At 66.6% G+C, this 57,671-nt stretch carries 47 protein-coding genes and 1 pseudogene (2 of these 48 running past the window's edge); 28 read left to right on the top strand and 20 right to left on the bottom strand.

The window, feature by feature from the left end:
* Positions 1-747, top strand: partial view of a tetratricopeptide repeat protein gene (locus AC1DER_RS00970; RefSeq protein WP_477244393.1) — the 3' portion only. 78 nt of this gene lie to the left of the window's left edge; 747 of the gene's 825 nt are visible here — the last part of the coding sequence; its start codon lies off the left edge, out of view; the stop codon is at positions 745-747.
* A 27-nt stretch (positions 748-774) separates the two neighbouring features.
* Here AC1DER_RS00970 and AC1DER_RS00965 read toward each other — a convergent pair whose 3' ends face one another.
* Positions 775-1,203, bottom strand: a complete 429-nt coding sequence (locus AC1DER_RS00965) for a DoxX family protein (protein ID WP_441814502.1) — start codon at positions 1,201-1,203, stop codon at positions 775-777.
* A gap of 155 nt (positions 1,204-1,358) precedes the next feature.
* A complete protein-coding gene (locus tag AC1DER_RS00960; RefSeq protein WP_477244391.1) occupies positions 1,359-2,279 on the bottom strand; it encodes a LysR family transcriptional regulator in 921 nt (306 codons plus the stop codon).
* A 119-nt stretch (positions 2,280-2,398) separates the two neighbouring features.
* Between AC1DER_RS00960 and AC1DER_RS00955 the strand changes: the two genes are divergently transcribed.
* The 16 genes and pseudogenes from AC1DER_RS00955 to AC1DER_RS00880 all read left to right on the top strand — a co-directional run bounded on the left by AC1DER_RS00955 (position 2,399) and on the right by AC1DER_RS00880 (position 23,341).
* Positions 2,399-3,100: a pirin family protein gene (locus AC1DER_RS00955; RefSeq protein WP_477244389.1), complete on the top strand. Its 702-nt coding sequence runs from the start codon at positions 2,399-2,401 to the stop codon at positions 3,098-3,100.
* A 127-nt stretch (positions 3,101-3,227) separates the two neighbouring features.
* Positions 3,228-4,073, top strand: a pseudogene (gene ligD, locus AC1DER_RS00950) (non-homologous end-joining DNA ligase); the annotation flags it as partial.
* Positions 4,074-4,109: 36 nt separating this feature from the next.
* On the top strand, positions 4,110-4,529 hold the full coding sequence (locus tag AC1DER_RS00945) for a low molecular weight protein-tyrosine-phosphatase (protein ID WP_477244387.1): 420 nt from the start codon (positions 4,110-4,112) through the stop codon (positions 4,527-4,529).
* A 277-nt stretch (positions 4,530-4,806) separates the two neighbouring features.
* Positions 4,807-7,191 (top strand): UDP-N-acetylglucosamine 2-epimerase, encoded by a 2,385-nt coding sequence (locus AC1DER_RS00940; protein ID WP_477244385.1) that lies wholly within the window; start codon positions 4,807-4,809, stop codon positions 7,189-7,191.
* Positions 7,192-7,246: 55 nt separating this feature from the next.
* Positions 7,247-9,505 carry a polysaccharide biosynthesis tyrosine autokinase gene (locus AC1DER_RS00935; protein WP_477244383.1) on the top strand — a complete coding sequence of 753 codons (2,259 nt, stop codon included), beginning with the start codon at positions 7,247-7,249 and terminating at the stop codon, positions 9,503-9,505.
* A gap of 5 nt (positions 9,506-9,510) precedes the next feature.
* Entirely contained in the window at positions 9,511-10,956 is a 1,446-nt protein-coding gene (locus tag AC1DER_RS00930) for an asparagine synthase-related protein (RefSeq protein WP_477244381.1), read from the top strand.
* Positions 10,940-12,055: a right-handed parallel beta-helix repeat-containing protein gene (locus tag AC1DER_RS00925; RefSeq protein ID WP_477244379.1), complete on the top strand. Its 1,116-nt coding sequence runs from the start codon at positions 10,940-10,942 to the stop codon at positions 12,053-12,055. The genes AC1DER_RS00930 and AC1DER_RS00925 overlap by 17 nt, the downstream gene beginning before the upstream one ends.
* A 287-nt stretch (positions 12,056-12,342) precedes the next feature.
* A complete protein-coding gene (locus tag AC1DER_RS00920; protein WP_441814510.1) occupies positions 12,343-13,566 on the top strand; it encodes a right-handed parallel beta-helix repeat-containing protein in 1,224 nt (407 codons plus the stop codon).
* A 228-nt stretch (positions 13,567-13,794) separates the two neighbouring features.
* Positions 13,795-14,955 (top strand): glycosyltransferase family 4 protein, encoded by a 1,161-nt coding sequence (locus AC1DER_RS00915; protein WP_477244377.1) that lies wholly within the window; start codon positions 13,795-13,797, stop codon positions 14,953-14,955.
* A 5-nt stretch (positions 14,956-14,960) separates the two neighbouring features.
* Complete coding sequence (locus AC1DER_RS00910; RefSeq protein ID WP_477244375.1) at positions 14,961-16,307, top strand: lipopolysaccharide biosynthesis protein; 1,347 nt, start codon at positions 14,961-14,963, stop codon at positions 16,305-16,307.
* Positions 16,304-17,542 (top strand): polysaccharide pyruvyl transferase family protein, encoded by a 1,239-nt coding sequence (locus AC1DER_RS00905; RefSeq protein WP_477244373.1) that lies wholly within the window; start codon positions 16,304-16,306, stop codon positions 17,540-17,542. The genes AC1DER_RS00910 and AC1DER_RS00905 overlap by 4 nt, the downstream gene beginning before the upstream one ends.
* Positions 17,539-18,381, top strand: a complete 843-nt coding sequence (locus AC1DER_RS00900; protein WP_477357568.1) for a glycosyltransferase family 2 protein — start codon at positions 17,539-17,541, stop codon at positions 18,379-18,381. The genes AC1DER_RS00905 and AC1DER_RS00900 overlap by 4 nt, the downstream gene beginning before the upstream one ends.
* A complete protein-coding gene (locus tag AC1DER_RS00895; RefSeq protein WP_477244369.1) occupies positions 18,378-19,439 on the top strand; it encodes an EpsG family protein in 1,062 nt (353 codons plus the stop codon). Before AC1DER_RS00900 ends, AC1DER_RS00895 begins: the two co-directional genes overlap by 4 nt.
* Positions 19,440-19,442: 3 nt before the next feature.
* Positions 19,443-20,213 carry a YdcF family protein gene (locus AC1DER_RS00890; protein ID WP_477244367.1) on the top strand — a complete coding sequence of 257 codons (771 nt, stop codon included), beginning with the start codon at positions 19,443-19,445 and terminating at the stop codon, positions 20,211-20,213.
* 184 nt (positions 20,214-20,397) lie between these two features.
* Entirely contained in the window at positions 20,398-21,471 is a 1,074-nt protein-coding gene (locus AC1DER_RS00885; protein WP_441814517.1) for a polysaccharide biosynthesis/export family protein, read from the top strand.
* A 142-nt stretch (positions 21,472-21,613) separates the two neighbouring features.
* On the top strand, positions 21,614-23,341 hold the full coding sequence (locus AC1DER_RS00880; protein ID WP_477244365.1) for an esterase/lipase family protein: 1,728 nt from the start codon (positions 21,614-21,616) through the stop codon (positions 23,339-23,341).
* An 84-nt stretch (positions 23,342-23,425) separates the two neighbouring features.
* Here the strand turns inward: AC1DER_RS00880 and AC1DER_RS00875 are convergent, their stop codons facing one another.
* From AC1DER_RS00875 to ald, 11 genes are all read right to left on the bottom strand, one after another.
* Positions 23,426-23,965, bottom strand: a complete 540-nt coding sequence (locus AC1DER_RS00875) for a DUF4136 domain-containing protein (RefSeq protein ID WP_477244363.1) — start codon at positions 23,963-23,965, stop codon at positions 23,426-23,428.
* Between the two features lie 194 nt (positions 23,966-24,159).
* Positions 24,160-25,938 carry a transporter family protein gene (locus AC1DER_RS00870; RefSeq protein WP_477244361.1) on the bottom strand — a complete coding sequence of 593 codons (1,779 nt, stop codon included), beginning with the start codon at positions 25,936-25,938 and terminating at the stop codon, positions 24,160-24,162.
* A gap of 89 nt (positions 25,939-26,027) precedes the next feature.
* Complete coding sequence (locus tag AC1DER_RS00865; protein ID WP_477244359.1) at positions 26,028-26,537, bottom strand: hypothetical protein; 510 nt, start codon at positions 26,535-26,537, stop codon at positions 26,028-26,030.
* A 26-nt stretch (positions 26,538-26,563) separates the two neighbouring features.
* Positions 26,564-27,262, bottom strand: a complete 699-nt coding sequence (locus AC1DER_RS00860) for a C39 family peptidase (protein ID WP_441814522.1) — start codon at positions 27,260-27,262, stop codon at positions 26,564-26,566.
* Entirely contained in the window at positions 27,259-27,711 is a 453-nt protein-coding gene (locus AC1DER_RS00855; protein WP_477244357.1) for a hypothetical protein, read from the bottom strand. Before AC1DER_RS00855 ends, AC1DER_RS00860 begins: the two co-directional genes overlap by 4 nt.
* 118 nt (positions 27,712-27,829) lie before the next feature.
* Positions 27,830-29,140 (bottom strand): hypothetical protein, encoded by a 1,311-nt coding sequence (locus tag AC1DER_RS00850; protein WP_441814524.1) that lies wholly within the window; start codon positions 29,138-29,140, stop codon positions 27,830-27,832.
* A gap of 439 nt (positions 29,141-29,579) precedes the next feature.
* A complete protein-coding gene (locus AC1DER_RS00845; protein WP_477244408.1) occupies positions 29,580-30,893 on the bottom strand; it encodes a replication-associated recombination protein A in 1,314 nt (437 codons plus the stop codon).
* Positions 30,894-31,059: 166 nt separating this feature from the next.
* A complete protein-coding gene (locus AC1DER_RS00840) occupies positions 31,060-31,731 on the bottom strand; it encodes a hypothetical protein (protein WP_477244353.1) in 672 nt (223 codons plus the stop codon).
* 81 nt (positions 31,732-31,812) lie between these two features.
* Positions 31,813-32,433, bottom strand: coding sequence for an outer membrane lipoprotein periplasmic chaperone LolA (gene lolA, locus AC1DER_RS00835; protein ID WP_477357565.1), 621 nt, complete (start codon positions 32,431-32,433; stop codon positions 31,813-31,815).
* A gap of 98 nt (positions 32,434-32,531) precedes the next feature.
* Positions 32,532-34,886 carry a DNA translocase FtsK gene (locus tag AC1DER_RS00830; RefSeq protein WP_441814527.1) on the bottom strand — a complete coding sequence of 785 codons (2,355 nt, stop codon included), beginning with the start codon at positions 34,884-34,886 and terminating at the stop codon, positions 32,532-32,534.
* 219 nt (positions 34,887-35,105) lie between these two features.
* On the bottom strand, positions 35,106-36,176 hold the full coding sequence (gene ald, locus AC1DER_RS00825; protein WP_441814528.1) for an alanine dehydrogenase: 1,071 nt from the start codon (positions 36,174-36,176) through the stop codon (positions 35,106-35,108).
* A gap of 278 nt (positions 36,177-36,454) precedes the next feature.
* On the opposite strand from ald, the gene trxB reads away from it, so the two are divergent.
* The 4 genes from trxB to infA all read left to right on the top strand — a co-directional run bounded on the left by trxB (position 36,455) and on the right by infA (position 39,732).
* A complete protein-coding gene (gene trxB / locus AC1DER_RS00820) occupies positions 36,455-37,408 on the top strand; it encodes a thioredoxin-disulfide reductase (protein ID WP_441814529.1) in 954 nt (317 codons plus the stop codon).
* Positions 37,409-37,489: 81 nt separating this feature from the next.
* On the top strand, positions 37,490-38,614 hold the full coding sequence (locus tag AC1DER_RS00815; RefSeq protein ID WP_477244348.1) for a GNAT family N-acetyltransferase: 1,125 nt from the start codon (positions 37,490-37,492) through the stop codon (positions 38,612-38,614).
* A 54-nt stretch (positions 38,615-38,668) separates the two neighbouring features.
* Positions 38,669-39,415: a leucyl/phenylalanyl-tRNA--protein transferase gene (gene aat / locus AC1DER_RS00810; protein ID WP_477244346.1), complete on the top strand. Its 747-nt coding sequence runs from the start codon at positions 38,669-38,671 to the stop codon at positions 39,413-39,415.
* A gap of 98 nt (positions 39,416-39,513) precedes the next feature.
* The gene (infA, locus tag AC1DER_RS00805; RefSeq protein ID WP_031372296.1) at positions 39,514-39,732 is read left to right on the top strand and encodes a translation initiation factor IF-1; all 219 of its coding nucleotides are present in this window, start codon (positions 39,514-39,516) and stop codon (positions 39,730-39,732) included.
* Positions 39,733-39,877: 145 nt separating this feature from the next.
* Here the strand turns inward: infA and clpA are convergent, their stop codons facing one another.
* Entirely contained in the window at positions 39,878-42,157 is a 2,280-nt protein-coding gene (clpA, locus tag AC1DER_RS00800) for an ATP-dependent Clp protease ATP-binding subunit ClpA (RefSeq protein WP_441814532.1), read from the bottom strand.
* A 199-nt stretch (positions 42,158-42,356) separates the two neighbouring features.
* Positions 42,357-42,677, bottom strand: a complete 321-nt coding sequence (clpS, locus tag AC1DER_RS00795) for an ATP-dependent Clp protease adapter ClpS (RefSeq protein ID WP_200605146.1) — start codon at positions 42,675-42,677, stop codon at positions 42,357-42,359.
* Between the two features lie 108 nt (positions 42,678-42,785).
* Between clpS and AC1DER_RS00790 the strand changes: the two genes are divergently transcribed.
* From AC1DER_RS00790 to AC1DER_RS00775, 4 genes are all read left to right on the top strand, one after another.
* On the top strand, positions 42,786-43,019 hold the full coding sequence (locus AC1DER_RS00790; RefSeq protein ID WP_477244342.1) for a hypothetical protein: 234 nt from the start codon (positions 42,786-42,788) through the stop codon (positions 43,017-43,019).
* Between the two features lie 24 nt (positions 43,020-43,043).
* Positions 43,044-43,523, top strand: coding sequence for an NUDIX hydrolase (locus AC1DER_RS00785; RefSeq protein WP_477244340.1), 480 nt, complete (start codon positions 43,044-43,046; stop codon positions 43,521-43,523).
* Between the two features lie 69 nt (positions 43,524-43,592).
* Entirely contained in the window at positions 43,593-44,717 is a 1,125-nt protein-coding gene (gene mnmA / locus AC1DER_RS00780; RefSeq protein WP_477244338.1) for a tRNA 2-thiouridine(34) synthase MnmA, read from the top strand.
* A 14-nt stretch (positions 44,718-44,731) separates the two neighbouring features.
* Entirely contained in the window at positions 44,732-45,331 is a 600-nt protein-coding gene (locus tag AC1DER_RS00775; RefSeq protein ID WP_441814536.1) for a lysogenization protein HflD, read from the top strand.
* A gap of 114 nt (positions 45,332-45,445) precedes the next feature.
* Here AC1DER_RS00775 and AC1DER_RS00770 read toward each other — a convergent pair whose 3' ends face one another.
* Positions 45,446-45,571, bottom strand: coding sequence for a hypothetical protein (locus tag AC1DER_RS00770; protein WP_477244336.1), 126 nt, complete (start codon positions 45,569-45,571; stop codon positions 45,446-45,448).
* 211 nt (positions 45,572-45,782) lie between these two features.
* Positions 45,783-48,380 carry a bifunctional aconitate hydratase 2/2-methylisocitrate dehydratase gene (acnB, locus tag AC1DER_RS00765; protein ID WP_441814538.1) on the bottom strand — a complete coding sequence of 866 codons (2,598 nt, stop codon included), beginning with the start codon at positions 48,378-48,380 and terminating at the stop codon, positions 45,783-45,785.
* Between the two features lie 358 nt (positions 48,381-48,738).
* Between acnB and acnA the strand changes: the two genes are divergently transcribed.
* On the top strand, positions 48,739-51,495 hold the full coding sequence (gene acnA, locus AC1DER_RS00760) for an aconitate hydratase AcnA (RefSeq protein WP_477357562.1): 2,757 nt from the start codon (positions 48,739-48,741) through the stop codon (positions 51,493-51,495).
* 123 nt (positions 51,496-51,618) lie between these two features.
* Here acnA and AC1DER_RS00755 read toward each other — a convergent pair whose 3' ends face one another.
* Positions 51,619-52,068, bottom strand: a complete 450-nt coding sequence (locus AC1DER_RS00755) for a nuclear transport factor 2 family protein (RefSeq protein ID WP_477244330.1) — start codon at positions 52,066-52,068, stop codon at positions 51,619-51,621.
* A gap of 182 nt (positions 52,069-52,250) precedes the next feature.
* Between AC1DER_RS00755 and AC1DER_RS00750 the strand changes: the two genes are divergently transcribed.
* Entirely contained in the window at positions 52,251-53,951 is a 1,701-nt protein-coding gene (locus tag AC1DER_RS00750; protein WP_477244328.1) for a long-chain fatty acid--CoA ligase, read from the top strand.
* Positions 53,952-54,128: 177 nt separating this feature from the next.
* On the top strand, positions 54,129-55,001 hold the full coding sequence (locus tag AC1DER_RS00745; RefSeq protein ID WP_441814542.1) for a crotonase/enoyl-CoA hydratase family protein: 873 nt from the start codon (positions 54,129-54,131) through the stop codon (positions 54,999-55,001).
* A gap of 196 nt (positions 55,002-55,197) precedes the next feature.
* Here the strand turns inward: AC1DER_RS00745 and AC1DER_RS00740 are convergent, their stop codons facing one another.
* Together AC1DER_RS00740 and rpfG are read right to left on the bottom strand one after the other, a co-directional pair.
* Entirely contained in the window at positions 55,198-57,378 is a 2,181-nt protein-coding gene (locus AC1DER_RS00740) for an ATP-binding protein (RefSeq protein WP_477244325.1), read from the bottom strand.
* Between the two features lie 2 nt (positions 57,379-57,380).
* On the bottom strand, positions 57,381-57,671 hold the end of the coding sequence (rpfG, locus tag AC1DER_RS00735; RefSeq protein ID WP_441814544.1) for a cyclic di-GMP phosphodiesterase response regulator RpfG. Its footprint extends 777 nt past the window's final position; only the last 291 of its 1,068 coding nucleotides appear in the window; the start codon falls outside the window, past its right edge; the stop codon is at positions 57,381-57,383.

Here is a 57,671-nt window from a genome sequence, read left to right as displayed (position 1 = left end):
ACGCGCGGGCCGCGCAATGCCTGGCTGTTCTCGTTCCAGGACCTGATCGTGCTGCGTACCGCGCAGGCGTTGGCTGCGGCCAACGTGCCGCAGCGGCGGATACTGCGTTCGCTGAAGGAACTGCGCAGCCGCCTGCCCGAGGAGATGCCGCTGTCGGGGCTGAGCATTGGTGCGGTCGCCGACCACGTGGTCGTACGCGAAGGCGGCAGCCGCTGGCATGCCGAATCGGGGCAATACGTGCTGGCATTCGAAGGCGATCCCGCACAGGGGTCGTTGCGGGTGATCGAGCCGGCGGCCATTTCGTCGGCGCAGGTCGCAGCGATGGGCGCGGTCGATACGGCCGACTCGACCGAACGGGCGATGCCCGCCGAGGTATCCGCCAGTGAGGCGGCCATCAACGCTTATCGACGCGCCATCGCCGCCGAGCCGGCACGCCAGGATGCACGCATCAACCTGGGTCGCCTGCTGCACGAGCTCGGCCGTTTCGAGGAAGCCGAACAGGTCTATCGCGAGGCAGTCGCCCACGGCGGCGAAGACCCGCTGCTGTTCTACAACCTGGGCGTGCTGCTGGACGACATGGACCGCAAGCTCGAAGCGATCCAGGCCTACGAGGCCGCACTGCGCGAGGACCCCGCCCTCGCCGACTGCCACTACAACCTGGCGCTCCTGCACGAAGCGCTGGACCAGCCGCGGCAGGCGATCCGGCATATGTCGCAGTACCGGCGACTGACGTCGTCGCGGCAATGAGGCGGCGCGATCCCCGCGCCGATTCCCTCACTCCTCCTCTTCCTCTTCTTCCTCCTCGTCGCCACCGACCCCGCCCTTGTGCAGGGCCTGCGCGGCGATGAGCACGAATCCGCCGACCAGCCCGGCGTGCTCGAGGAACGAATTGAGCGTGTACAGGCGCTGCATCCCCGACATCGTCCAGTAGGCATGGCCGATCACCGTGGCCAGCACGGTGAAGGCGGCCAGCACGATCGCACCACCGGCGCGCCAGCGGCCGCGGCAGAACAGCACCAGCAGGCAACCGCCCAGCTGCACCACGATCACGCACGCGGCAAAGAGCTCCGGCGGAATCATGCCGAAGTGCGCCTGCTCGGCAACGGCGCCGGGAAAGTCCAGCAGCTTGGTCACGCCGCTCCAGGCATACGGCAGGCACAGGCCTGCGCGCCCCAGCCACCACCAACCCTTGGCAACGTGCATGAGGAACTCCTCAGCGCAGTGACCGGCATCGTCACCGGCTCCGTGCCGGACGACGATGCTTCCTGCCTGCTCCAACGCCGAAGGCCGGCAATACCGGGCTTGGACTTTGGTCGGATAGCGTTCCTCACGTCGCCTTCACGAAACCAGCATGCGACTCACTCGCTGCGGTCGGCCCACGGCGCCTTTTCGAATTTGCGTACGAGGTGGTCGATCAGCACCTGCACGCGTGCAGGACGCACCCGCCCCGGTGGTGTGACCACGTGCAGCGCGATCGGCGGTGGTGACCAGTCCGGCATCACCACTTCGAGCTTGCCGGACTTGATCTCGCGCCAGACCAGGAACTCCGGCTGCAGCGCCAGCCCCTGCCCGGCAAGCAGCGCCGGATTGATCGCCTCGGCATTGTTGACGCGCAGCGGCGCCTGCACGCTGATGGAGAAATCGCCGTGCCTGCGATGCTGGAACCGCCAGGCATTGCCGAAGCGCGACAGCGTGTAGAACAGCGCGGCGTGGTCGGCCAGGTCGCGCGGATGGCGCGGGCGGCCGTGTGCATCCAGGTACTCGGGCGTGGCCACCAGCAGCACGCGCACGCCGCACAACCTGCGCGCAAGCAGGCTGGAATCGGCCAGGGCCGAGATCCGCAGCGCCAGGTCGAAGCCCCCGCCGACGAGGTCGGCGAAACCGTCGTCGAAGTCGACTTCCAAGGCGATGTCGGGATAGCGCCGCATGAACTCCGGCAACACCGGCGCCAGGTGCGCCACGCCGAACGACATCGGCACCGCCAGCCGCACCAGGCCACGCGGACTGGCGGCCTGGGCGGTGACCTCCGCCTCCACCGCTTCGCCTTCGGCGAGAATGCGGGTGGCGCGTTCGAGCGCGCCGCGGCCGCTTTCAGTCAGCGACATCCGCCGCGAGGTGCGATGGAACAGCACCGTCTTCAGGCGCGTCTCCAGCCGGGTGATGGCCTTCGATACCGTGGCCTGCGACAGGCCGAGGTCGGCCGCGGTGCGGGCAAACGATCCGGTTTCGGCGACCTTGGCGAAGATCGCCCAGGCCTCCAGGTCGGGCAGTTTCTGCATGTCGATTCTGGAAACTATCCTTTTCGATTGGTTCCATTCTAATCCTGTTCGCGGGCGCCTATCTTGTCGGTCAGCCGGATCCCCGTGATTGCCACGGGGTCCCCCACAGGAGTTTCACCATGATCGAGCGTCGCCCCTTCAACGGCCTGGGTGGAGCCAACCACGGTTGGCTCGACGCCAAGCACCATTTCTCATTTGCCAGCTACCACGATGCCGGGCGCATGGGCTGGGGCGCGCTGCGTGTCTGGAACGACGACACCATCGCCGCCAACACCGGCTTCCCGCCGCACCCGCACTCGGACATGGAAATCATCACCTACGTCCGCGAAGGCGCGATAACGCACCAGGACAACCTGGGCAACCGTGGCCGCACCGAAGCCGGCGACGTGCAGGTGATGAGCGCGGGCACCGGCATCCAGCATGCCGAGTACAACCTCGAGCCGGGCACCACCCGGATCTTCCAGATCTGGATCATCCCCGACCAGCGCGGCGGTGCTCCGACCTGGGGCGCCAAGCCTTTCCCCAAGGGCGACCGCGCAGGCCGCTTCGTGGTCCTGGCCAGTGGCGCCGAGGGCGACGATGACGCGCTGCCGATCCGTGCCGATGCCCGGGTGCTGGGCCTGACCCTTGCCGCCGGCGAGACCGTGCAGTACGAGCTGGGCGAGGAGCGTTTCGCCTATCTGGTCCCGGCCAAGGGCACGGCGGAGGTCAACGGCGTGCGCCTGGAAGCGCGCGACGGCGCCGCGGTCCGCAACGAGCGCACGCTCACGGTGACCGCGCTGGAAGACGTCGAGCTGGTCCTGGTGGACACCGCCGCCTGATGCGGCAGTGATGCTAGGGGCGATGGCGGCAGCATGCCGCCGTCGCGCCAAACTGAATCGCAGCCAGGCCCCTTTCACCGATCGCCAACATGGGGCACCGGAAAGTCCCAGCATGACAGCACGAAGGCTGACCAGTCCCGAGCGGGTCGTCTACGAGGATGCCGGAATCAGCAAGGGCGATGTCGCCGCCTATTACGGCGTCGTCGCACGCTGGCTGCTGCCGGAGATCACCGGACGACCCCTGTCGCTGCTGCGCTGCCCGGACGGCGCCGATGCCGCGTGCTTCTTCCAGAAGCACCATGCCGATTCGCTCGGCGCCAATGTCCATTCGATCACCCTGAGCGAAACGTCGGGCACCGGCGACTACATCTACATCGAGGATCTGGACGGTCTGCTCGACCTGGTGCAGATGAATGCCCTGGAGTTCCATCCGTGGGGCGCGAGAACCAACGAAGTCGAGCACCCCGATCGCCTCGTCTTCGATCTCGATCCCGCCGAAGGCATCACCTGGGCACAGGTCAAGGCAGCCGCGCGCGATGTCCGCGACCGGCTGGCCGAGGCCGGCCTGCGCAGCTGGGTGCGCCTGTCCGGCGGCAAGGGACTGCACGTCGTCGTGCCGGTGCGCGCGAAGGCCGACTGGGCACAGGCCAAGGCGTTCTGCGAGGCCTTCGCCGACGCCATGGTCGCCGCGTCGCCGCAGCGCTATATCGCCCACGCCTCGAAGGCCGCGCGCGAGGGCCGCATCTTCATCGACTGGTTGCGCAACACGCGCGGCGCCACCAGCGTCGCCAGCTGGTCGCTGCGCGCCAGGGCCGGCGCACCGGTGTGCATGCCGGTCACCTGGGAGGAACTCGCCCGCATCCGCCAGCCGGGCGCGTTCGACCTGCGCAAGGCGGCACGGCGTGCCGATTCGCTCAAGGCCGATCCGTGGGAGGGATTCACCCGCGTGCGCCAGACCGTGCCGCCGGCCTAGCGACCGCGCTCGCCGGCAACGCGCATGCCTGATCGCATGATCCTGATCGTATGCAAGGGCAACATCTGCCGCAGTCCGATGGCGGCGGCGATGTTTCGTCATCGCCTCGCTGACGCCGAGATCGACTCGGCCGGCCTTGCGGCAATGACGGGATCCCCGGTCGACGCCGCCGCCGAACGCACGCTGCTTGCCCATGGGCTCAGCGCCAGCAATCACATCGCACGCCAGATCACCATCGCCGACATCGAACGCGCGGAACTGGTGCTGGCGATGGAAAAGCGCCAGGTCGCCGCATTGCTGGCGCTTTCGCCCACGCTTCGCGGCCGGGTTCACCTGTTCTCGCGATGGACCGATGGCCGCGACATCGCCGATCCGCATCGTCGCGCACAGGAAAAATTCGATCGCGCGTACGAACTCATCGATGCCGCTATCGAGCAATGGCGATCGCGTCTGTGACCTGTTCGAACAAACACGCTTCATCGTTGTAGAGATGAAGTGAACCATTCATCGAACTGAACCTTCGCAAAGCACGGCGGCGAATTCGTTCAAATAAATCGGCGTGCTTTCATCTGTCCGTCAACAACGCGCACCTAGATTCGTGCCGGTACCTGGCGCGGCGGAACGGCATTGACGCCCACACGCACGAAGAATTTCCCGCGCCAGGAGCGATGTGGTTGTTGTGGGTGCGCATGCACACGGAATCAACACCCAAGGCTCATTCCGAGGTGCGTGCATGAAGGATCCAAAGTTAGTCGCAGCCAGTGCCATTGCCCTGGCCGTCACCCTCTTCGCGATCTTCTCCATGCGCCCGTGGGCGCGCCGGATGGGACTGGTCGACAAGCCCAATGGCAGAAAGCACCATCGCGGTCATATCCCGCTGATCGGCGGCCTGTGCTTCTTCATCGGCACGGTGGTGGGACTGAGCTATCTGGGATACTTCGACGGGTTCGTCACCAGCCTGATGGCCGCCTCGGCGCTGATCGTCGTGGCCGGCGCACTCGATGACGCAAGCGACCTGAGCGTGCGTGCGCGACTGCTGGTGGAAGCCGGCGCAACCGGGCTGGTGATCGCCATGTCCGGTTACTACGTGCACGACCTGGGGCAGTTGTTTGGAGCCGATCGCCTGGGCCTGGGCGTGCTCGGGATCCCGTTCACGGTCGTTGCCGTGATCGGCCTCATCAACGCGTTCAACATGCTCGACGGCATCGATGGCCTCGCCGCCACCGTGGCGATGGTCAGCATCGGCGCGATCATGCTGTTCGATGACAGTCCGTGGTCGATGCCGGGCGTGGTGTTCCTGCTGCAGGTGCTGTTCTTCGCGCTGATCCCCTACCTGTTCGTCAACCTGGGCTGGCCGGACGGCCGCAAGATCTTCATGGGCGACGCCGGCAGCACCCTGATCGGGTTCCTGCTGGCCTGGAGCCTGATCTACATGAGCCACGAGCGCATCGAGCGCCTGGCGCCGGTCGATGTGCTGTGGTGCGTCGCCCTGCCGGTGATGGACACCGCGGCGGTGATGTACCGGCGCATGCGCGCGGGCCGGTCGCCGTTCCGCGCCGATCGCCAGCACCTGCATCACCTGCTGCTCGATACCGGCCTGCAGCCGCGGATGGCCTTGCTGGCAATGCTCGGCGTCAGCGGCGTACTGGTGTTCATCGGCTATGCCCTGCGCAATGCGCCGGAGATGGTGAGCCTGGTGGCGTTCTTCGCCGTCCTCGCCGCGCATGTCTGGGGCACGCCGCAACTGCTCGCCAGGGTGCGCACGGTGTGGCCCTCGCCGCTGCCCGGCAACGGCGTGGGCCTGGTCATGGCCTTCAGCGGCAACGACCACGAAGCCACCTTCATCACCGAACTGGCGCGCTTCGAGGACGACCTGTTCGATCCCGTCCCGGCCCATGCCAGCCGCACCGATCCCGAGGCCGGCCAGGAGCAGACCACTGCCGCGGTGGCGCCGATGAGGACCCTGTGCGTCCTTGCCGACTCGCCCGATGCCGTCCATATCGCGCCCATCGCGCAGCAACTGGCACGCGATGACCGCTTCGAATCGACCGTCTGCGTGACTGCGGTTCCCGAGCGCAGCGCAACGCAGGTATTGAGCCTGTTCGACCTCGTCGCCGACGTCGAACTCGACGTGCCCCACGGCGAAGACCCCGCCGAGACCACCTCCAACGCGCTGGGGAGCCTTCAGCGCGTGATGAGCGACGTCCAGCCCGACCTGGTGCTGGTGCCGGGCGACACGCCCGCCACGCTTGCCGCCACGCTGGCGGCGCACTATCGGCACGTACCGGTGGTATGCATCGACAGCGGCCTGACCGACGTTGCCGCCAGTCCCGGCGACGATCCCGGCCGACGCATCGCCCGCGCACTGGCGGCGTTGCACGTCGCGCCGAGCACGACCACGGGTCGGCAGCTGGTCGCCGAAGGCGTCGCCGCCGATCGCGTGCTCGTCGCCGGCAACACGGCGATCGACACATTGCGCGCGGCGCTGGACCACCTGCGCTGGGACGCCGATTGCCGCACCGACCTGCGCCTGCGCTACGGGTTCCTGCGTCGTGGCCATCCATTGCTGCTGATGCTTGCCGGCGGATTCGCCGACGACCACGCCGATCTCGTGGTCGGCTCGCTCCTCGAGGTTGCGATGGAGCGCCCCGACATCGACGTGGTCTGCGTCGACCTGGACCTGCACGGCCTCGATCCGGCGCAGCTGCCGCCCAACATGCATTCGATCGGGCAGCCCGACTACCTCGCATCGGTCTACCTGCTCGAACGCGCACACCTTGCCTTCGCCCATCGCGACATCGAGGTCGAGGCGATGGCCATGGCGGTTCCGCTGCTGGCGTTGCAGCCGCACCGTGACGTGCAGGGCAATGGCCGCATCCATCTGCTGGGCACCGATCCGGACTCCATCTGCAACAACCTGCTGCATCTGCTCAGCCGCGATCCGCCGCTGACGCCCCCGGAAATCGCCGCCGGCGACCTCGACGAAGGCGATGCGTGCCAGCGCATCGCCGATGCCTTGGCGGTCCTGCGTCCTGTAGCCCACCTCCCAGGAACCCTGTCACAGGACGCAGGTTCGCCAAACCACCACGGCATCGGTAGCGCGTGGGAGGCCTCATGACGCCTCGCCGCCCCGCCCTCTCACCTCCCCCTTTCGCTCGCAATGGTGACGAATCATGGCTACCCATCTGATGACCAAGGCCGATTCCGCCTATTCGGTCCCCGCCACCACGATCCGGGAAGACGACATCGACATCCCGACCCTCGTGACCACGCTCAGCGAGCACAAGTGGTCGATCCTGTTCGGCACGATGCTGTTCTTCGCCGTCAGCGCCGTCTACGTGCTGCTGGCCACGCCGCAGTACGAAGCCAACGCCGTGGTCCAGGTTGAAAGCCGGCCACCGACCGTACCGGGCCTGAGCGCCGGCAATGCACCGCAGGCGCCGCCGTCGATCGATGCCCCGGCGGCCACCGAATCGCAGCTGCTCACCTCACGCCGCGTGCTCGGCGAAGCGATGACGAAGCTCGACCTGGACATCTCCGCCAAGCCGGTGCGCGTACCGGTCATCGGCGATCTGCTGGCGCGTGGCCAGCAGCTCATACAACCCGATGCGCTGGCGGCGCCGATGTTCGGCCTCAGCCAGTACGGCTGGGGCGGCGAGAAGATCCAGCTGGGCCGACTCGATCTCCCCGATACGCTGGTTGACGTGCCGCTGCAGCTGGTCGCCGGAGAGCGCGGCCGCTTCACGCTGTTCGACCCCGACGGCAAGGCAATGCTGCAGGGGCGCGCCGGACAGGGTCCGGTCAGCGGCGGCGGCGCCAGCATCGAGGTCAAGACGCTGGCCGCCAATCCGGGCACTCGTTTCGAGGTGAAGCGCCTGAACCCGATGGCGATCATGGCCGACCTCAAGAGCAAGATCACCGTCACCGAGCAGGGCCGCAACTCCGGCGTGATCGCCCTGACCTACTCCAACTCCGATCCGGTGCGGGCCAAGCAGGTGCTCGAGGAGATCACCCAGGCCTACTCCCGCCAGAACGTCGCGCGCAATTCCGCCGAAGCCGCCAAGCGCCTGCAGTTCGTGACCGAGCAGCTGCCCAATGTGCGTCGCGAACTGGCCGACGCACAGGCCGCGCTCAACAACTTCCAGAGCCGCACCGGCACGCTCGACGTCGCCGTCCAGAACAAGGCCCTGCTCGACCAGAGCATCGCCCTGGACGCGAGCATCCAGCAGTTGCTGGTGCAGCGCGCCGACATCGCCAGCCGCTTCACCACCGCCCATCCGGTGTATGAGTCGCTGCAGCGCCAGATCGGCCAGTTCCAGGCAGAGAAGGCCAAGCTGATGTCGCGCCTGAGCCAGTTGCCCGACACCCAGCAGGGCCTGTTCCGCCTCAACCGCGACGTCGAAGTCACCAACGCGACCTATGCCAACCTGCTCGACCAGGCGCAGCAGCTCAACATCGCCCGCGCCAGCGCGATCGGCAATGCCCGCGTGATCGACCCGGCCGACGTCAACATGGACAGCCCGGCATGGCCGAAGCCGCTGCTGGTCGTGGCCGGCGGCACCCTGATCGGCGCCATGTTCATGGTCGCCTTCGTGCTGCTGCGGCAGATGTTCAAGCGCGGTGTCGAAGATCCGGTCGACATCGAGCTGCTCGGCCTGCCGGTCTACGCCTCGATCCCCTTCAGCGCCAAGGGCCACCAGATCGCCACGCGTCCGCGCCGTTTCCGCCGCGACGGCCAGCGCCTGCTGGCATTGCGCTCGCCGACCGACCTGGCGATGGAGGCGCTGCGCAGCCTGCGCACCAGCCTGCACTTCGCGCGACTGGAGATGAAGAACAACATGCTGATGATCGCCGCGCCCAGTCCCGGCGTCGGCAAGACCTTCGTCTGCGCCAACCTCGCCGTGACCATCGCCCAGGCCGGCCAGACCGTACTGCTGATCGATGCCGACATGCGTCGCGGCACCCTGCACCACGCCATCGGCGTGCGCTCCGAAGGCGGCCTGTCGGAACTGATCTCCGGCCAGATCGACCTGGAGCAGGCGCTGCGCCGGGTCCCGGGCACCGACAACATGACCTTCATTTCGCGCGGCGCGATCCCGCCCAATCCCTCCGAACTGCTGATGCACCCGCGCTTCGGTTCCCTGCTCGAAGAGCTGGCCGAGATCTACGACGTCGTCGTGATCGATACCCCGCCGGTGCTGGCAGTGACCGATGCGGCGGTGATCGGCCACCACGTCGGCACCTGCCTGATGGTCGTGCGCTGGGGCCTGAACCAGCAACGCGAGATCGCCATGGCGAAGCAGCGCCTTGAGCAGAACGGTGTCGATGTCCGCGGCGCGATCTTCAACGCGGTGCAGAAGCACGGCTCGGGCCAATACACCTACAGCTACTACGACTATCAGCCGCTTCGTAACCCGACGGCGGCGAGGTGAGGCCGATGCGAACCCAGATCACGATGTCGCCGTACTACGGGATTCCCGACTTTTCGCCGCTCGCTTCGCCCGCATCGCCGCCAGTCGACCTGGTCTCCGTCGCCGACCTGCTGCGAAATGCTTTTGTCTATCCGCCCTTCTCGATCCTGCAGGGCGTGCGCCTGGTGACGTTCGGATTCTGCCCGCGTGACGACATGCATGAATCGCCGCAGTTCCGCTTCAAGTTCCGCAATGCCGGCGAAGTGCCCGAGGAGCCCCGCTTCGACCAGGACTGGGTCGGCGGCTACCACCGCCTGCTGTGCGATTCGATCCGTCGCAGTTGCGCGGGCATGCGCGCGCCCTGGCTGCTGCAGAGCGGCGGCAAGGACTCCACCACGTTGGCCATAGCCATTGCCGAGGCCCGGCCGGACACGACCTGCATCACCTACCTGGGCGGACGCGAAGAGAACGAGGTCGAATCGGCGTCGCATGTCGCGCGCACGCTCGGCCTGCGCCACGAAGTGCTCGTCTGCGACCCCGCCCGCGCCTATGACCGCTATCTGGCGGCGGTCGACCGGATGCCCTTGCTGACCGCCGATTTCGCCCTGCTCTCCTGCGTCGACCTGGGCACCGAGGTCGCGGCCCGCGGCGGTGACGGCGTCATCGACGGGCTCGGCGCCGACAGCTACTTCGGCACGCCGATGAACCGTCGCCAGCACTTGCTGGCGCGCCTGGCACGCGACATCAACCTGTCGCCGCGGGTGGCGGAACTGCCGCTGGTCGATCGCAGCTTCCGCCTGTGCTACCTGCTCAGCACGCTGCAGATGAATCCGATCGAGCGGGTCTTCCCCGGTTCGCGCTTCAGCGATGACGAGGTCGATGAACTGTTCGGCCGGGACATCGCGCGGCAATCGCGTCAGCGCCTGGACCTGTTCCTGGACGAGATCGGATCGGCCACCACGCCGGCGGAATGGCGCGACATGTCGACATCGATCGCCGGTTCGGCCGGCGCCTTCGCCAAGGGCCTGTACACCGCCAGCGCGCTGTCGCTGCAGGCGGCGTACCCGTTCTGCGATCTCACCTTGCGCGAATGGATCCATCGCGAAGTGCCCCGCTACGAAAAGGTCGACCCGAAGACCCAGCTCAACAAACTGCTCATTCGCCAGCACATCGCCACCCGTTTCGGCGAGCTTCCCTACGTGCAGGGCAAGGGCAGCTTCCGCTTCGACCTGCGCGGTCTGGCGCAGCAACGCTTCGACCAGGTACTGGAGTTCGCCCGCCAGTCTCGCGACCTGCTGCCGGGCGCCGGCGGCTGGCTCGAGCGCAATCGCAAGCGCCTGGACAACAAGTACCACGCGTCCAAGTTCTACCTGCTGGCGATCGTGCTGCCGTGGCTGGAATCGCGCAGGCAGGCCGCCCTGCATGGCGCCGACGGCACGGCACAGGCGCAGACGGATGCCGCCAGCCATTGACCACGGCCGCCGCGTGCTGCTGCGCGGCTGCGCGCTGCTTCCGCTGGCGCTCGCCATCCCGGCTGGTGCGGCTGCAGGTGCTTCCGGCAACGTGCCCGCGCGCGGTCGCGGGGCGACGCGGATCGACGTGCGCCAGCACGGAGCACAGGGCGACGGCGGGCACGACGACACACTCGCATTTCAAAGTGCTGTCGATGCGTTGCCTGCCACTGGCGGCACCGTCCAGGTACCCGCTGGCGACTATCTGATCGATCCGGTGCGGAGCATCCGCCTGCGCAGTCGCATGCACCTGGAGTTGGCGCCGGGCGTGCGGCTGCTGGCCAAGGCCAACGCGGCCGAACGCGCGTATGTGCTGACCGCCGAGGCCATCAGCGACGTCGAGATCTCCGGCGGCCGCATCATCGGCGAGCGCGACGCGCACCACGGTTCCACCGGCGAATGGGGCCACGGGATCATGATCCGCGGCGCATCGGCCGTCACCGTCCGCGACGTGCATGTCTCGCATTGCTGGGGCGATGGCATCTCCATTGGTGGGGCCAGGACGGGGAACGGTGCCATCGTGCCAAGCCGCGACGTGGTGATCGCGCGCGTCCAGTGCGTCGGCAACCGTCGCCAGGGCCTGACCATCGGCCGCTCAAGGCGTGTCCGCGTCTACGATTCCACCTTCAGCGACACCGGCGGCACCCTGCCCGGCTGCGGCATCGATGTCGAACCGGATGCGGGCGACGTCGCCGACGATGTGATCATCGGTAACTGCGTGGTGGCGAGGAACCAGGGCGCCGGCATCCAGTTGTTCAAGCGGGTATCGGGCGTGACCATCCGCGACTGCACGATCGAAGCCAATCGCGGCCATGGCGTGCTGGCGATAGCCGCCAGTGGCTGCGTGATCCGCGACAACCTGATCCGCGACAACGCCCTGGGTGGCGTCAGCCTGCGTCCTGGGGCGCGCGAGATATCGGTCAGTCGCAACGAGTTCGCCGATAACGGGCCGGCCTACAGCGCGAAGTCGAGGAAGTCGCTGCCGCGCAACAGGCACGTATCGATTGCCGGGAAAGCGCAGGCGATCCACGTCACCGACGACAACCGCTATCGCAACTAGTCGATGCCCGCCGTGCCCGGGCGGTTCCGCGCAATCGCCTCTACAGGTTCATGAATGAATGCACAGTCATGAACTTGAATGCGGCTCAAGCTGAACAAGCATGCTTTCGTTTCTTGCGCACGCGCACAGATATGGCAATCGGAGCCTGCAGTTAAGCATCGCTGCGCTAGATTCGCGCAAGTCACGAAAATGAGTGTGAAGTGACGAACGAAGCGGCGCACGTTCAGACGTGCGGCTGCGAACTTTCGAAGCACGGCCGGACAGGGGCTGGCCCAGGAACCCCATACGTGAAAGACAGAAGACTAAAGCGCGTCACGCGCACCACCAGCGAGCATGCCCACAACGGTCGCCGCGACTTCCTCCGCCGCTCCCTCTTTGCGGCGGTTCCGGGCGTACTCACCGCCACCGGCATCTCGCGTGCGCTCGCCGGAACTGGCAGCAGTGTCGAAGCGGCCTATGCGCCACCCACACGCGCACGCGGCGCGGCCGTGCTCAACGTCCGCAACCGCGGCGCGTACGGAGATGGCATTCACGACGACACCACCGCCATCCAGGCGGCCATCGACGCATTGCCCTCCGACGGCGGCACGATCCTGATCCCCGCCGGCACCTACGTCATCGACCCGACCCGCAACCTGCGCCTGCGCAGCCGCATGCACCTGCAACTGGCCGACGGCGCCAAGCTGGCCGCCAAGCGCAACAGCGCCGAGCGCGCCTACGTGGTCATGGTCTACAAGGTCAGCGATGTCGAGATCTCCGGCGGCCAGATCGTCGGCGACCGCGACAACCACCTCGGCACCACCGGCGAATGGGGCCACGCCATCATGGTCCGCGGTTCCTCGCGCGTGACCATCCGCGACATCCACCTCTCCAAGTGCTGGGGCGACGGCATCTCCATCGGCGGCGCCATGGTCACCAACCAGCCCACCGTTCCTTCGCAGGGCATCGTCATCGCCAACGTGGTCTCCACCGGCAACCGCCGCCAGGGTCTGTCGATCGGACGTTCCAGCGAGGTCAAGGTCTACGATTCGGAGTTCAGCAACAACACCGGCATCGACCCGGGTTGTGGCATCGACATCGAGCCCGACGCCGACGACCTGGGCACGTGCACGACAGTGCACATCGAGAACTGCCTGATCCGCAAGAACCAGGGCAACGGCATCCAGGTCTACAAGCGCGTCAACGGCGTCACCATCAAGAGTTGCACGGTCGAGTACAACGGCGGCTACGGAATCCTGACGATCGCCCCGGTCAGTGGCTACATCGCCCAGAACAAGTTCCAGCACAACTACCTGATGGGCGTGATGCTGCGCTCGGCGACGAAGTCCTACCAGGTCAGTGGCAACACGTTCCGCAACAATCACACGCGCATGCACGGGGTGAGCACCGCCACCAACCCGCTGGTGTCCATGACTGGACTGGTGGACGGAAACAACGGCAACGGCGCCCATATCCAGGCCACCACCGACTGCGTCGACCTGCGTGTGACGACCAACCAGTACGCCAAGTAACGATTCTGAAAACCGCATGACGCACGCGGCCGGCTTTTGCCGGCCGCATGCGTTCTGGCGTGCTTTCCCGCGCGCCTTGCCGGATTCGTTCATCCGCGGATGTGGAAAGTGATCGTGTCGTTTACAGCCTGGCAAGGTTGCATCGATACAATCCTTATCCCTCCATCGAACAGTGCCACTGCATCGCGAACCGAAGCAGCACGGCGATGCACGGCACTCCGCTTGCCGATGCGTATTGTTTTTTTTGCGAATACCGACTGGTACCTCTACAACTTCCGATTGTCGACTGCCCTGCAGCTGAGGGCACACGGCGCCGAAGTGGTGATGGTCTCGCCACCCGGCGATTTTGGCGAACGATTCCATGAGCACGGAATCGGCTGGCGGCAACTTGCCATGGACCGGGCGAGCCTGAACCCGCTGCGCGAGCTGCATACGCTACGCGAACTGGTGGGAGTGCTGAGAAGCGAGCGGCCAGACCTTCTGCACAACTTCACCGTCAAATGCGCGGTGTACGGCGCGATGGCGGCACGGATGGCGCGGATACCTGCGGTCATCAACGCCGTCGCCGGCATGGGCTACGTGTTCGCCAGCGACAGCTTCAAGGCAAGAATGCTGCGGCCGATTGTCAGCACCCTGATGCGGACCACGCTGGGTCACGGTCACTCGCGCGTGATTCTGCAGAACCCCGACGACGCGCAGGCGCTGGTGGATGCCCGCCTCGTCCCGGGCGACAGGATCCGGCTGATCCGCAGCTCCGGTGTCGATACCCAGCGCTTCCGCCCCACCCCGCGCGAGGGTGGAGGCACGCTGCGCGTGCTGCTGGCTGCGCGACTGCTGCGCGAGAAGGGCGTCGCCGAGTTCGCCGAAGCCTCGCGCCTGCTGCGCCAGAGCGGGCGCGACATCGAGTTCGTGCTCGCAGGAACGCCAGACCCGGGCAATCCCCACTCCATCACCGCCGAGGAAGCCCAGGCCTGGCACGACGAGGGACTGCTGCGGTGGCTCGGTCACGTCGAGGACATGCCCGCCCTGTTGGCCACCGTCGACGTGATGGCGTTGCCGAGCTATTACCGCGAGGGCGTGCCGCGATGCCTGATCGAGGGCGCCGCCGCTGGACTGGCGTTGATCACTACCGACCTGCCCGGTTGCCGCGAGGTCGTGACCGACCACGGCAGCGACGGCTTGCGGGTGCCTGCGCGCGATGCGCAGTCGCTGGCCGACCTGCTCGCGCAACTCGATGACGACCGCGAGCTGCTCGCCGCGTTGGGCGCCAACGCCCGCGAACGGGCCCTGCGCCAGTTCGATGAGCGCATCGTCATCCGTCGCACCCTCGATGTCTACGAAGAGCTGTTGACCGTGCCGCTGCAGGCACGCGCGCCCGTGGCCGGATGAGACCGATGGTCGCGCAACGCTGGCGCCCGGCCGCGATGGCCATCTCCCTGCTCTGGCTGGCGACCGCGGCCGGCGCGGCGATGGTGTTCCTCGCCCAGGTCGTGCTTGCGCGGCGACTCGGGCCGGCGCAGTACGGCCTGTTCGCCTCATCTCTGGCAACGGTCACCATGCTCGCGCCACTGGCCGGGTTCGGGCTGTCGCAATTCCGGCTGAAGGCGTACGGGAGCGAGGGTTGGGGTGCGGATCGCTGGTTGCGCCCGGCCTTCCGCTTCTGCCTGGTCACCACCGTGCTGGCGATTGCCTCAGTCGTGGCATGGGCCTGGTGGGGCGGCCCCGTCGACAACGACACACGAGCGACACTGATGCTGCTGACGCCGGTCATTGTCGGTGTCTTCGCCGTTGACCTGGTGGGCAGCAAGCTGCGCCTGGAGGAACGGCACCGCGCCCTCGCCGGCTGGCAGTTGCTGATGCCATCGGGACGGCTGGCGGTGGCGCTGCTGGCGGTGGGAATTGCCAGCATCGACGCGCGCCAGGTCGCGCTCGGCTACGGCCTGATCTCGTTGCTGATCGCGGCGATGGCGCTGCCACAGCTGCGTGCGATGAAGCGTGGTGGCATGCAGCTGATCGGACATGGGCCGCGCCCGGCGCAGCAGGTGATGGCCGACCCGCCCGGTGCGTGGCAGCTGTGGTCGCAGGCGTGGGCCTATGGCGTCGCCGCAGCGCTCTATCCGGTGTTCTTCCAGGTCAGCACCGTCCTGCTCAAGTACCTGGGCGGCAACGCCGAGGCCGGACACTACGGCGTGGCCCTGGCGGTGATGACGGCGCTGTATCTGTTTCCGGCCACCGTCTACCAGAAGTTCCTGCTGTCGCGCCTGCATCGCTGGGCCGTGCACGACAAGCCACGCTTCTGGCAGGTCTACCGCCTTGGCAACGTGGCGATGCTCGGCATCGGCGTGGCCACGGGACTTGCGTTGTGGCTGCTGTCGCCGTGGCTCGTGCCACTGGCGTTCGGCACGGCGTATGGCGACGTGGTGGCGCTGCTGGGCATTCTCGCGATCTGCGCGCCTATCCGCTTCCTCTCGACCTCGGTCGGGTCGGCGCTGCTGACCGAAAGCCACATGCGCTATCGCGTGCTGGCAATGCTTGCGGCCACCGTGGTCGCGATCGCCATGACCTGCCTGCTGATTCCGCGCTTTGGCAGCATCGGTGCGGCATGGGCAACGGTGGTCGCCGAGGCGACGCTCCTGCTGCTGATGGTCCTGGGCGTTCGCCGGATCGTCAGACAGCCTGCCACGCCTTCCGCCACCGCGACCGCCACCGCCGCACCCGATCCGGAGACAACACCGCCATGACAGACCAGCTTCGGGTCGGGTTCACCGGCTACTACGGCATGCGCAACTTCGGCGACGATCTGTTCGGGCTGCTGTGCACGGCGGCATCGCGCCTGTACTGGAACGCCGAGCCGACCCTGGTTGGCCCGGCGCTCACCGACCTCGATGGCGCCAGCACCTGGCCGCGACAGTTGCCGCTGGACCTCTATGGCAGCGCCGGCGCCGCCGGAAAGGTGAGCCGCCTGCTCAGCTTCGTTCGCGGCCTGCAGGGCAACGATGTGCTGGTGATGGGCGGCGGATCGGTCATTACCGCGCGCGAGTCGTTCCGCAAGCCGCTGATGCTGCGGGCACATCGCCGGCGCGGCCTGCAGCTGGCCGCGGTGGGCGTTTCGATGGGTCCGTTCGCAAACGATTCCGATGAAGCCGTGGTCGCCGACTACGCGCGACAATTCTCGTACCTGTCCGTGCGTGATCAACGCTCCTACGATCTGGCGCTGCGCCTGGGACTGGAGCGGGTCACCCACCACGGACGCGACCTCGCCGGGCTGTTGTCCTTGCTGATGCCGGTCGGACCTGCACGCGCGAGCATGCGCGCCGGACGCGGAGGCCCACTGCATATTGGCATCGCCCCTTGCCGCTACACACCGCGCGACGATCATCCCGCACCGACGATGAGCGCCTGGCAGGACGCCACGACGGAGGCGCTGGCGCGGATCGCCCTGCGTTGCCCGCTGCAGGTCGAAGTGTTCAGTCTCAACGGACACCCGCAACATGGCGACCAGGCGCTGGCCGAGGCCATGCAGTCGCGGCTGCGCGCCCGCGGCATCAATGCCCAGCTCAATCTCTATCGCGGCCAGGACCCGCTGGCGACGGTGCGCGACATCTGCCGATGCGATGCGTTCATCAGCGCACGTCTTCACGGTGCGATCGTCGCCTATCTGTGCGCCGTGCCATTCACGATCGTCGACTACCACCCCAAATGTGCCGATTTCGCCGATGACATCGGCCTTCCGCAGGCTTTGCGGGTGACCGGGACAGCGCACGGCAGCGAGGACCTCGTCACCGCGATCACCACGATGCTGAACGATCCCGATGCGCGACCACGCGTTTCACCGTCCGTATACGCGCAACAGGCCAAGGACGTATTCCAATGCGCACCATGGTCAACGATTCCCCGGCCCGATCGACCACGGCCGAACCAACGCCCGGCACAACCGGCGCGCCACCCTCCATCGCACGCCGGAACGATGCCATGAACCGCGAAGTCTCCTCGCCTTCGGTCGCCCCGGTTTGCGTGATCATTCCGTGCTATCGCTGCCGCGACACCATCGCAGAAGCGGTAGCTTCGGTAGCCGAGCAGACCATGGCGCCGGCGCAGGTGCTGCTGGTCGACGACTTCAGCAATGACGGCACGCTCGAGATGCTCCACTTCGTCTCCGCCAGCTATCCACGCGGCTGGATCGAGATCGTCGCCCTGCCCGACAACGGCGGTCCGTCGCGCGCGCGAAATGCCGGCTGGCATCGCGCCCGCCAGGAATACCTGGCGTTCCTGGATGCGGACGACACCTGGTGCCCCACCAAGATCGAGTTGCAGATGAAGGCGCTGCGCGATGATCCGGAGATTGCCCTGCTCGCACACCGCATGCAGGTGCGCGACCGCCGACTGCCCGCCCCACCGTCACCGGTATCGGCGCAGACCACGATCATTCCGCGCCGGCGCCTGCTGTTGAGCAATCCGTTCCCGACCGCGTCGGTCGTGCTTCGCCGCGACCTGCCGTTCCGCTTCAACGAGCGCTTCCGCCGCGTCGAGGACTTCCTGCTGTGGGGCCAGATCGGGTTCTCCGGATTCCGCTGCGCCAAGCTCGATCAGACCCTGGCGTACTGGCACAAAGCCAACTACGGCGCCGGCGGACTGAGTCAGGATCTGGCGGCCATGCATAAGGCCGGTCGCGAAGTCCGCCTTGAGCTGCTGAGGCAGGGACTGGTCACGCTGCCGGAGCACTTGTTCGCGCGCACGTTCGGGCTCGCGCGCAAGGCGCGGCAGCGCCTGATTGCAGCCATGCGTCGATGGCGAGCGGACGGCGCCACGTCATGAGTGCTGTCGGCGGCATGGGCCACCTGCACCTGCGACCACGGCGCGCAGCCGAAACCGTGGGCGCGAACGTGCTGAGCATGCTGCTGCTGGCTGCAGTGGCCGTCTTCGCCTGCTGGCTGGTCGGTACCCGGGCTGCGGATATCGGCACCGACACCATGACCTATGCCGGCTTCTTCGAGGCGCTGGGCCGCGAGTCGATGGAGACGCGCCTGGAGCCTGGATTCGTCTATCTCAGCCTGGCGCTGTGGAAGCTGGGCATGGGCGTGATCGGCTACCAGACCGCGCTGTTCGCGCTGCTGCTCGGCACCGTCGTCGTCTCAACGCACCAGTACTTCCGCTCGCTCGGAGGTGAGCGCGGCTACCTGACGTTCCTGGTCGTGGCGCTGACCCTGCTCTTCATCTCGCCGATGTTCGTCAACGCCTCCATCAACACCGTCCGCCAGGGCCTCGCAGCCTTGCTGGTCTTCACCGCGCTGCTGTCGTTCCAGCAGCGTCGCTGGGGCGCCTTTGTCCTGTTCGGACTGCTTGCCAGCAGCCTGCACATGTCGTCGTTCCTTTACCTGCTGTTCGCGCCGGTGCTCCTGCTCGGTGCGAGGACGCAGCGGCTGGTCGCGCTGGTCGCATTCGTCCTCTATGTCAGCGGCCTGTCGATGGCGATCGTCAGGGCCGGCGTGCCTGCCCTCTACGAACTGGTCATGACCTACACCGAAAACAGCCATTCCCGTTCCGGCGTCCGCATCGATTTCGCGGTGTTCTCGATCTTCTGGTATGCCCTGCCATTTGCGCTGTCGCCACTGGTCAAGCCCGAGTTCCGCGAGAAGATCCGCAACAGCACGGCGATTTACCTGGTAATGATGCTGCCGTTCTTCGCAGTGGGCTGGGGCTTCTTCTCCAACCGCTACCTGCTGCCGGCCTGGCTGTCGGCATCGTTGATCGTGGCCGCCGTGATCTGCCACAGCCGCCTGCCCGCGTTGCGTCACCCGTTGCTGCTGCGGTTCGGCCTGATCCTGTCGTGCGCGGTGTTCTACTACTACGTCAACAACGAGATCGTGATCTGACCCATGTCGCAAGCCTTGCAGAAGCTCATCGTTGGCCTGACCTACCCGCCGGCCTTGAGCCTGTGCCTGCTCGTGCTCGCGGTGGGCCTGCTGCTCCTTCGCTACCGGCGCTCGGCCGCGGCCGTATTCGCTGCAGCGGTCGCATGGTCGGCATTGTTGTCGGTGCCCACCGCGTCGGACTGGCTGCGCGGACGCCTGGAACAACAGTACCCGCTGGTCGAGGAAGCAGCGCTGCCGTACGCCGACGCGATCGTGGTGCTGGGCGGCGGCGTTCGCTATGGATGGCTCGACCGTCCTGACGTCCGCCCCGAGGACCTGCAGAACAGTCGCCTCGCGGCAGGCGCCCGCGCATGGCTGGCCGGACGCGCGCCTGTCGTGATCCTGTCCGGTGGTGGCGAGAACGCCGGCGAGGGCAGCGACGACAGCGAGGCACGGATGATGGCGACCGCCATCGAGCGGCTCGGCGTGCCGCCATCGGCATTGCTGCTCGAAGAGCGCAGCCGCAACACGCGCGACAACGCGCGATACACCGCCGCGATTGCGCGCACACGCCAGGCGCACCGGATCCTGCTGGTCACATCCGCGATCCACATGCCGCGCGCGATAGAGCAGTTCCAGGGTGAAGGCATCGACGTTGTCGCCGTGCCTGTTCCAGAGCGCGCGCGGCGCGTCAGCTGGAAAGACCGCTGGTTCCCGTCGCGGAGCGCGCTGTGGCGCAGTGGTCGCGCGATCAAGGAGTTCGGCGGCTTGTTGATGATTCGCATACAGAACTGAACACGCTTGAATTCACACTTTCTGCGTGACTTCGTTCGGCTGCGGTTGAAGTCACTGAATGTTCTCGCACCGTGCGTCGCAACAATCACGCGACATGCGCCATCGCGACACTAGGATCAAGCCATCGACCGATGCTTGCCAATGACGTGAGGGCCAGTCCTTGAAAATCATCCACAAAGTCACGTTGGCCGCTTCCATCGCCACCGCCGTTGTCGCCACCAGTGGCTGCGTACCGGGCCAGCAGATGAGCCGGCAATCGTCCGGCGACATGCAGGTGGCCGGGGGCAGTGATGTGCGCATGGTGGCCATCACCGCCGACACGGTCAGCCAGCCGCGCACACAGGCGCAGATCCCGCAGGAACTGCTTGGCTATCGCACAGAGTCCTACAAGATCCACCCGGGCGACACCATCCTGGTCACGGTCTGGGACCACCCCGAGTTGACCAGCCCCGCAGGCAACCAGCAGCAGGCTGTGACCAATGGCCGCCTCGTGCAACCCGATGGCACGTTCTTCTATCCCTATGCGGGCAAGATCAACGTCACCGGCATGACCATGGAGGACCTGCGCAGCACGCTCACCAGCCGCCTTGCCCAGTACCTTCGCAATCCGCAGCTCGATATCAACGTGGTCGGCTACGGCAGTCGCGTCGCGGTGCAGGGTGCATTCGAGGACACCGCGCCGCAGGAAGTCACCACGGTGCCGCTGACCTTGTCGCAGGCGGTCGGCCGTGCCCGCGTCAACGTCGAGCAGGCCGATCTCGCCGGCTTCATCCTCACCCGCGACGGCCGCGACTACCCGCTCGATCTCGATGCGCTCAACCGCGACGGAAAAACCGCGCCCGACATCTTCCTCAAGCCGGGCGATCGCCTGTTCCTGCCGTTCAACGATCGCAAGCAGGTGTATGTGGTCGGCGAGGTGCTGCGTCCGCAGGCGCTGACCTTCAAGACCACCGACATGTCGCTGACCCAGGCGCTGGGCCGCACCGGCGGCCTGAACCCGGTGACGTCGAAGGGTGAAGCGGTGTATGTGATTCGCGGTATCGAGGAAATGTCGCAGACGCCGGCAACGGTCTACCACCTCGACGCCCAGTCGCCGGCCGCGTTCGCGCTGGGCGACCGTTTTTCGCTTCGCCCCGGTGATGTGGTCTGGGTGGGTCCGGCTGGCGTGACGCGCTGGAACCGCTTCCTGTCACAGCTGCTGCCGCTGTCGGGCATCATCGCCAACGCCGCCGCGGCCGGAAACGATATCGGCAACTGACGGCTGCGGTTGCCGCCCGTCACCGGATCATGGTGACGGGCTGGCATCGCACGCGTGCGTTCGCTGCCCGGTTGCGGTATGACTTTGCGGGTTGGTTGACCCCTTCCCCGCACCGGAACCGGAACCGGAACCGGAACCAGACATGAGCCCTGCCACCGCCGGCGCCGCATGGCGAGTTTCGTGGCTTCTGGGCTTGAGCCTGGCATTGAGCCTGGTCGCCTGCCGCAGCGTTGCCGATCACGATGCCACGTCCGGCGCTGGCGACTGCAGGTACGCGTCCGCGTGCACGGCCAACGACCGCAGCGACGCCCGCCAATCCCTCGAGATGGCGCGCATGTGGTCTCACCGCGCCGCCATGGAGGACGAGGCCCACGACAACGTGGAGGAATGGAGCCGGTGCGCAGTCGCCGCCTGGCCGGCCATGGCCACGAAGGAGACCGCGGCCGACGCGGCGACCGTGGCCACGCAATGCACCGATGCCCTGCTCGCCCGCATCCTTTCGCAACACAACGACGGCTGGAAGTCGGGGACGCAGAACATCGGCGGCGGCGCGTTCGACGTCGAGTTCCGGCAACTGTCGCCCTACCTCGAAGGCCCGCTGCGACTGACGCGTGCCAGCCTGGTGCCGATGACGCTCTACGGCGGCACGCGCATGCACCGCCCCGGTTTCGGCGTCCCGTTGGCCGTGTTGTCGCCGCGCTGCAGCGACCGGCCGTTGTGCAAGCTGTTGCCACCGGAGGGTGTGTTCCGCAACGCGACGGCCTGGATCGAACCCGGCGAGCCGGCCGGTTCAGACGGACGCAGGAGGCCGCGGCTCGTCATCGCCGACGCGGTGGCGCTCGATACCCTGCTGGTTGGCACTCAACGCTTCGCGCTCGCCTACGACACCTCGGCAGGTTTCGCCGAGGGCGCCGGCACGTCGAAGCTCGGCCGGCTCGCGATCTGGGGACTGCTCGGCGGCGACGAGGTCGGGCGACGCGCCGGCCTCTACCTGCTCGAGGATTATGATCCCAACAAACGCCCGCTGATCATGATCCACGGACTGGGCAGCAGCCCGCTGACCTTTGCGCGGATGTCCGATGCGGTCTGGGGTGCGCCCGACCTGCGCTCTCGCTTCCAGGTGTGGCACGTGGTCTACCAGACCGACGCGCCGCTGCTGGTCACGCGCAGGCGCGTCCAGCGTTACCTCGACGAAGCCTGGAACATCGTCGATCCGGAAGGCGACGATCCCGCACGCACCGGGATGGTGCTGGTCGGCCACAGCATGGGCGGCGTCGTGGCCAGGCTGCTCTGCATCGACAGCGGCGAGGTGTTGTGGAACGCCGCATTCCTGCAGCCGGCATCTTCGCTCAAGGGCGATCGCGCCGACATTGACGGCCTGGACGCCACCTTCCACTTCCGCCCCTACCCCGGCATCAAGCGCGCGGTCTTCATCTCCGCACCGCACGCCGGCAGCCCCAGCGCGACGCGCTGGTTCGGACGACTGGCGCGTGTGCTCATCGGCAAGCGCACGCCGGAGCTGCAATCGCTCAAGCGCATTGCCGATGAAAATCCGAAGGCGGTGCAGCCGGAACTGCTGATGTACTTCCAGCAGGCGCGCCTCAACAGCATCACCACGCTGCAGACGAAGCAGCCGGTGCGCGAGGCTGGCCAGGTGCTGATGCCGGTCCCGGGCATTGCCTACCACACGATCGCAGGCGCGTTGCCGGGGCGCGTTCCACCGTCTGACGGTGTGGTGCCGCTCGGGAGCGCCATCATTCCCGGCGCCGAATCCACGCTCGTGCTCCCCGTCGGCCACGACGCCCACGAGACCGACGCGGGAATTGCCGAGGTCCTGCGCATCCTGCGCGTGTCTGTGGTGAAAGACTGAACCGCGCGACGTGTCTGGCCCAAAAGAACACAAGGCCGGCGAGTCACCCCGCCGGCCCCGCGCCACCCTGGATGTTGCCGATGTCTACTTGGCCGGAGCGCTTCCGGGCGGGAACGTCGCGAACATCTTGTCGATACCCGACTGCACCAGCGCGTTGCCCTTTTCCACTGAACTTGGAACCGTAGCCGATGCGCTGCCACGCCAGACCGCCTGCTTGGTCTTCGTATCGAACATGTCGACCACCAGGGTGCCGACATCGTAGGTGCGCACCGTAGTGGAGGCGCTGCCCATGCCCATGCCGCCCCAGCCCCAGCCACCCCATGCCGGTCCGTTGTAGAACGTGTCGATGCTCTGCTTCTGCGTCGTGGCGACGTTGGCCACCAGCGCCACGTCGGCCGATGCCTCGTCGGTCTGGCGCCAGCCCTTGGCCTGCAACTTCGCATCGACCGCCGACACGATCCGTTGCTGGATCAAAGGCGAACTGGCCTCGGGCTTCTTCAGCCAGGCGTAGCTGTGGTAGTTGCCGAACTGCGCGGCCGGATCGTGATCGGTGGTCACCGTCGGCGTGGTTGCGCAGCCCGCCAGCGCGGCCGCAAGCAGCATGCCCAGTGCAACGTGTTTCATGGTCTTCTCCCGTGTGAAGTAGCGGCTGCTCGCCAACCTACAGCGACGAACCCGGGCGGACATGGCCCGCGATGGCTGCGCGCTTTGCGTGGAACGGGAAATAGCCCCCACGCACGTGAAACGGACGTGAAAGCCCGCCATTGCACGCGACTGCGGGCCGACAGGGCCTGCAATCGCGCGGTGAACGGGACGGCTCAGAACGAGATCGGAACCCGGGCCGTGAAGGTCACATCCGGCGTGTCGCGGGTAACGCCGACGCCCAGTGCAACGTTGAGCGAGACCTTGTCGTTGAAGCGATAGGTGCCGCCAAGCAGCATCGTTCCCAGCGTGACACGCACCGAACCCGGCGAGTCCTTGCCGTTCTGTTCGGTCTTGCCGACCAGGCTGGTGTCGTAGCCCAGGCTGATCGAGGCCTTCTCGTTCAGCGCCAGGCCCATGCCGAGGTTGAAGCCCCAGATGTCGCCGGCCTTGACGTCGCCCAGCGGCTCGGTGCCACCCAGCAGAACAGTGCGCGAGACATCCTTGCGCTCGAAGTTGTACAGGTAGCTGATGCTGCCGAAGAACACCACCGGATCGGACGGGAACAGCCAGGTCACGCCGGGCTGGACGGCCTGGAAGCCGGTACCGGTCGGCAGTTCCAGCGGCAGGCCGGTACCGGTCGCATTGGATACGCAACGCGTCACGCAGTCGGTGACGACGTCGAAGATGTCCTTGCCGGTGCGACTCTTGTAGCGAAGCCAGCCAATGTAGAACGCCTTGTCGGGACCACCGCGGTTGAGCTGGTAGCGGGCGGTCGCCTCGATGTCGCCCATGCCGCGGCCGCTGGCATTGAAGACGTTGTCGACCGCGGTGCCGGTGAAGATTTCGCGGCTGACGGTGTCGGCGTTGAGATAGACGTAGGGAACCTTTGCTTCGAGCTCGAAGCGCCCGCCGAAGCCATAGCGGCCAGTGACCGTCGCCACGCCCGAGGTGGTCTTGACCTGGCGCACATCGATCAGGCCGATCAGGATCGCCGGAATGACGGTGAAGCCGACCAGCGCGACACGATCGTTGGCGGAGTAGCCATGTTGCAACGACGGCTCGAGCACAAACTTGCCGGCCGGCGTGAGCACACCGGGCTGGTCGAAGATCTGCGCCACTTCAGGTGGACGCGACGCCTGCTCGGGCGCCTGCCCGACCGGTTTCTGGCCGGACTCCTGCGCCACCGGTTGCTGCTGCTGTTGTTGCTGCGGCTGGGCCTGCTGTTGTTGCGGCGCAGGCTGCTGCGACGGTTGCTGCTGCTGGGCCTGGGCCACCTGCGGCGAGCCTTCCGGCACCACCACTGGCACGAACGTCTGTTGCGACAGCGATGGCACCATCCGGCTGGGTGTCACGCCGGCGCCGCGCTCGCCTTCCAGGCGCTCCTCGTCGATGGCGCGCTGGAGCTGCGCGACATTCTGTTCCTGCTGGGCAAGCGATTGGCGCAGCATGCCCAGGCGTTGCGTCTGTTCGTTGATCTCGCGCTGCAGGGCGTCAAGACGTGATTCGGCGGCGGCGATGGCTTCCGGTGTCGCCGGAACGAGGGCCGCGGTGGACGCTGCAGCAACCGCTGGCGCCGGAGCCGAAGCAGGCGGCGCCACGTGCTGCACGGCTGCTGAGGCTGCAGGTACTGCAACCGGCGCGGGCGCTGCAACCGCTACGGCTACCGGTTTGGCTACAGCAACCGGCTCAGCCGCGACTGCCGGCTTGGCCGCGGCAGCCGCCGAAGCCGCCAGGGCTGCCGTCGCCGACGAGTCCGACCTGGCCTCGGCAGCACTGCGCGGAGCGGGCGAAGGCGTCGCAGGCGCCGCGGCAGTGGCCGCTACGGGCGCCGCGTCGTCACCGAGGGAATGGTGCGAGTGCCACCAGTCCTGGGCATTGGCGATGCCGGCCACCCCCAGCCAGAGGCAGGTGGCGAGCATCAGTCGATTTCGCGTCAGTGGCGTCCTTTTCATGCGGCCTCCTGTGGGGGTCCTCGGATAGAACGCAGTCGGAGCGACTTTCAGGGCGTCGGCATCGGGACGTGACGCTCAGGCCATGGATGTCACGGCGATGTCGCGGCGACCATGGCGTTCTGCAGGGCCTGGTTCATGTTCAGGTCCTGGAAGGCACTGAGCGTGTCGACGCCGACATTGACCGTGGTCAGGGCACGGATGTCCTGGTCGTTGCGCGTGTTCTGGATCAGCAGGCCGTTGAAGGTGGTCGACGGCTCGAACGTATTGCCCCCGCCCACCTGGATCACCTGGCCCTGGTTGAAGCGCGCCAGTTCCTGGGCCTGGTCGCTGGTCATGCGGCCGACATCCGGGATCTGCACCCGGGTCGAGGCGATCATTTCGCCATTGACGAAGACCGCACGCTCGATGCCGAACGACAACGACATGCCGTTGGCAGTCTGGAAACCGCCACGCATGTCCTCCAGCAGCGCCGGGTCGACCGCGACCCACTCCGCACCCAGCCGGTCATCACCCGGCAAGGCCGGGCCGGACGCGGCCGCCGTGTTCGCGGCCAGACTGGCGACCGTGGCGAACGCGACCAGGCAGGTCCTGAAAAGCATTGAAGGCGAGCGCATATCCCACCCCCTCAGATGTCGCCCGGCCGCTTGCGCGGCGTGACGATGTTGTAAAGGCTGTCGCGTGCGATGCCGGCATCCAGTGGCGCGGGCGGCGCAGTGCGCCAATCGCGGGCGAGATTGAAGCCGGCCAGTTCGCGCCGGTTGTGGACCACGAAAAGAATCTTGTTGTCCCACAGTTCCTCGAATCGCGAACGTGGCATCGCCCGCGTGCCGCGGGCGGGATCGCCAAGCAGCACACGGCCATTGCGTATGCCCTTGATCACGACGAAGTGTTTGTAACCGCGATCGTTGAGCAGCACGATCGCCGGCAGGCCTTCCTTGAACAGCTTGTCCAGCGGCTGCTCGAAACCATCGGCCTCGAATCCGCGCGACTGCAGGTAACGGCGCATGTCGAGCAGGGAGAATCCGCGCTGGCGGATCTTTTCCTGATCCCCGCGCTGGTACATCTGCATGAAGACTTCCGACTCGGTGACCGCAATCCCGTACTGATACGTCAGCAGCGTGGCAGTCGCGGCCGAGCCGCAACTGAAATCGTACTGTTGCGGCACCGTGGTCTGGAACCGCGCCTCTTTCAGGCTGACCACGTGCAGGCGGTAGGGAGCGCCGTTGACGCGTACGTCCACGTTGCCGGCCTGGGCCAGGCCGGCCAACAGCAAACAGGCCGATGCCGCCAGAACCGCGCGGCCCCGGATAGTGCGCAGGCTCATGGAGACGGATCCGCGAACTGCACGTTCACCACCATCCCGTTCTGGATCAGCACGTTCGCGCCGGTGTTCTGGATGACGGTGTTGATGCCGTTGGAATTGGCAAACGATCCGCCCGCAAGGGCGTTGTTGCCGGTGACGATACGGTTGGCGGCGTTGTCCTCTACGCGGCCATCCAGCAGCACGTCGTTCTCGACGATATCGGCGCCACCGCGCATGTCGGCGAGCGTTTCGAGGTTGATGGACTGACCCATCGCCTGGTCCTGTACGGGTGTCTGGACAGGATCAGCCGCGGGTGCGAATGCCAGAGGATCGATGCTCTGGTCGTATTGAGTGACTTGCGGGGTGACTTGCTGGATCTGGGTGATGTCCTGGGCAGTCACCGTGCCCAACGGAAGCAGGCAGATCACGCCCGCAACGCTTGCATGAACAATGGAACGAGTCGGTCGCACGGTCATTCTCCTTTGCCATGCCCAAGCTCCCTGCCGACGCGAACGCCGGCAGGAAGTCCACTACGCGCAACACGACGCACCGGAGGCCATGGGTCTCCGGTACGTCGGGGTCAAGCGCTTATGGGCCTACGGACAGATTGGCCTGGACGGTCACACCCTGCTGGATGAGCGAGGAGAAACCGCTGTTCTGCGCAACCGTCATGATGCCGGCCGCCGACTGTCCAACACTGGTCATGTTGCTGGACATGTTGAACGAACCTGCGTCATTGGCGACTGAGCCACCAGCACCGCCGGCACCGCCGGTTGCACCGTTGCCAACGCCACCGTTGCCGACGCCACCGTTGCCGGCACCGCCGCCGCCGCCTGCGCCACCTTCGGCGCCTGCTGCGCCAACCGCACCGTCACCGGCCGTTGCCGAGCCATTGCTTGCGCTGGCATCAGCATTGCCATTGGTGGCTGCACCGCCTGCCGCGCCCGCACCAGCCGATGCCGTAACCGCACCGCTCGCGCCGCCGTCACCGGCCGTTGCACCCGAGGTGCCCGTGCCTGCGCCGGAGGTAGCCGTCGAGGTTGAGGTCGAGCTCGAGGTCGAGCTCGGTGCGCCGCCAGCACCGCCCGCGCCGCCAGTGCCAGTACCGCCTGCACCGCCTGCGCCGCCAGTGTCGTCGCCGCGACCACGCGCGCCGCCGCCATTGCCACCGTCGTTGCCGCCAGCATTGCCGCCGCTGCCGCCATCACTGCCACCGGCCAGCGAGCCGGAGCCCGCGCCGGAACCGGAACCTGCCAGGCTTGCGCCGCCAGCGTCGCCGCTGTCGTTGCTGGCATTGCCGCCACGACCACTGGTGTTATCCCAGGTGTCGCCGCCGCGGCCGCCACGTCCGGCCGTTGCATCACCGATGGAGGCATCACCGGAGCTCGCGCTGCCGTTGTCGGCATTGCCACCGCTGCCGCCGTCGCCACCGTCGCCGCCGTTACCGCCGTCGCCGCCGTTGCCACCGTAGCCGTCGCCACCGTAGCCTCTGCCACCGTAGCCATCACCACCGGCTCCGCCCTTGCCACCATTGGCGCTGCCATAGTTCTTGGCGGCGTTGCCGATGTCATGGTTGTAGGTGTCATAGACCGAGCCTTCCAGCTTGGTCAGGGCGACGATGTGGCTGGAGGTCTTGGAGAAGGTGCTCGAATCGGTATAGGTGTTGGTTGCGGTACCGCTGCTTGCCGCTGAGGCCGATCCCGAGTCTGCCTTGGACCTGCCGTTGTTTGCGGTGCTGCTGTCTGCGTCGTTGTCCTGACTGTTATCAGTGGCGGTGATGTTGGCGAGGATATCGTCGCCGTCATTACCATTGCCATTGGTCTGTTGTGCCCATGCCTGGCTGGTTAGACCAAGGCCGAGGAGCACTGCCGTTGCCATCAAGCTGCTACGAATGCGCATTTTGTTCTCCTTTACGGTACGTCGATTGGCACCCGGGGGAGGCACCGGTATACGACGCATGGAACTACACGCACAGCCGGTGCCAATCTTCGTTCAGGCACGCCAAGTCATTGATCGCGCGATCAATTGCAGATGAACAAAAGTGGGTTGGCTCGTCGGCGCGCTGCACGGGCGCCGATATGGCCTCATGTCGTTGCAAATATGAAACCGGCTTTCATCCGGTGCGCGCTGCTGGTCGGCACTGGCATGGCGCAAGCCATTGATCCGTGGTGCGCCTGCGGCGTCAGGTGCGAATTCAGCAAGTCATTGCAAAAGTGAAACGTCAGGCTTTACAGGCATCTTTCAGTAGCGCCATTTGCCATTGCGCTCAATGGGTTGCCTCGCGAATTTGCCGTATTGCAGGCGTTTCGGTGAGGCAACACACGGATAAATCTGCGTATCAGTCGTCGCCCTTGCTCACACCGCGCTCACGACGCGAGGCGTCGCGGGCGCTGCGAAGACGGTCGAGTTTTTCCTTGAGTTTCAGCTCCAGACCGCGCTCGACCGGCTCGTAATAGACACGCTCGCCCATCGCATCGGGGAAGCCGGTCTGGTCGAGCGCGATGCCACCTTGCGCATCATGGTCGTACTGATATCCCTTCGAGTACCCCAGCTGCTTCATCAGTTTCGTCGGCGCGTTGCGCAGATGCAGCGGCACCTCCTGGGTACCGTACTCACTGACGTCGCGCTTGGCCGCATTGAATGCCGCGTAGCCTGCATTCGACTTGGCCGTACTGGCCAGGTAGAGCGTGAGCTGCGCGAAGGCCAACTCGCCTTCCGGGCTGCCCAGGCGTTCGAACGTGTCCCAGGCATCGAGCGCCATCTGCAGTGCGCGCGGATCGGCCAGTCCGATGTCCTCGATCGCCATGCGCGTCAGCCGCCGCGCCAGATAGGACGGATCGCAGCCGCCATCGAGCATGCGCGTGAGCCAATACAGCGCGGCGTCCGGGTTGGAACTGCGCACCGACTTGTGCAACGCCGAAATCTGGTCGTAGAACTGTTCGCCGCCCTTGTCGAAGCGGCGCGTGCGATCGGCCAGCACCTGCGCCAGCGTGGTCGCGGTGATTTCGCCGCCCTCCCCTTCGGCAAGTTCGGCGGCGATCTCAAGCAGCGTCAGGCCGCGACGAACGTCGCCATCGGCGGCGCGCGCGATCTGCTCCAGCGCCTCGTCATCGACCTTCAGGCCGCGGCCGCCCAGTCCACGCGTGTCGTCGGCGAGCGCCTGCTGCAGTGCCAGCCGGATGTCGTCCACCGATACCGCTTCCATCACATGCACGCGGCACCGCGACAACAACGCCGAGTTCAGTTCGAACGACGGGTTCTCGGTGGTGGCGCCGATGAACAGGATCGTTCCGCGCTCGATATGCGGCAGGAAAGCATCCTGCTGTGCCTTGTTGAAACGGTGCACCTCGTCCACGAACAGCACGGTGCGATGGCCTTCGCCAAAGCGAACCGCTGCTTCGGCCAGTACCTGCCGCACTTCCGGCAGCCCCGACAACACGGCCGATATCGCCCGGAACTCGGCGTCGGCGTACTTGGCCAGCAGCAGTGCCAGGGTGGTCTTGCCGCAGCCCGGTGGCCCCCACAGGATCATCGAATGCACGCGCCCGGACTCGATCGCGCGGCGCAGCGCCGAACGCGGTGCAAGCAGGCGCTTCTGCCCGACCATCTCATCGAGCGTGCGCGGTCGCATGCGCTCGGCAAGCGGACGCATCGCGTCGCGATCGACCTGCAGCAGGTCGTCGGACGCTGCCAGGTCGGAAGCGGAATTTCGGGGGGAACGGGACACGTGCGGGCAACCTTGCCAGGGACACGCACACAATACCAAGGCCGGCGTCAGCGGCCGATGCCGCCGCTGGCCGATGCCATGGCCGACCGGTTCAGCGCCCGGCCACCGGCGGCATGGCAGGCGCCGGCGGCGCGTCCACGTCGTAGTGCAGTTGCAGCCACTGGCCGCTGCGGCGGTCGTAGAACGCGGCAATGCGGATGTTGCTGCTGCCTTCGCGGCCGAAGTCGGCCAGGCCCCAGGCGTCGATCAGCAGGTAATTCTGGCCGGTCTCGACCGACTCGATACGATCGAGCTGCAGCCGGATCGAAGACAGGCCCAGGTCCAGCCGCAAGGCGTCGACCAGGCGGTCATCCAGCTGCCGCACGATGGCGGTGTCGTTCGGCACGGGCCGGGCATCGCCGCCCGCGCCTATCGCCAGCTCGGGAACACCGGCCTGCCCGAGCAGCACGTCGTATGAGGTGCGGAACTTGAACCCGATCCACGCCAGATCACCGGCGAATCGCATCTGCCCTTCCCCGCTGATCGAGCGCCGGCCGTCGTCGCCAGGCTGGTCATCGAAGGCGTCAAAACGTGCTTCGACGTCGCGGCCATCGAACTGAGCGGCCAGGGCCCCGACGACCACGCCGGCCACGGCCTTCTCGATGCCCGCACGGTCCAGGGCGCGCGTGGTGACGGCGTGCGCGGGCGCAGACGGCGGGCCGGCCAGCGCCGCCGTTGCAGGCCACAGCAACAGCACCAGCGTCCAGGCAAGGCAGTCACGCATGGGAGCAACGGTTCCAGCGGCCGCGCAAAGGGCCGCCTGCCTACCCTGAAACGAAAAGGCCTGCCGAAGCAGGCCTTGCGCTCATCCGCCGCCGATCACATCCACGCCCTTGGGCGGCGTGAAGCGGAAGGTACCGGCAGCAAAGGCCGGATTGCGCTTCCAGCCACTGAAGCTGATCTCGGTGCGCTGGCCGAGTGCATCGACCACCTGCATCTTCACCAGGCCAGTGGGGCCGAAGCCCAGCCGCGCCGAGCGGAAGCTCGACTCGCCGTCACCCTTGGGGGTGAGCGACAGCCATTCCAGGCCGTCGACCGCGCCCAGTTCCTTGACGTTGAACTGCGCGTCGAGCTTGCTCGGGTCGATCAGCGCCGACAGCGGATTGTTCTGTTCTTCCTCACCCTGCGGCCGCACGGTGACCTGGTCCAGGTCCGGATCGTGGACCCAGACCTTCTTGCCGTCGGCGACAATCAGCTGCGCATAGGGTTTGACGTATTCCCAGCGGAACAGGCGCGGTGCCGACAGCGCGACCTCGCCACTGGATTTCTCCTTGGACTTGCCGCTGGGGTCGAAGACCTCCTGGGTGAACTGCCCGCTCAGGCCCTTGAGGCCCCTGGTGAACGCATTGAGGTTGTCGCGCGCACCGGCGAAGGCGCTCGAGACGGCCAGCGCGGCAACAAGGCCGGTCAGTTGGATGAGGCGCATGGGGATCCTGGGTGAATTGCGGCGCGATTGGCGATGGGCGAAGTGTGCCGCCGAAAAGATGAATGGAGGCATGAACGCATCGGTCCGCCCCGCCCTGGCTATTTGGGCGGTGGCGGGGCCAGCACGCTTCGATCGCCGTTGTGCTCGGGCGGCGTGACCACACCGGCCATTTCCATGGCCTCGATCAGGCGCGCGGCGCGGTTGTAGCCGATCTTCAGGCGCCGTTGCACGCCGGAGATCGAGGCGCGGCGGGTCTCGGTGACGATGCGCACGGCCTCGTCGTAGAGCGGATCGGATTCGTCGCCGCCACCGCCGCCGCTTTCCGGCAGGCCGGTCGCGCCGACCACGATGCCGTCGCCCATGGTCTGCACTTCGTCGAGCACGCCCGGGATGTAGGCGGGGCCGCCGCCGACCTGCTTGAGATGCTCGACCACCCGATGCACTTCCTCGTCGGAGACGAAAGCACCGTGCACGCGCTCGGGCATCGCCGTGCCCGGCGGCAGGTACAGCATGTCGCCGTGGCCGAGCAGCGTTTCCGCGCCGGACTGGTCGAGGATGGTGCGCGAGTCGATCTTGCTCGACACCTGGAAGGCGATGCGGGTCGGGATGTTGGCCTTGATCAGGCCGGTGATCACGTCGACCGACGGACGCTGCGTGGCCAGGATCAGATGGATGCCGGCGGCGCGCGCCTTCTGCGCGAGGCGGGCGATGAGCTCCTCGACCTTCTTGCCGACGATCATCATCATGTCGGCGAATTCGTCGATGAAGATGACGATGAAGGGCAAGGTGTCCAGCGGCTGCGGCGCTTCGCCCAGTTCCGCGTTGGGCTTGAACAGCGGATCCATCATCGGCTGTCCGGCTTCGATGGCGTCCTTGACCTTCTTGTTGAAGCCGGCCAGGTTGCGCACGCCCACTGCCGACATCAGCTTGTAGCGGCGCTCCATCTCCGCCACGCACCAGCGCAGGCCGTTGGCGGCCTCCTTCATGTCGGTGACGACAGGCGCCAGCAGGTGCGGGATGCCCTGGTAGACCGACAGCTCGAGCATCTTCGGGTCGATCATCAGCATCCGCAGGTCTTTCTCGGACGCCTTGTACAGCAGCGACAGCACCATCGCGTTGACCGCGACCGACTTGCCCGAACCGGTGGTGCCTGCGACCAGAAGGTGCGGCATGCGCGCCAGGTCGGCCACGGTCGGGCGGCCGGCGATGTCCTTGCCCAGCGCCAGCGTCAGCGGGCTGGTCGACTTGTCGTACTCCTTCGAGCGCAGCAGCTCGGACAGGAAGATCATCTCGCGCGAGGTGTTCGGCGTTTCCAGGCCGACCACCGACTTGCCCGGGATCACGTCGACCACGCGCACGGACTTCACCGACAGGCCGCGGGCGATGTCCTTGTCGAGCGAACTGATCTGGCTGACCTTCACGCCCGGCGCAGGCTCCAGCTCGAAGCGGGTGATCACCGGGCCCGGATAGGCGCCGACCACCTGCGCATCGATGCGGAAGTCCTTGAGCTTGAATTCGATCTGGCGCGACAGCGTTTCCAGCGTCTCCTCGCTGTAGCCCTTGGGCTGCGGCTTGGGATCATCGAGCAGCGCCAGCGGCGGGATGCCGGTGCCGTCGCCGACGTGGAACAGCGGAATCTGCTGCTCGCGCTTGGCGCGTTCGCTCTTTTCCACCACCGGCGCCGCCGGCGGTTCGATCTTCACCGGAGCGCGTTTGGCGCGCAGCTCGGTATCGACCTTGCGCGCTTCCTCGCGCTCCTCGCGGAAGGCGCGCGTCTGCTGCCATTCGGTCGCCTGCTGGCTGCCCTGGCGGAACAGTTTGCTCAATGTCGGGCCCAGCGCGAGCACGCCCTGGCCGATGCGGTCCATCACCGCGAACCACGACAAACCGGTCGCCAGCGTCACCGACACCAGCAACAGCGCCAGCAGGAACAGGTTGCCGCCCACCGGGCCGAAACCGTTGTAGAGCGACTTGCCGACCAGGCGGCCCAGGATGCCGCCGCTGCCTGCGGAGAACGCCTCGGCGGGAGCAACGCGCAGATGCAACAGGCCCGTCGCCGCAACCAGGAATCCGACGATGCCGACCAGGCGCAACGCCGGCCCGAGGTCGGCGTCGCCGTCACCGTCGGCGTCCATTCCGAACAATGCGATCCAGGCGACCGCCCCGAGCATCAGCGGCAGCAGGAAGGCCACATAGCCACACAGGTAGAGCAGCACATCCGCGGTCCAGGCGCCGACGCGGCCGCCCACGTTGTGCAGCGGCGCGGTGATGCTGCCCGAATGCGACCAGCCCGGATCCTGCGGCGAGAACGTCACCAGGCTGGCGAGCAGGTACAGCAGCAGTGGCGCGATCATGATCAGCGCGATATCGCGCATGAGACGTTGCCGCCGCGGCGAAGGCGGCAGCTTTTCGGCCGTGACTTTCTTGCGGCTGGCTGTTGACGCTTGCGCCACCGTGATGTTCTGCCTTAGCTAGCTACTGTTAGTCGTTGAATATACGCCAGAAGCGGCAAAAACGGGGAGACCTGGCGCGCAAACCGGTCGCCCGGGTACGGTCGGACCGGGAACCGGCCGGGGCACCGGGCCTGTACCGCCACGACCAGGCCGCCAAAACAGGAACGGGGAGCGCCGGCTTCCCGACCCTCCCCGTCCTGGACTCCATCTGCAGACGCTTTAGAGCTTCATGCCCTGCAGCGCCGGGTGCACCAGCTTGCCACCCTCTACGTTGATGCCACGCACCAGCGCCTGGTTCTGGCGCCAGGCGTCACCCGAGGCCAGCTTGTTGACCCACGGCAGGATCGCCGCGCAGATCGCCTGCGAGCTGGTCTGCGGCACGGCGCCAGGCATGTTGGTCACGCAGAAGTGGGTCACGCCCTCTTCGACGTAGGTCGGCTCCTTCCAGGTGGTCGGACGCGAGGTCTCGAAACAGCCGCCCTGGTCGATCGAGATGTCGACCACGACGCTGCCATCCTGCATGCCCTTGAGCATCTCGCGGGTCAGCACGTGCGGGGCGCGGGCACCGGTGACCAGCACCGCGCCGACGACCAGGTCGGCCGAGGCCACTTCGCGCGCGACCACGTCGGCGTACGGATACAGCGTGGTGACGTTGTTGCCCAGGCGCATCATCTGCTCCATGCGGTCCTGGCGCATTTCGAACACGACCACATTGGAGCCACCGGCCGCAGCCAGCGCCGCCGAGGCACTGCCGGCCTGGCCTGCGCCGAACACCACGACCTTGCCACGCTCGGTCGACGGCAGGCCGCCCAGGAGCTTGCCCTTGCCACCTTCGGGCTGGTGCAGCAGATGGGTACCGACCTGCACGGCGATCTTGCCGGCGATGACCGACATCGGCGCCAGCAGCGGCAGGTCGCCGTTGGGCAGCTCGACGGTCTCGAAGGCGATGCCGGTCAGGCCGATGTCGAGCAGTTGCTTGGTCAGCTCCGGTTCTGCGGCCAGGTGCAGGTAGCAGAACAGCAGGTGATCCTTGCGCAGCAGCTTGAGGTCGCCGGCGATCGGCTCCTTCACCTTGACGATGAGCTGGCCCTTTTCGTAGAGCTGCGCGGCATCGGCGGCGATCTTCACGCCCAGCTGGGTGTACTGCTCGTCCTTGAAGCCCGACTTGATGCCGGCATCCTTTTCCAGCCAGACCTCATGACCGCGCTTGACCAGGTCGCCGGCAGCAGCCGGAACGAGCGCTACGCGCCCTTCGAGGGTCTTGGTTTCCTTGGGAACGCCGATCCGCATGTCTCTACCTTCTTCGAATTGTTGAATGCCCGCGCGGACATGCGCGGGCGATTGCGAGGGGAATGACGCAAAAAAGCGCCGCATCCGCGGCGCATACCGCTATTGTCCTTCACAAGCCAGACAGGGCTCACGGCGCAGTGCAACATTGCGTCCATGCAGCTCGCCTTGTTTTGCCGGGATGCCGCCTCCAAGCTATGGCTTCGACGACCCGACACACGCCTGCGTATGGCCTTAACCGCGCCAGACGCCTTCTATCCATACAGCCCGCGATTATACCAATGACCCCATCGAAGCACTCCCACGTCATCATTCTCGGCTCCGGCCCGGCCGGCTGGACCGCGGCTGTCTACGCTGCGCGCGCCAACCTCAAGCCGCTGGTGATCACCGGCCTGCAGATGGGCGGCCAGCTGATGACGACGACCGAAGTCGACAACTGGCCGGGCGACGCCCACGGCCTGATGGGTCCGGACCTGATGGCGCGCATGCAGGCGCATGCCGAGCGTTTCGATACCGAAGTGGTGTTCGACCACGTCCATACCGCCGACCTCTCCTCGCGCCCGTTCAGGCTCGTCGGCGACAGCGGCGAGTACACCTGCGACGCACTGATCATCGCCACCGGCGCGACCGCCAAGTACCTGGGCCTGCCGTCGGAAGAACTGTTCAAGGGCCGTGGCGTGTCGGCCTGTGCCACCTGCGACGGTTTCTTCTACAAGGAGCAGGACGTGGCGGTGATCGGCGGCGGCAACACCGCGGTCGAGGAAGCGCTGTACCTGTCCAACATCGCCCGCAAGGTCTACCTGGTGCATCGCCGCGACACGCTGCGCGCAGAGAAGATCATGCAGGACAAGCTGTTCGCCAAGATCCAGTCCGGCAAGATCGAACCGATCTGGCACCACGAGGTCGATGAAGTGCTCGGCAACGATGCAGGGGTGACTGGCCTGCGCGTGAAGTCGGTGCAGGACGGCTCGACCCGCGAAGTGCTGATCCACGGCCTGTTCGTTGCCATCGGCCACACCCCGAACACGTCGCTGTTCGAAGGCCAGCTGGAAATGAAGAACGGCTACATCACCATCCGCACCGGCCTGGACGGCAATGCCACGCAGACCTCGGTGCCCGGCGTGTTCGCTGCCGGCGACGTCGCCGACCAGGTCTATCGCCAGGCGATCACCTCCGCAGGTTTCGGCTGCATGGCCGCGCTGGACGCGGAGAAGTTCCTGGACAAGGAAGGCTGATACCGGTGGGGGAGGTCGTGGTTGCAACTGCAATGGACACCGACCTCGTCCTTTCCGGCAAACGCGCGGCCGGCAGCTGAAATGGCTGCCCCGCGCATCATCGCCTCTCTGTCGGACGTCCCCGCCGCGCAGTGGGATGCGTTGCACGATGGCCGCAATCCGTTCGTCGCGCACGCCTTCCTCAGCGGCCTGGAACAGCACGGCTGCCTGCGCGCGCAATGGGGCTGGACGCCGCAGCACCTGACGCTGTGGGACGGCGATGACCTCGTCGCGGCCGCACCTGCCTACCTGAAGGACAATTCGCACGGCGAGTTCGTCTTCGACCATGCATGGGCGCATGCATATGCGCAGCACGGACTCGACTACTTCCCGAAGTGGCTGTGCGCGGTCCCGTACTCGCCGGTAACCGGCCCGCGACTTCTCGCCCGCGATGCAGACCGCCAGTCCGCACTGACCGCGACGTTGGCGGCACTGTGCGCGGGCAACGGGCTGTCGTCGGTGCACGTCAACTTCCATCGCGACGATGAGGATGCCGTGTTCGACCGCGACTGGCTGTCGCGGGTAGACGTGCAGTACCACTGGCGCAACGACCGCGCCTGGCAGACGTTCGACGACTACCTGGCCGCGTTCGATCACAAGCACCGCAAGAACATCCGCCAGGAACGCGGCAAGGTCGCCCGTGCCGGCGTGACGTTGCGCACCATCGAAGGCCGCGACGCCAGCGACGATGACCTCGCGGCGATGCATGGCTTCTACCTGCAGACCTTCGCCGACTACGGCAACCGGCCCGCGCTGACGCTCGCCTTCCTGCGTCATCTGGCCGACACGATGCCCTCCTCGCTGGTGATCTTCCTGGCCTGCCGAGATGGCCACCCGATCGCCGGCGCGCTCTGCCTGCGCGGAGGCGACACGCTGTATGGACGCTATTGGGGCGCCAGCGAAATGGCGCCGGGCCTGCACTTCGAAACCTGCTACTACCAGGGCATCGACTACTGCCTGCGCAACGACCTGACCCGGTTCGAACCTGGCGCGCAGGGCGAGCACAAACTCGCGCGCGGCTTCCTGCCCACGATCGTCCGCAGCCGCCACTGGATCGCCGACGAACAATTCCGTTCCGCCTTGCGCGACTGGTGCGCGCAGGAGTCGAGCGCGGTTCGCCGCTACGCGGCCACGCTGACCGCGCACACGCCGTTCAAGGACGCATAAGCGGCCGAAGCCGTCCGCTCTGGGCGCCGCGTGGCGTCGTGCCATCATCACTGCATGACCGCCCTGCCCGCCTTGCTGCCCGACGACCCCGAGGCGCCGTTCCCGCCCGTCGAACAGGCATTGCGGCAACCCGATGGCCTGCTCGCCGTCGGCGGCGACCTGTCGCCGGCACGCCTTTTCAACGCCTACCGGCACGGCATCTTTCCCTGGTATTCGCAGGGCCAGCCGATCCTGTGGTGGAGCCCGGATCCACGCACCGTGTTCGCCACCGACGGCGTGCGACTGCCCTCGAAGTTCCGCCGCAGCCTGCGCCAGTGCGACTGGACGGTGCGTGCCGACACCGCCTTTGACGAAGTGGTCGAGGTCTGCGCCCGCATCCGCCGTCCCGGTCAGCGCGGCACCTGGATCACCCGCGACATGCAGGTCGCCTATCGCCGCCTGCACGCCCTCGGCCATGCCCACTCGTTCGAGGTCTTCGCCGGCGACCGCCTGGTCGGCGGCATCTACGGCGTGGCAGTGGGCCGGATGTTCTATGGCGAGAGCATGTTCAGTGGCGAGTCCGGCGGCTCCAAGGTGGCCCTGGCCGCCCTCGCCCACCACCTGCACGGGTGGGGCTGGCCATTGATCGACGCCCAGGTCGAGAACCCGCACCTGCTCAGCCTTGGCGCAACCTCGTGGCCGCGGCCCGCCTTCGTCGCGCGAGTCGCCGAGATGGCGGCACTGGAAGGCCTCCCCGGCCCCTGGAGCGCCCGCGTCGGCGCCTGGCCGGCGCGCCTGCTGGCCGGTCCGCTGCCCGATTAACCGTTTTTTTGCAACGGCGGCGTGCGCATGGCAAAATACGGGGCTTCGTTCCGTCCCTCATCCTGAGGCACGGGCGCTCCACGCATTTCAGGAACCACATGGCAAAAGACGACGTGATCGAATTCGAGGGCACGGTGGCGGAAACCCTTCCGAACACCATGTTCCGGGTGCGCCTCGAAAACGGGCACGAGATCATTGCCCACATCTCCGGCCGCATGCGCAAGAACTACATCCGCATCCTGACCGGCGACAAGGTGAAGGTCGAAATGACCCCGTACGACCTGACCAAGGGCCGTATCACTTACCGCATGAAGTAACAGCGGTAAGCCATTGAATTAAAAAAGGCGGCCGTTGGCCGCCTTTTTTGTTGTGCCAACGCAACGCCATTAAGGGGCGGATCAATCCGGGGCCCGGCGGACGGCGCCCATGCGAAGACAGGCGCCTCAACGATATCCAGACCGCCTACACCGTAGCCGGCAACAGCTTCTCCGGCTCCGCCTGCGCCTCGACCACCAGCTCGTCGTCCTTGACGTCGATCATGACGCGACCGCCATTGACCAGCTTGCCGAACAGCAGTTCGTCGGCGAGCGGGCGCTTGATCTTGTCCTGGATCACACGCGCCATCGGACGCGCACCCATCAGCGGATCGAAGCCATGCTGGGCCAGCCAGTCGCGCGCGGTCGGCGTCGCCGACAGCGTCACCTCCTTGTCGTGCAACTGAGCTTCCAGCTCGATCAGGAACTTGTCGACCACCCGCAGGATGTGCTCGAAGCCCAGCGCCTGGAACTGCACGACCGCGTCGAGACGATTGCGGAATTCCGGCGTGAAGCTGCGGCGGATCACCTCCATCGCATCGGTCGAATGATCCTGCTGGGTGAAACCAATGGTCCGCCGCGACGCCTGCGCCGCACCGGCATTGGTGGTCATCACCAGGATCACGTTCTTGAAGTTTGCCTCGCGACCGTTGGTGTCGGTCAACACGCCGCGGTCCATCACCTGCAACAGGATGTTGAAGATGTCCGGATGCGCCTTCTCGACCTCGTCCAGCAACAGCACGCAGTGTGGCGTCTTGACAATCTTCTCGGTCAAAAGACCGCCCTGGTCGAAACCGACATAACCCGGAGGCGCGCCAATCAGGCGGCTCACCGAATGCGGCTCCATGTACTCGGACATGTCGAAACGGACCAGCTCGATGCCCAGCTGCAGCGCGAGCTGCTTGGTCACCTCGGTCTTGCCGACACCGGTGGGACCGGCGAACAGGAAGTTGCCGATCGGCTTGTCCGGATTGGCCAGGCCCGAGCGTGCCAGCTTGATCGCGGAGGTCAGCGTATCGATCGCCGGATCCTGGCCGAAGATCACCATCTTCAGGTTGCGCTCGAGGTTGCGCAGCACGTCCTTGTCGGAAGCGCTTACCTGCTTGGTGGGGATCCGCGCCATCTTGGCGACGATGGTCTCGATTTCCTCGACATCGATCAGGCTCTTGCGGATGTCGATCGCCAGCAGCCGCTGGCGCGCACCGGCTTCGTCGATCACATCGATGGCCTTGTCCGGCAGCAGGCGGTCGCCGATGTGCTTGACCGACAGGTCCACCGCCGCCTGCAGCGCATCGTCGGCGTAGGTCACGCCGTGGTGCGCCTCGTACTTGGGCTTGAGGCCCTGCAGGATCTCGTAGGCCTCGCCAACGGTCGGCTCGACGATGTCGATTTTCTGGAAGCGCCGCGCCAGCGCACGGTCCTTCTCGAAGATGCCGCGGTACTCCTGGAACGTGGTCGAACCGATGCAGCGCAGGTCGCCCGACGCCAGCGCCGGCTTGATCAGGTTGCTGGCATCCATGGTCCCGCCGCTGGCACTGCCGGCGCCGATGATGGTGTGGATCTCATCGATGAAGAGCACCGCTTCGGGCAGCTTCTTGAGCTGCGTCAGCACGGCCTTGAGGCGCTTCTCGAAGTCGCCGCGGTACTTGGTGCCGGCCACCAGCGCGCCCAGGTCGAGCGCGTAGATGGTGGCGTCGGCCAGCACGTCCGGGACGTCGCCGTCGACGATGCGCTTGGCCAGGCCTTCGGCAATGGCGGTCTTGCCAACGCCGGCCTCGCCCACGTACAGCGGGTTGTTCTTGCGGCGGCGGCACAGCACCTGGATGGTGCGCTCGACCTCGTCGGCGCGGCCGACCAGGGGGTCGATCTTGCCGTCGCGGGCGAGCTGGTTGAGGTTGACCGCGAATTCGGCCAGCGCGTCGCCCTTGCTCTCGCCCTCGCCTTCGCCCGACGGCGATTCGCCCTCATCCTGCGAGCGCGAGGACTCCTCGCCACCCTGCTTGGCGATGCCGTGGGAAATGTAGTTGACGACGTCCAGGCGGGCGACGTCCTGCTGGTTGAGGAAATAGACCGCGTGCGAATCCTTCTCGCCGAAGATGGCCACCAGGACGTTGGCGCCGGTGACCTCCTTCTTGCCGGAGGACTGGACGTGGTAGACCGCGCGCTGCAGCACGCGCTGGAACCCCAGCGTCGGCTGGGTGTCACGGTCGACGTCCTCGGGCAGCACCGACACCGAGGTGGCGATGGCCTGTTCCAGGTCGTTGCGAAGGCGCGGGAAGTCGACACCGCAGGCCTTCAGTACGGCCTCGGCGGAGGGGTTGTCGAGCAGCGCCAGCAACAGGTGTTCGACCGTCATGTACTCGTGGCGCGCCTCGCGGGCGCGCTTGTAGCACTGGCCGATGCTGTATTCGAGATCCTTGCTGAACATGGGGCGAGAGCCTCCGGAAACTACTGCCGTCCTAGATGGGGGTGGGACTGGCGAATTCCATGCCGCCTGTTTTCCATGACCGCATTGCCTGCCGCAAGTCCCTATCCTTCCCAGGCTTGACCTCCGCTGCGAGTTCCGGACCGGCCGCAGGCGCGGCCGGCACCACCTCTTACTGGTCAGGACGTGCTAAGCAGAACTTTTAGGCCTTTTCCATCGTGCACAGCAAGGGGTGTTGGTTGAGCCTTGAAAATTCGTTCACCTGCGCCACCTTGGATTCTGCTACCTCGCGGGTGAAAACCCCGCACACGCCGCGGCCGCGGGTATGCACGTGCAGCATGATCTGGGTGGCTTTTTCGGCGTTCATGGCGAAAAACCGCATGAGCACCTCGACCACGAAATCCATCGGAGTGTAGTCATCGTTCAGCAGCAGGACGGAATACAGGGGCGGGCGGGCGACCTCCGGCTTGCCGGTTTCCACCAGCACACCGTGGTGTTGTTCGTGTTCGGTCTGTTTGGCCATGGCTGAATTATAGGGCCCGGGCCGTTGCCGGTCGTGGACGCCCATGCCCGGGCGCCGGCACAATGCCGTCCATCCCCCGCTTCCCAACCCTTCGAGGAGCGATACTTGATGCGTGTGCTTGCCGTGATGCTGTTTGCGTTGTCATCGATGCCGGCTATTGCCGGCGACACGACTGTGGCCACCGCTGAAACGCAGCATCCTGTTGCCGACCCGCTCGTGGCCCGGCACCTGGACAGCCTGAAGTACCGTTACGAAGTGGACGAGGACGGCGACTACAAGATGACCTTCGACATGGACGACAAGCGCGGCCAGCTGGTCTACGTGCAATGGAAGCCATGCTGACCCAGGGCAAGGACGAATTCTGAGATGAGTTACCGCGAAGGCCGGTTCTGGCAGCCTGACGTGACCGTGGCCACGATCGTGGTCGATGGCGGCCGCCTGCTGGTGGTCGAGGAATCGGTTGGCGGGCGCCTGGTGCTGAACCAGCCCGCAGGCCACCTGGAGCCCGACGAGAGCCTGCTGGAGGCGGCGCTGCGGGAAACGCTGGAAGAGACCGGCTGGCACGTGCGGCTCACCGCCTTCGTCGGGGCTTACCAGTGGAAGGCCCCGGACAACGGCGACGGCAGTGGCGGTCGCCATTACCTGCGCTTCGCCTTCGCCGCCGAACCGGTCAGGCACGATCCGGCCCGGCCGCTGGATGACGGCATCTTGCGCGCGGTCTGGATGACGCCCAGCCAATTGCACGCCGCCCGGGACCGCCATCGCAGCCCGCTGGTATGGCGTGCCGCGGCCGATTTCCTGGCCGGCCACCGCCACCCGCTGGAACTGGTCCAGCACCTGGCATGAGCGACACGCTGTCATGAGCACGCTGTCATGAGCACGCTGTCATGAGCACGCTGTCGTGAGCACGCCGTCATGAGCGCCGCGAAGGCGCGAACCATCGTCGGCATGTCCGGTGGCGTGGACTCGTCGGTGGCGGCGCTGCGCCTGCGTGATGGCGGCGAACCGATCGCCGGTTTGTTCATGCAGAACTGGGCCGATGACGGCAGCGGCGACTGCCGCGCCGAGGACGACCGCCGCGACGCGGTGGCAGTCAGCGGCCGGCTCGGCATCCAGATCCATTTCCGCGATTTCTCCGGCGAATACTGGGACGGCGTGTTCGAGCACTTCCTGGCCGAATACGCGGCCGGGCGCACGCCCAACCCGGACGTGCTGTGCAACCGCGAGATCAAGTTCAAGCACTTCCTCGACGCCGCCCGCGAGCTGGGGGCGGAGTTCATCGCCACCGGCCACTACGCTCGCGTCGAGGCGTCCGGTGGCAGTCATCGGCTGTTGCGTGCGGTCGACCGCAGCAAGGACCAGAGTTACTTCCTGCACCAGCTAGGCCAGGCCCAACTGGCGGCGACGCGGTTCCCGCTGGGCGACCTGCTCAAGCGCGACGTGCGGCAGATGGCCCTCGACGCCGGCCTGCCGACCGCGGCGAAGAAGGATTCCACCGGCATCTGTTTCATCGGCGAACGCGATTTCCGCCAGTTCCTCGGCCGCTACCTGCCGGCGCGGGAAGGCGAGATGCGAACGCCCGACGGCCAGGTCATCGGCCGTCATCCGGGCGTGTTCTATTTCACCCTTGGCCAGCGCGAAGGGCTCAACATCGGTGGCGTCCGCGGTTTCGAGGCGGCGCCCTGGTACGTGGTCGGCAAGGATGTCGCCGGCAACGTCCTCTATGTCGACCAGGGCGCCGACAGCCCCTGGCTGCAGTCGCACACCCTGTGGTCCGAAGCCGCGCACTGGATCGCCGGCGCGCCACCTTCGGCACGCTTCGCCTGCACCGCGCAGACCCGCTACCGCCAGGCCGACGAGGCCTGCGAGGTGGCGGTGCGCGACGACGGCACCCTGGAAGTCCGCTTTGCCCGCCCCCAACGTGCGGTAACCCCGGGGCAGTCGCTGGTGCTCTACGACAGCGAGGTCTGCCTCGGCGGCGCTGTCATCTCCGCCACCGACGCGCCGCTGGAACAACGATTGAAGGCCCAAGCTGCATGAATCAAAGCAAATCCATGTCCACCCGTGTCCTGGCGCTGGCCGGCCTGGTGCAGGCGCTGGCCCAGGTCCGTCGCGTCGCCGACACCGGGCAGGCCAACGCCGCCATCCTCGGCACGGCGATGGATTCGGTGTTCCGGATCGATGCGCCCTCGCCTGCCGCGATCTATGGCGACATCGAGGCCCTGCGCCCGGGCCTGACGCTGCTGCGCGACTATTTCAGCAACCAGCAGCGCGATGAACAATTGCCGCGGCTGGTGCTGGCGGTGCTGCAACTGGAGCGGCGTTTCGTCCGCGACCACGACATGGCCGAGCGCGTGCAGGCCGGCATCCGCGCCCAGGCCGGCAACGCCGAGCGCCTGGGAAGCAGCAACCCGGACGTGCTCAACGCGCTGGGCGGCCTCTATGCCGAGACCCTGAGCCACCTGCGCCCGCGCGTGCTGGTGCAGGGCAATCCGCACTACCTCGGGCAGGCCACGGTCGTGGCCGAAGTGCGCGCGATCCTGCTCGCAGCCGTGCGCTCGGCGGTGCTGTGGCGGCAGTGCGGTGGCAGCCTGTGGGACTTCCTGCTGCGCAGGCGCGAGCTCCTGACCGCGGTCAAGGACCATCTGGGTTGAGCGCGTAGGCACGCCGGCGGCGGGCGCGAACGCTCGTCGCTGCAAGCGGCTCCTGCCTGGCGTGCTCCGGTCAGGCATGCCCTGATCAGGCGTGCCTCACCAGGCGTGCCCGGATCAGGCCAGCGGCAACAGCGCCCCGCCGCTCTGCCCCCAGGCCCAGCAAACCGCCGCGATCAACGCCAGCGCAAGCATCCAGCGAAGCGTCTGTTCGACGCGGTCCGTCCCCTTGTGCGTCTTCATGTTGTCCCCCTGACTGCGCGCGATGAAACGACAGCGTGCAACGCAAGTCCTTGACTGTTGTCACGCACTGGACGCATGGCGTCGGCCAGGTTCGCAGATAGCGATGGACGGCACAGTCTTTGTCACCCCTCCACCCGTGTTCCGTCATTCCCGCGCCAAAACAAAAACCCCGGCGTTTGCCGGGGTTTTCGTTCAGCGCATGGCAGGCCGGTCAGGCCGCGACCGTCTCGGCCACCTGGCGGTAGTCCTCGATCTGGTCGAAGTTCATGTAGCGGTAGATCTCGGCGCCGTTGGCGTTGATCACGCCGATGTCCGCCATGTACTCCTCGCGGGTCGGGATGCGGCCCAGGCGCGAGCAGATCGCCGCCAGTTCCGCCGAACCCAGGTACACGTTGGTGTTGCGGCCCAGGCGGTTGGGGAAGTTGCGGGTGCTGGTGGAGAACACCGTCGCGCCCTCGCGCGCCTGCGCCTGGTTGCCCATGCACAGCGAGCAGCCCGGCATTTCCATGCGCGCACCGGCGGTGCCGAAGGTGCCGTAGTGGCCTTCCTTGGTCAGCTCCGAAGCGTCCATCTTGGTCGGCGGCGCGACCCACAGGCGGGTCGGGATGTCGCGCTTGCCTTCCAGCAGCTTGGCGGCGGCGCGGAAGTGGCCGATGTTGGTCATGCACGAACCGATGAAGACTTCGTCGATGACCGCACCGGCGACGTCGGACAGCGTCTTCACGTCGTCCGGGTCGTTCGGGCAGGCCACGATCGGCTCGACGATCTGGTCGAGGTCGATCTCGATGACGGCGGCATATTCGGCGTCGGCATCGCCTTCCAGCAGCTGCGGGTTGGCCAGCCAGGCTTCCATCGCCTTGATGCGGCGCGCCAGCGAACGCGGGTCGGCATAGCCCTCGGCGATCATCCACTTCAGCAGCGTGATGTTGCTGGTGAGGTATTCGATGATCGGTTCCTTGTCGAGCTTGACCGTGCAGCCGGCCGCCGAACGCTCGGCCGAGGCGTCGGACAGTTCGAACGCCTGCTCGACCTTGAGCTGCGGCAGGCCTTCGATCTCGAGGATGCGGCCGGAGAAGATGTTCTTCTTGCCCTGCTTGGCGACGGTCAGCGTGCCCTGCCTGATCGCGGCCAGCGGAATCGCGTTGACCAGGTCACGCAGGGTCACGCCCGGCTGCATGGTGCCCTTGAAGCGCACCAGCACCGACTCGGGCATGTCCAGCGGCATCACGCCGGTGGCCGCGGCAAAGGCGACCAGGCCGGAACCGGCCGGGAACGAGATGCCGACCGGGAAACGGGTGTGGCTGTCGCCGCCGGTGCCAACCGTGTCGGGCAGCAGCATGCGGTTGAGCCAGGAGTGGATCACGCCGTCGCCCGGGCGCAGGGCGATGCCGCCGCGGTTGCTGATGAAGGCCGGCAGGTCGTGGTGGGTCTTGACGTCGACCGGCTTCGGGTAAGCGGCGGTGTGGCAGAACGACTGCATCACCAGGTCGGCCGAGAAGCCCAGGCAGGCCAGGTCCTTGAGCTCGTCGCGCGTCATCGGGCCGGTGGTGTCCTGCGAACCCACCGAGGTCATCTTCGGCTCGCAGTAGGTGCCCGGGCGGATGCCCGGCTGCACGCCATCGACTTCGGCCAGGCCGCAGGCGCGGCCGACCATCTTCTGCGCCAGCGAGTAGCCCTTGCCGCTGTCGACCGGGTTGGACGGCAGGCGGAACAGGCTCGACGGCGCCAGACCGAGCGCGTCGCGCGCCTTGGCGGTGAGGCCGCGACCGACGATCAGCGGAATGCGGCCGCCGGCGCGGACTTCGTCGAACAGCACGTCGGACTTGACCGCGAACTCGGCGATGACCTGCCCGTCCTTGAGCGCCTTGCCTTCGTACGGACGCAGCTCGACCACGTCGCCCATGTTCATCTGCGACACGTCGAGTTCGATCGGCAGCGCGCCGGCGTCTTCCATGGTGTTGTAGAAGATCGGGGCGATCTTGCTGCCCAGGCAGACACCGCCGAAGCGCTTGTTCGGGATGAAGGGGATGTCCTCGCCGGTGAACCACAGCACCGAGTTGGTGGCGGACTTGCGCGAAGAGCCGGTGCCGACGACGTCGCCGACATAGGCGACCAGGTGGCCCTTGTCCTTCAGCGACTCGATGAAGTTGACCGGGCCGCGCTTGCCGTCTTCTTCCGGCTCGATGCCGTCGCGCTTGTTCTTCAGCATCGCCAGCGCGTGCAGCGGGATGTCCGGGCGGGTGGTGGCGTCGGGCGCCGGCGACAGGTCGTCGGTGTTGGTTTCGCCGGTGACCTTGAAGACGGTGATGGTCAGGCTGGCCGGAACTTCCGGACGGCTGGTGAACCATTCGGCGTCGGCCCAGCTCTGCAGCACGGCCTTGGCGTTTGCATTGCCGCTCTCCGCCTTTTCCTGCACGTCATGGAAGGCGTCGAACATCAGCAGCGTCTTCTTGAGCGCCTCGGCAGCGATGCCGCCGACCTGCGCATCGTCAAGAAGATCAACCAGCGGATGGATGTTGTAGCCGCCGAGCATGGTGCCGAGCAGTTCGGTCGCGCGCTCGCGGCTGATCAGCGAATTGACCTCGGTGCCGAACGCGATTGCGGCCAGGTACGACGCCTTGACCTTGGCGGCATCGTCGACGCCGGCCGGAACGCGGTTGGTGATCAGGTCGAGAAGGAACGCTCCCTCGCCCGCCGGCGGGTTCTTCAACAGCTCGATGACGTCAGCGGTCTGGTGCGCGGTCAGCGGCAGCGGCGGAATGCCCAGCGCGGCGCGCTCGGCAACATGTTGGCGGTAGCTGGAGAGCATTGAGAGTCCCGTCGGTTGAAGCGAATAGACAACTGCGAGCGCTGTCTGGCGCGCCGGAAGGCGGGCCTGCAGGCTGGTCAGCTGGGGGTCGGAGCGCCCTGGCAAGGGACTGCCCCTCGACTGCGTATTTTGCCTTGAATGCGCTTTCCGGGCAATGCGCAAAAGGGCTCGGGGCCATGTGCCACAAGGGTTTGGAGCGCCGTTGGAACACTCCGTGGCCATGTTGCGACCATGGTCTGCACGCTACCTGAATCCGATAGGGTGATAATCGACGGACCGCGCCGGCAGCGTCGGCGCCGTGCAAGCCATAGTGCCCCTACCCCCATGGGGCCAAGCCACACGATCAGGAGCCCCACTCATGCTCGACTCCTTCTCCACCCGTCGCCAGCTTGTCGTCAACGGCCGCACCCTCACCTACAACAGCCTGCCGGCGCTGGGCGAGCGGTTCGACATCCGCAAGCTGCCCTACTCGATGAAGATCCTGCTGGAGAACCTGCTGCGCCACGAAGACGGCGGCATCACGGTCGGCACGGACCACATCGAGGCCGTGGCGCGCTGGGATGCCGGCAAGGAACCCGACACCGAGATCGCCTTCATGCCTGCGCGCGTGGTCCTGCAGGACTTCACCGGCGTGCCCTGCGTGGTCGACCTGGCGGCGATGCGCGATGCGGTCAGCAAGCTCGGCGGCAACGCCGGCCAGATCAATCCGCTGATCCCGTCGGAACTGGTCATCGACCATTCGGTGCAGGTGGACGTGTTCGGCCGCGCCGACGCGCTGGACCTCAACGGCAAGATCGAGTTCGAGCGCAACATGGAGCGCTACAGCTTCCTGCGCTGGGGCCAGAAGGCCTTCCACAACTTCAAGGTGGTGCCGCCCAACACAGGCATCGTCCACCAGGTGAACCTGGAGAACCTGGCGCGGGTCGTGGTCGAGCGCGAAGTGGACGGCGAACTGCTCGCCTTCCCCGACACCGTCTTCGGCACCGACAGCCACACCACGATGATCAATGGCATCGGCGTCCTGGGTTGGGGTGTGGGCGGCATCGAGGCCGAGGCAGCGATGCTGGGCCAGCCGTCGTCGATGCTGATTCCGCAGGTGGTCGGCTTCAAGCTGACCGGAAAACTGCCCGAGGGCACCACCGCCACCGACCTGGTGCTCACCGTCACCCAGATGCTGCGCAAGCTCGGCGTGGTCGGCAAGTTCGTCGAGTTCTTTGGCGAGGGCCTGCCGCACCTGCCGCTGGCAGACCGCGCCACGATCGCCAACATGGCACCGGAGTACGGCGCGACCTGCGGCATCTTCCCGATCGATGCCGAATCGCTGACCTACCTGCGCCTGTCCGGCCGCAGCGATGAGCAGGTGACGCTGGTCGAGGCCTACGCCAAGGCGCAGGGCCTGTGGCACGAGCCGGGCCAGGTCGAAGCCAACTACTCGGCCACGCTCGAACTCAACCTCGCCGACGTCAAGCCGTCGCTGGCCGGCCCCAAGCGTCCGCAGGACCGGGTGCTGCTGAGCGACGTCAAGGCCAACTTCACCGAGAACCTGGGCGACCTCACCTCGCACCGCGTCAACGGCGCCACGCGCCGCATGGACGCCGAAGGCGGTCACCAGCCACAGGCCGAACACCTGGCGGCGCGGCCACGCTCGAAGATCCACGTCCAGGACCAGGACGCAGACCTGTGCGACGGCTCGGTGGTGATCGCCGCCATCACCTCGTGCACCAACACCTCCAACCCGGCGGTGATGCTCGGCGCCGGCCTGCTGGCGCGAAACGCCGTCAAGCTCGGCCTCAAGGCCAAGCCGTGGGTAAAGACCTCGCTCGGACCGGGCTCGCTCGTGGTGACCGACTACCTGCGCAAGGCCGGCGTGCTCGACGACCTGGAGAAGCTCGGCTTCTTCGTCGTCGGCTACGGCTGCACCACCTGCATCGGCAACTCCGGCCCGCTGCCGGATGAAGTCTCGCGCGGCATTGCCGAAAACGACCTCGCCGTCGCCTCGGTGCTGTCGGGCAACCGCAACTTCGAGGGCCGCGTGCACCCCGAAGTGAAGATGAACTACCTCGCCTCGCCGCCGCTGGTGGTGGCCTATGCCATTGCCGGCACGGTCGACATCGACCTGACCCGCGAGCCGCTTGGCTACACCCCCGATGGCCGCGCCGTGCACCTGCGCGACGTCTGGCCGAGCAACAAGGAAATCGGCGACGTCATCGCCGCCACCGTGGGCCCGGAGCTGTTCGCGCAGAACTATGCCGACGTGTTCAAGGGCGACTCGCGCTGGAACCAGATCGCTTCACCCGAAGGCGAATCGTTCGCCTGGGATGGCGCATCGACCTACATCAAGAACCCGCCCTACTTCGACGGCATGACCATGGCGGTGGGCACGATCAACGATGTCAACGGCGCCCGCATCATGGGTCTGTTCGGCGACTCGATCACCACCGACCACATCTCGCCGGCCGGCAACATCAAGAAGGATTCGCCGGCGGGCCGCTTCCTGATTTCGCGCGGCGTCCAGCCGGTGGACTTCAACAGCTACGGCAGCCGTCGCGGCAATGACGATGTCATGGTCCGCGGCACGTTTGCCAACATCCGCATCAAGAACCTGATGCTCGGCGGCGAAGAAGGCGGCAACACGCTGTACTACGCCAAGGGCGGCGCGGCGCCGGAGAAGATGTCGATCTACGACGCGGCGATGAAGTACAAGGCCGAAGGCGTGCCGCTGGTGGTGATGGCGGGCAAGGAATATGGCACCGGCTCCTCGCGCGACTGGGCGGCCAAGGGCACCAACCTGCTCGGAGTGAAGGCGGTGATCGCCGAGAGCTTCGAGCGCATCCATCGCTCCAACCTGGTCGGCATGGGCGTGCTGCCGCTGCAGTTCAAGGACGGCGAGAACGCCCAGACGCACGGCCTGGACGGCTCCGAAGAAATCAGCGTGACCGGCATCGACGACGGCCGAGCACGGACTGCCACGGTGACCGCGCGCCGCAGCGACGGCAGCGAGAAGCGCTTCGAAGTCCGCGTGCTGCTGCTGACGCCGAAGGAAGTCGAGTACTTCCGCCACGGCGGCATCCTGCATTACGTGCTGCGGCAGCTGGCGGCGAAGAAGGCGGCGTAGTCTCGACCCGAAAAGACAACCCGTCATTCCCGCGAAGGCGGGAACCCAGCGACTTTCGCCTCTGCTTGAAAGAACGAAGTCGCCGGGTCCCCGCCTCCGCGGGGATGACGGATTCCAAAGCAACTACAGCTTCGGCGTCCATACCGCACTCGTCAGCCGCCACTGACCATCTTCCTCGCGCCAGCCGGTCTCTACCTCGTAGAGCTGCGCCGCATCCGGCAACACTTCGCCTGATCCGCCCGTCAGCGCCGCAGTGAATCGCGCCGTTGCATGGCCCGGCTGAAGCTTCACCGAAACCGGGCCCAGGTTGATGCCGATCTGGCGATGACGCAGGAACATCAGCCGCGCGATCCTGCCTGCGCCCGCGCGATCGAGCGAACCGGGCCCGACGAAATCGTCGGCAAGGATGTCGTCCAATACAGCGGTATCGCGTTGCTCGATACCCTGCTGCAAGCTCACCACGGTCTCGCGCAGTCGCTGTTCCGGCGGCGTGCGACTGCAACCAGCGAGCACGCACACCATCATCAGCATCGCTGTCACGCTGCAGCGCACAACCGCATTCGTCGTCCGCATCCCCTGCCCCTCGCCGTTCCCTCGCTCCATGCTGCCATGCCCTCGCGTGCACCGTTGTGGTTCTCCGGCGCGCCTTGCCAGCCTTGGGGGCCTATGCTCCAATCGCTGGAAGCACCGTACGGCGGCGCATTCGACACATGCGCCGCCGAAGGCTATCAACTGCGATTGGAGAGGGGATCGCGATGAGTTTTGAACGTCCTTGGCTGGCCCAGTATCCGCAGGGGGTTGCGGCCGAGATCGATGTGGACGAGTTCCCGTCCGTCGTCGCCGTGCTGGAGAACGCGATCGAGAAGTACCGCGACCGGCCGGCCTTCGCCAATCTCGGCAAGACCCTCACCTATGCCGAGATCGACCAGCTCAGCGCGCAGTTCGCCGCCTACCTGCTGGGCGAGCTGAAGCTCAAGAAAGGCGATCGCGTCGCGATCATGATGCCCAACTGCCTGCAGTACCCGATCGCCACGTTCGGTGTGCTTCGCGCAGGACTGACGGTGGTCAACACCAATCCGATGTACACCGCGCGCGAGCTCAGGCACCAGCTCGTCGACTCCGGCGCCACCGTGATCCTGGTGCTCGACAACTTCGCCCACACCGTGGAGGAAGTGCTTGCCGACACCCAGATCAAGCAGGTCATCACCACCGGCCTGGGCGACATGCTCGGCCTCAAGGGCACGGTCGTGAACTTCGTGCTCAAGTACATCAAGAAGATGGTGCCGGACTACAACCTGCCCGGCGCGATCCGCTTCCGTGACGCGCTGGCGCTGGGCCAGCGCCACGGGCTGTCCGAGGTCGAGATCTCGCCGCAGGACATCGCCTTCCTGCAGTACACCGGCGGCACCACCGGCGTGGCCAAGGGCGCGATGCTGACCCACCGCAACCTGGTCGCCAACATGCAGCAGGCGGCGATGTGGGTGGGCACCGGCGTCAAGTACGGCGAGGAAGTGATCATCACCGCGCTGCCGCTGTATCACATCTTCGCGCTGACGGCGAACGGACTGGTCTTCATGAAGTTCGGCGGCCTGAACTACATGATCACCAACCCGCGCGACATGAAGGGCTTCGTGAAGGAGCTCAAGAGCGTGCCGTTCACGGCCATCACCGGCGTCAACACGCTGTTCAACGGCCTGCTCAACACGCCGGGCTTCGACCAGGTCGACTTCTCCCGGCTGCACCTGACCCTGGGCGGCGGCATGGCCGTGCAGCGTTCGGTTGCCGAGCGCTGGAAGCAGGTGACCGGGGTGACCCTGGTCGAGGCCTACGGCCTGACCGAAACCTCGCCGGCGGCCTGCATCAACCCGATGGACCTGAAGGAATACAACGGCTCGATCGGCCTGCCGATCCCGTCCACCGACGCCTGCGTCAAGGACGAGAACGGCGTGACCCTGCCGATGGGCGACGTCGGCGAGCTGTGCATCAAGGGCCCGCAGGTGATGAAGGGCTACTGGCGCCGGCCGGAGGACACCGCCGCGGTGATCGATGCCGACGGCTGGCTGCACACCGGCGACATGGCGCGGATGGACGAGAACGGCTTCTTCTTCATCGTCGACCGCAAGAAGGACATGATCCTGGTCTCGGGCTTCAACGTGTACCCGAACGAGGTCGAGGACGTGATCGCGATGATGCCGGGCGTGCTCGAAGTGGCCGCCGTCGGCGTTCCGGACGACAAGTCCGGCGAGGCGGTCAAGGTGGTCATCGTCAAGAAGGACCCGAGCCTGACCGCCGAGCAGGTCAAGAGCCACGCCCGCGAGCACCTGACCGGCTACAAGCACCCGCGCTACGTCGAGTTCCGGACCGAGCTGCCGAAGACCAATGTCGGCAAGATCCTGCGCAGGGAACTGCGCGACAGCCCCGCCCCGCACCCGGCCTCGCACCCCGCCGCGCATTGATCAGGCCGGGGTCCAGCCCCAGTCCAGAGGCACTCCTGACGCCCGCAAGGCCACCGGTCTTGCGGGCGTTTGCATTGGTAGGCATAGAATCGGACGGTCGGACGCACCCCCTTGTATCGCATTGCCGTCCCGAACAGCGCGACCGGCCGGACGGTTTCATCCCACGGAGGATTCGCAATGTCAGCTGTCTACCCGTTCCACCGCACTGCTTCCGGTCGCAACCTGCGAGTCGTCGAGGAAACCGAGCGCGGCGTCTACTGGTGCCATATGCATGCCGGCGCCGTACCCGGCCGCCGCGCCTGTTTCTCGACGGACCTGGTCGACGACATCATCCAGTACCAGCGCGGCCTCACTGATCGCCTGCGCGCTGGCGCGGCGGCGAACACGTTGCCGCACGTGGTGCTGGCCTCCGATGGCGACGCCTTCAACCTCGGCGGCGACCTGGACCTCTTCTGCCGCCTGATCCGCGCCGGCGACCGCGACGGCCTGCTCAACTACGCCCGCCAGTGCGTGCGCGGCGTGCACGCCTTCCATGACGGCCTGGGCGCGGGCGCGCACAGCATCGCCCTGCTCCAGGGTGACGCGCTGGGCGGCGGCTTCGAAGCTGCGCTGAGCTGCCACACCATCGTGGCCGAGGAAGACATCCTGATGGGCCTGCCGGAGGTGCTGTTCGACCTGTTCCCGGGCATGGGCGCCTACTCGTTCCTGTGCAAGCGCGTCACCCCGCACCTGGCCGAGAAGCTGATGCTGGAAGGCAACATGTTCAGCAGCCAGGAAATGCACAAGATGGGCCTGGTCGACGTGCTGGTACCGCGCGGCGAAGGCGTGGCGGCGGTCGAGGATGTCATCCGCAGCAATCGCCGCATCCCGCATGCGCGCGCAGCCATGCACCAGGTCAGGCAGATGACGCAGTCGGTGACCCTCGACGAAATGATGCGCATCACCGAGGTCTGGGTGGACACTGCGCTGCAGCTGGGCGAGAAGTCGCTGCGGACGATGGACCGTCTGGTGCGGGCGCAGGAGCGCCGGGCCGGGAACGGCGCTGCCTGAAACATGGCGGGCTGAGCCCCGCCGGGCAACACCAGCAGGCTGATTGACTGGGGACACGCAAGAGAATCAGACAGGGATAGTCAGGCAGGCCCACGCCCGCCTGACCGGCAATACCCGGTACATCTCAGGGGAACCTAACGCCCGCGGGAGGGGAAAACCCGGCGGGCCGATCCTTTCCTTCGCCTTTGCCGGCGAGTTACCGCTCGCCTTCGCCGCGCGCGGCGCGCTGCCGCTCACGGGTGTCGAGCGCCGCCCTGCCCTGCGCCATGCGCTCGCCCAGGCCGTCGAGGCGGGCCTGCCACTCGCGCGCGAGCTGCCAGTCCGGCAGCCGCATGATCTCGCCACTGACCGCAGCCAGCTTGTTCAGGCCCAGGTTGCTCGCCACGCCCTTGAGCGCATGCGCATGTTCGCGCGCACGCTCCCATTCGGCCTGCTCGCCGGCCTGGCGCAAGCCGACCATGCACCCGTCGGCGTCGCGCAGGCACTGGGCGATGAATTCGCGCTCGAAGCCGGCGCCCATGCCGAGCGCGCCGAGTTCGTCCAGCACCGTGCTGTCGAAGGTGCCGTCGCCGCTGGGCAATTCGTTGCGCAGTGCCACCAGCGGCGCGCCGAAGCGGGCATTGGCGGCGATCTCGGCCAGGGTGTCGAGCAGGCGCACGGTCGACACCGGCTTGGCCAGGAAGGCGCGCGCACCGGCTTGTTCGCAGGCACGAATCGATTCGGGCGTGACGTCCGCGCTGAGGATCAGTACCGGCGTGCGGCGACCGCCACCGGCTTCCATCACCCGCAGCTGGCGCAGCAGGTCCAGGCCGCTGACGTCGGGCATGTGCAGGTCGGCGATGACCGCGTCGTAGTCCGAACCGGAAAGCGCATTGAGCGCCTCGCCGCCGCCGTCGACGCAGGTGACCTTGTGCCCGGCCTTCTGCAGCAGCCGCTGCAGCACCATGCGGTTGGCGACGTGGTCGTCGGCGACCAGGATGCCCAGGCTGCGCACGCGCGCGCGATGGCGCAGGAACGGGTCGGAGAAGGCAATGACGTTGGGCGAACCGGCGCCGTCGCCATCCACCGAAATGCCATGGTCCAGCGCAGCGGTTCCGGCGGCGGTGCTCGCCTCCTCGATCAGGCGGTCGAAGGGAAGCTCGACCCAGAAGCGGCTGCCGCGCTGCTCGACGCTCTCGAAACCGATGCTGCCGCCCATCGCCTCGGTCAGGCCCTTGGCGATCGTGGTGCCCAGGCCGGTGCCACCGTAGCGGCGCGCCAGGCTGACATCGGCCTGCTCGAACGCTTCGAACAGGCGCTGGCGCATCGCCAGTGGCACGCCGATGCCGGTATCGGTGACGGAGAACCGCAGCCGCACCTTGGCCGGGCCCTGGTCGACCACGCTGACATCCAGGCGCACCGAACCCTGGTCGGTGAACTTGATGGCATTGCCGGCGAGATTGATCAGCACCTGGCGCAGGTGCACGACGTCGCCGCGCAGGCTGACCGGCACGCCCTCGCCGATCGCCGCCTCGTAGCGCAGCTCCTTGGCGCGCGCCTGCGGCTGCAGGATCAGGCCGATGCTTTCGACCAGCTCCTGCGGGATGAATTCGACCAGGTCGAGCTTGACCTTGCCGGCCTCGATCGCGGAGATGTCGAGCACGTCCTCGACCAGCGCCAGCAGGCTGCGCGTGGAGGCCTGGATGGTGCTCAGGCACTCGCGCTGCTCGGCGTCCAGGCGCGTGGTCGCCAGCAGCTCGGACATGCCCGCCAGGCCGTTGAGCGGCGTGCGGAACTCGTGGCTCATGTTGGCCAGGAAGCGGCTCTTGGCCTCGTTCGCCTTGCGCGCGTCGTCCACCGCCCGGGTGAGGGCGTTGAGCAGAGAATCGAAGTACAACGGCACCGCGCCCAGGCCAAGCAGCAGGCCCCAGGCCAGATACGGGTTGTCGCGCCAGTACGGCGATATCAGGATCACCGACAGGAACGACGCGGTTGCCAGCGCGGTGGCGATGCGCAGGTAACGGCTGCCGTAGCGCATGCCGTTGCCGATCGTCACCCACAGGTAGACGGCATACAGCGGCGCGGCAGGCTCGCCCTGGATGCACATGATCGCGCCCATCGCCGAATAGTCGGTGAGCATCCCGATCCAGCGCCGCACGTGCGAAACGCCAGGTTCCAGCAGGATCGCAGCGAGCAGGCCCAGCGCCACGAGCAGCTCGCCGAGCAGGATCATCCAGGTCAGCGGCAACGTGTTGTCGGCGCCGTCCAGGTGCAGGAAACGCCAGCCCAGGTAGGTCGAGAACAGCGCCGTGATGACGATCCGGACCAGGTCCTGCGCGTGTTCGCTGTCAGGCCGGGCGGCCAGGCGCGTCTTCAGCTTGTTCAGGACCGAAACCATGGCTACTCCATGCCGGGGCGCGCGGAAACCGTCGAATAGCGATTGCAGATGTCCTCGAGCCGCTCGCGACTGCGGATCAGGGCGTCGACACAACGTGGATCGAACAGCCGGCCACGTTGTGCGTAGAGGTAGCCAAGTGCTGCGTCCGCGTCCCAGGCCTTCTTGTAGGGCCGCGGCGAAATCAGCGCATCGAAGACATCCGCGACCGCCACTATCCTGGCTTCCAACGGAATCTCCTCGCCCACCAGGCCGTCAGGATAACCGCTGCCGTCGTAACGTTCGTGATGACGCAG

Source organism: Lysobacter sp. 05T417, from assembly GCF_056396405.1.
This window is presented reverse-complemented; position numbering and strand designations above follow the sequence as displayed.

Bases quoted from the DNA above. Each gene is read 5' to 3' on its own strand.
- AC1DER_RS00965 (WP_441814502.1), bottom strand. From the start codon at position 1,203: ATGCACGTTGCCAAGGGTTGGTGGTGGCTGGGGCGCGCAGGCCTGTGC.
- AC1DER_RS00960 (WP_477244391.1), bottom strand. From the start codon at position 2,279: ATGCAGAAACTGCCCGACCTGGAGGCCTGGGCGATCTTCGCCAAGGTC.
- AC1DER_RS00955 (WP_477244389.1), top strand. From the start codon at position 2,399: ATGATCGAGCGTCGCCCCTTCAACGGCCTGGGTGGAGCCAACCACGGT.
- AC1DER_RS00945 (WP_477244387.1), top strand. From the start codon at position 4,110: ATGATCCTGATCGTATGCAAGGGCAACATCTGCCGCAGTCCGATGGCG.
- AC1DER_RS00940 (WP_477244385.1), top strand. From the start codon at position 4,807: ATGAAGGATCCAAAGTTAGTCGCAGCCAGTGCCATTGCCCTGGCCGTC.
- AC1DER_RS00935 (WP_477244383.1), top strand. From the start codon at position 7,247: ATGGCTACCCATCTGATGACCAAGGCCGATTCCGCCTATTCGGTCCCC.
- AC1DER_RS00930 (WP_477244381.1), top strand. From the start codon at position 9,511: ATGCGAACCCAGATCACGATGTCGCCGTACTACGGGATTCCCGACTTT.
- AC1DER_RS00925 (WP_477244379.1), top strand. From the start codon at position 10,940: ATGCCGCCAGCCATTGACCACGGCCGCCGCGTGCTGCTGCGCGGCTGC.
- AC1DER_RS00915 (WP_477244377.1), top strand. From the start codon at position 13,795: ATGCGTATTGTTTTTTTTGCGAATACCGACTGGTACCTCTACAACTTC.
- AC1DER_RS00910 (WP_477244375.1), top strand. From the start codon at position 14,961: ATGGTCGCGCAACGCTGGCGCCCGGCCGCGATGGCCATCTCCCTGCTC.
- AC1DER_RS00905 (WP_477244373.1), top strand. From the start codon at position 16,304: ATGACAGACCAGCTTCGGGTCGGGTTCACCGGCTACTACGGCATGCGC.
- AC1DER_RS00900 (WP_477357568.1), top strand. From the start codon at position 17,539: ATGAACCGCGAAGTCTCCTCGCCTTCGGTCGCCCCGGTTTGCGTGATC.
- AC1DER_RS00895 (WP_477244369.1), top strand. From the start codon at position 18,378: ATGAGTGCTGTCGGCGGCATGGGCCACCTGCACCTGCGACCACGGCGC.
- AC1DER_RS00890 (WP_477244367.1), top strand. From the start codon at position 19,443: ATGTCGCAAGCCTTGCAGAAGCTCATCGTTGGCCTGACCTACCCGCCG.
- AC1DER_RS00880 (WP_477244365.1), top strand. From the start codon at position 21,614: ATGAGCCCTGCCACCGCCGGCGCCGCATGGCGAGTTTCGTGGCTTCTG.
- AC1DER_RS00875 (WP_477244363.1), bottom strand. From the start codon at position 23,965: ATGAAACACGTTGCACTGGGCATGCTGCTTGCGGCCGCGCTGGCGGGC.
- AC1DER_RS00870 (WP_477244361.1), bottom strand. From the start codon at position 25,938: ATGAAAAGGACGCCACTGACGCGAAATCGACTGATGCTCGCCACCTGC.
- AC1DER_RS00865 (WP_477244359.1), bottom strand. From the start codon at position 26,537: ATGCTTTTCAGGACCTGCCTGGTCGCGTTCGCCACGGTCGCCAGTCTG.
- AC1DER_RS00860 (WP_441814522.1), bottom strand. From the start codon at position 27,262: ATGAGCCTGCGCACTATCCGGGGCCGCGCGGTTCTGGCGGCATCGGCC.
- AC1DER_RS00850 (WP_441814524.1), bottom strand. From the start codon at position 29,140: ATGCGCATTCGTAGCAGCTTGATGGCAACGGCAGTGCTCCTCGGCCTT.
- AC1DER_RS00845 (WP_477244408.1), bottom strand. From the start codon at position 30,893: ATGCGTCCGCTTGCCGAGCGCATGCGACCGCGCACGCTCGATGAGATG.
- AC1DER_RS00840 (WP_477244353.1), bottom strand. From the start codon at position 31,731: ATGCGTGACTGCCTTGCCTGGACGCTGGTGCTGTTGCTGTGGCCTGCA.
- lolA (WP_477357565.1), bottom strand. From the start codon at position 32,433: ATGCGCCTCATCCAACTGACCGGCCTTGTTGCCGCGCTGGCCGTCTCG.
- ald (WP_441814528.1), bottom strand. From the start codon at position 36,176: ATGCGGATCGGCGTTCCCAAGGAAACCAAGACCCTCGAAGGGCGCGTA.
- trxB (WP_441814529.1), top strand. From the start codon at position 36,455: ATGACCCCATCGAAGCACTCCCACGTCATCATTCTCGGCTCCGGCCCG.
- AC1DER_RS00815 (WP_477244348.1), top strand. From the start codon at position 37,490: ATGGCTGCCCCGCGCATCATCGCCTCTCTGTCGGACGTCCCCGCCGCG.
- aat (WP_477244346.1), top strand. From the start codon at position 38,669: ATGACCGCCCTGCCCGCCTTGCTGCCCGACGACCCCGAGGCGCCGTTC.
- infA (WP_031372296.1), top strand. From the start codon at position 39,514: ATGGCAAAAGACGACGTGATCGAATTCGAGGGCACGGTGGCGGAAACC.
- clpA (WP_441814532.1), bottom strand. From the start codon at position 42,157: ATGTTCAGCAAGGATCTCGAATACAGCATCGGCCAGTGCTACAAGCGC.
- clpS (WP_200605146.1), bottom strand. From the start codon at position 42,677: ATGGCCAAACAGACCGAACACGAACAACACCACGGTGTGCTGGTGGAA.
- AC1DER_RS00790 (WP_477244342.1), top strand. From the start codon at position 42,786: ATGCGTGTGCTTGCCGTGATGCTGTTTGCGTTGTCATCGATGCCGGCT.
- AC1DER_RS00785 (WP_477244340.1), top strand. From the start codon at position 43,044: ATGAGTTACCGCGAAGGCCGGTTCTGGCAGCCTGACGTGACCGTGGCC.
- mnmA (WP_477244338.1), top strand. From the start codon at position 43,593: ATGAGCGCCGCGAAGGCGCGAACCATCGTCGGCATGTCCGGTGGCGTG.
- AC1DER_RS00775 (WP_441814536.1), top strand. From the start codon at position 44,732: ATGTCCACCCGTGTCCTGGCGCTGGCCGGCCTGGTGCAGGCGCTGGCC.
- AC1DER_RS00770 (WP_477244336.1), bottom strand. From the start codon at position 45,571: ATGAAGACGCACAAGGGGACGGACCGCGTCGAACAGACGCTTCGCTGG.
- acnB (WP_441814538.1), bottom strand. From the start codon at position 48,380: ATGCTCTCCAGCTACCGCCAACATGTTGCCGAGCGCGCCGCGCTGGGC.
- acnA (WP_477357562.1), top strand. From the start codon at position 48,739: ATGCTCGACTCCTTCTCCACCCGTCGCCAGCTTGTCGTCAACGGCCGC.
- AC1DER_RS00755 (WP_477244330.1), bottom strand. From the start codon at position 52,068: ATGCGGACGACGAATGCGGTTGTGCGCTGCAGCGTGACAGCGATGCTG.
- AC1DER_RS00750 (WP_477244328.1), top strand. From the start codon at position 52,251: ATGAGTTTTGAACGTCCTTGGCTGGCCCAGTATCCGCAGGGGGTTGCG.
- AC1DER_RS00745 (WP_441814542.1), top strand. From the start codon at position 54,129: ATGTCAGCTGTCTACCCGTTCCACCGCACTGCTTCCGGTCGCAACCTG.
- AC1DER_RS00740 (WP_477244325.1), bottom strand. From the start codon at position 57,378: ATGGTTTCGGTCCTGAACAAGCTGAAGACGCGCCTGGCCGCCCGGCCT.